Annotated in this window: 59 protein-coding genes, 1 tRNA gene and 1 pseudogene (1 of these 61 cut by a window edge); 4 read left to right on the top strand and 57 right to left on the bottom strand. The window is 64.8% G+C overall.

Features of this window, described 5'->3' with window-relative positions:
- From msrP to C7416_RS24610, 7 genes are all read right to left on the bottom strand, one after another.
- A protein-coding gene (gene msrP, locus C7416_RS24640; protein WP_111521324.1) for a protein-methionine-sulfoxide reductase catalytic subunit MsrP crosses the window boundary here: on the bottom strand, window positions 1–709 show its 5' portion. The gene continues 293 nt to the left of window position 1, outside the view; only the first 709 of its 1,002 coding nucleotides appear in the window; it begins with the start codon at window positions 707–709; its stop codon lies beyond the left edge, outside the window.
- Between the two features lie 166 nt (window positions 710–875).
- Window positions 876–1,739 carry an anti-sigma factor family protein gene (locus C7416_RS24635; protein ID WP_111521323.1) on the bottom strand — a complete coding sequence of 288 codons (864 nt, stop codon included), beginning with the start codon at window positions 1,737–1,739 and terminating at the stop codon, window positions 876–878.
- On the bottom strand, window positions 1,736–2,275 hold the full coding sequence (locus C7416_RS24630) for an RNA polymerase sigma factor (protein ID WP_111521322.1): 540 nt from the start codon (window positions 2,273–2,275) through the stop codon (window positions 1,736–1,738). The genes C7416_RS24635 and C7416_RS24630 overlap by 4 nt, the downstream gene beginning before the upstream one ends.
- 51 nt (window positions 2,276–2,326) lie before the next feature.
- The gene (locus tag C7416_RS24625; protein ID WP_111521368.1) at window positions 2,327–2,764 is read right to left on the bottom strand and encodes a COG4315 family predicted lipoprotein; all 438 of its coding nucleotides are present in this window, start codon (window positions 2,762–2,764) and stop codon (window positions 2,327–2,329) included.
- 158 nt (window positions 2,765–2,922) lie between these two features.
- On the bottom strand, window positions 2,923–4,089 hold the full coding sequence (ccsB, locus tag C7416_RS24620) for a c-type cytochrome biogenesis protein CcsB (protein ID WP_111521367.1): 1,167 nt from the start codon (window positions 4,087–4,089) through the stop codon (window positions 2,923–2,925).
- A gap of 48 nt (window positions 4,090–4,137) precedes the next feature.
- Window positions 4,138–6,357 carry a cytochrome c biogenesis protein ResB gene (locus tag C7416_RS24615; RefSeq protein ID WP_111521321.1) on the bottom strand — a complete coding sequence of 740 codons (2,220 nt, stop codon included), beginning with the start codon at window positions 6,355–6,357 and terminating at the stop codon, window positions 4,138–4,140.
- Window positions 6,358–6,545: 188 nt separating this feature from the next.
- Window positions 6,546–7,205 carry a c-type cytochrome gene (locus C7416_RS24610; protein WP_111521320.1) on the bottom strand — a complete coding sequence of 220 codons (660 nt, stop codon included), beginning with the start codon at window positions 7,203–7,205 and terminating at the stop codon, window positions 6,546–6,548.
- Window positions 7,206–7,704: 499 nt separating this feature from the next.
- On the opposite strand from C7416_RS24610, the gene yihA reads away from it, so the two are divergent.
- The 3 genes from yihA (at window position 7,705) to C7416_RS24595 (ending at window position 10,878) form a co-directional block, all read left to right on the top strand.
- On the top strand, window positions 7,705–8,397 hold the full coding sequence (yihA, locus tag C7416_RS24605) for a ribosome biogenesis GTP-binding protein YihA/YsxC (RefSeq protein ID WP_111521319.1): 693 nt from the start codon (window positions 7,705–7,707) through the stop codon (window positions 8,395–8,397).
- A 250-nt stretch (window positions 8,398–8,647) separates the two neighbouring features.
- Window positions 8,648–9,640: a porphobilinogen synthase gene (hemB, locus tag C7416_RS24600; protein WP_181461311.1), complete on the top strand. Its 993-nt coding sequence runs from the start codon at window positions 8,648–8,650 to the stop codon at window positions 9,638–9,640.
- 17 nt (window positions 9,641–9,657) lie between these two features.
- Entirely contained in the window at window positions 9,658–10,878 is a 1,221-nt protein-coding gene (locus C7416_RS24595) for a magnesium transporter CorA family protein (RefSeq protein ID WP_111521317.1), read from the top strand.
- A gap of 31 nt (window positions 10,879–10,909) precedes the next feature.
- On the opposite strand, the gene dsbD is transcribed toward C7416_RS24595, so the two are convergent.
- From dsbD to C7416_RS24425, 34 genes and pseudogenes are all read right to left on the bottom strand, one after another.
- The gene (dsbD, locus tag C7416_RS24590; protein ID WP_111521316.1) at window positions 10,910–12,835 is read right to left on the bottom strand and encodes a protein-disulfide reductase DsbD; all 1,926 of its coding nucleotides are present in this window, start codon (window positions 12,833–12,835) and stop codon (window positions 10,910–10,912) included.
- Window positions 12,832–13,241: pseudogene (gene cutA / locus C7416_RS24585) on the bottom strand (divalent-cation tolerance protein CutA). Before cutA ends, dsbD begins: the two are co-directional and overlap by 4 nt.
- 125 nt (window positions 13,242–13,366) lie before the next feature.
- On the bottom strand, window positions 13,367–13,762 hold the full coding sequence (gene rplQ / locus C7416_RS24580; protein ID WP_010812373.1) for a 50S ribosomal protein L17: 396 nt from the start codon (window positions 13,760–13,762) through the stop codon (window positions 13,367–13,369).
- A 135-nt stretch (window positions 13,763–13,897) separates the two neighbouring features.
- Window positions 13,898–14,878, bottom strand: coding sequence for a DNA-directed RNA polymerase subunit alpha (locus tag C7416_RS24575; protein WP_010812374.1), 981 nt, complete (start codon window positions 14,876–14,878; stop codon window positions 13,898–13,900).
- Between the two features lie 165 nt (window positions 14,879–15,043).
- Complete coding sequence (gene rpsD, locus C7416_RS24570; RefSeq protein WP_012354133.1) at window positions 15,044–15,667, bottom strand: 30S ribosomal protein S4; 624 nt, start codon at window positions 15,665–15,667, stop codon at window positions 15,044–15,046.
- A gap of 304 nt (window positions 15,668–15,971) precedes the next feature.
- The gene (gene rpsK, locus C7416_RS24565) at window positions 15,972–16,370 is read right to left on the bottom strand and encodes a 30S ribosomal protein S11 (RefSeq protein ID WP_010812376.1); all 399 of its coding nucleotides are present in this window, start codon (window positions 16,368–16,370) and stop codon (window positions 15,972–15,974) included.
- A gap of 24 nt (window positions 16,371–16,394) precedes the next feature.
- Window positions 16,395–16,760: a 30S ribosomal protein S13 gene (gene rpsM, locus C7416_RS24560; RefSeq protein ID WP_008642961.1), complete on the bottom strand. Its 366-nt coding sequence runs from the start codon at window positions 16,758–16,760 to the stop codon at window positions 16,395–16,397.
- Window positions 16,761–16,779: 19 nt separating this feature from the next.
- Window positions 16,780–16,896 (bottom strand): 50S ribosomal protein L36, encoded by a 117-nt coding sequence (rpmJ, locus tag C7416_RS24555; protein WP_008642959.1) that lies wholly within the window; start codon window positions 16,894–16,896, stop codon window positions 16,780–16,782.
- A 30-nt stretch (window positions 16,897–16,926) separates the two neighbouring features.
- Window positions 16,927–17,145, bottom strand: a complete 219-nt coding sequence (gene infA, locus C7416_RS24550) for a translation initiation factor IF-1 (RefSeq protein WP_010812378.1) — start codon at window positions 17,143–17,145, stop codon at window positions 16,927–16,929.
- Between the two features lie 23 nt (window positions 17,146–17,168).
- Entirely contained in the window at window positions 17,169–18,512 is a 1,344-nt protein-coding gene (secY, locus tag C7416_RS24545; protein ID WP_012354134.1) for a preprotein translocase subunit SecY, read from the bottom strand.
- A gap of 47 nt (window positions 18,513–18,559) precedes the next feature.
- Window positions 18,560–18,994 carry a 50S ribosomal protein L15 gene (gene rplO, locus C7416_RS24540; RefSeq protein ID WP_012354135.1) on the bottom strand — a complete coding sequence of 145 codons (435 nt, stop codon included), beginning with the start codon at window positions 18,992–18,994 and terminating at the stop codon, window positions 18,560–18,562.
- Between the two features lie 19 nt (window positions 18,995–19,013).
- Window positions 19,014–19,196, bottom strand: coding sequence for a 50S ribosomal protein L30 (rpmD, locus tag C7416_RS24535; RefSeq protein ID WP_010812381.1), 183 nt, complete (start codon window positions 19,194–19,196; stop codon window positions 19,014–19,016).
- 10 nt (window positions 19,197–19,206) lie between these two features.
- A complete protein-coding gene (gene rpsE, locus C7416_RS24530; RefSeq protein WP_006160449.1) occupies window positions 19,207–19,725 on the bottom strand; it encodes a 30S ribosomal protein S5 in 519 nt (172 codons plus the stop codon).
- A 21-nt stretch (window positions 19,726–19,746) separates the two neighbouring features.
- Window positions 19,747–20,103: a 50S ribosomal protein L18 gene (rplR, locus tag C7416_RS24525; protein WP_026164029.1), complete on the bottom strand. Its 357-nt coding sequence runs from the start codon at window positions 20,101–20,103 to the stop codon at window positions 19,747–19,749.
- Between the two features lie 11 nt (window positions 20,104–20,114).
- On the bottom strand, window positions 20,115–20,648 hold the full coding sequence (gene rplF, locus C7416_RS24520) for a 50S ribosomal protein L6 (protein ID WP_062801964.1): 534 nt from the start codon (window positions 20,646–20,648) through the stop codon (window positions 20,115–20,117).
- Window positions 20,649–20,658: 10 nt separating this feature from the next.
- A complete protein-coding gene (gene rpsH / locus C7416_RS24515) occupies window positions 20,659–21,054 on the bottom strand; it encodes a 30S ribosomal protein S8 (RefSeq protein WP_010812384.1) in 396 nt (131 codons plus the stop codon).
- 27 nt (window positions 21,055–21,081) lie between these two features.
- Entirely contained in the window at window positions 21,082–21,387 is a 306-nt protein-coding gene (gene rpsN / locus C7416_RS24510) for a 30S ribosomal protein S14 (protein ID WP_010812385.1), read from the bottom strand.
- Between the two features lie 9 nt (window positions 21,388–21,396).
- Window positions 21,397–21,939, bottom strand: coding sequence for a 50S ribosomal protein L5 (gene rplE / locus C7416_RS24505; RefSeq protein ID WP_010812386.1), 543 nt, complete (start codon window positions 21,937–21,939; stop codon window positions 21,397–21,399).
- 25 nt (window positions 21,940–21,964) lie between these two features.
- Complete coding sequence (gene rplX / locus C7416_RS24500) at window positions 21,965–22,273, bottom strand: 50S ribosomal protein L24 (RefSeq protein ID WP_010812387.1); 309 nt, start codon at window positions 22,271–22,273, stop codon at window positions 21,965–21,967.
- Between the two features lie 9 nt (window positions 22,274–22,282).
- Window positions 22,283–22,651 carry a 50S ribosomal protein L14 gene (rplN, locus tag C7416_RS24495; RefSeq protein WP_010812388.1) on the bottom strand — a complete coding sequence of 123 codons (369 nt, stop codon included), beginning with the start codon at window positions 22,649–22,651 and terminating at the stop codon, window positions 22,283–22,285.
- Between the two features lie 281 nt (window positions 22,652–22,932).
- Window positions 22,933–23,211, bottom strand: a complete 279-nt coding sequence (rpsQ, locus tag C7416_RS24490) for a 30S ribosomal protein S17 (RefSeq protein WP_010812389.1) — start codon at window positions 23,209–23,211, stop codon at window positions 22,933–22,935.
- Window positions 23,208–23,402, bottom strand: a complete 195-nt coding sequence (rpmC, locus tag C7416_RS24485) for a 50S ribosomal protein L29 (RefSeq protein WP_008642937.1) — start codon at window positions 23,400–23,402, stop codon at window positions 23,208–23,210. The genes rpsQ and rpmC overlap by 4 nt, the downstream gene beginning before the upstream one ends.
- Before the next feature lie 11 nt (window positions 23,403–23,413).
- Window positions 23,414–23,830: a 50S ribosomal protein L16 gene (gene rplP, locus C7416_RS24480; protein ID WP_010812391.1), complete on the bottom strand. Its 417-nt coding sequence runs from the start codon at window positions 23,828–23,830 to the stop codon at window positions 23,414–23,416.
- Window positions 23,831–23,832: 2 nt separating this feature from the next.
- Window positions 23,833–24,630 (bottom strand): 30S ribosomal protein S3, encoded by a 798-nt coding sequence (rpsC, locus tag C7416_RS24475; RefSeq protein ID WP_010812392.1) that lies wholly within the window; start codon window positions 24,628–24,630, stop codon window positions 23,833–23,835.
- Window positions 24,631–24,639: 9 nt separating this feature from the next.
- A complete protein-coding gene (gene rplV / locus C7416_RS24470; RefSeq protein ID WP_003271370.1) occupies window positions 24,640–24,969 on the bottom strand; it encodes a 50S ribosomal protein L22 in 330 nt (109 codons plus the stop codon).
- Window positions 24,970–24,978: 9 nt separating this feature from the next.
- Window positions 24,979–25,254 (bottom strand): 30S ribosomal protein S19, encoded by a 276-nt coding sequence (rpsS, locus tag C7416_RS24465; RefSeq protein ID WP_012354138.1) that lies wholly within the window; start codon window positions 25,252–25,254, stop codon window positions 24,979–24,981.
- A 22-nt stretch (window positions 25,255–25,276) separates the two neighbouring features.
- Window positions 25,277–26,107, bottom strand: coding sequence for a 50S ribosomal protein L2 (gene rplB / locus C7416_RS24460; protein ID WP_012354139.1), 831 nt, complete (start codon window positions 26,105–26,107; stop codon window positions 25,277–25,279).
- Between the two features lie 2 nt (window positions 26,108–26,109).
- Window positions 26,110–26,424, bottom strand: a complete 315-nt coding sequence (gene rplW, locus C7416_RS24455) for a 50S ribosomal protein L23 (protein ID WP_061956557.1) — start codon at window positions 26,422–26,424, stop codon at window positions 26,110–26,112.
- Window positions 26,421–27,041 (bottom strand): 50S ribosomal protein L4, encoded by a 621-nt coding sequence (gene rplD, locus C7416_RS24450; RefSeq protein ID WP_011299311.1) that lies wholly within the window; start codon window positions 27,039–27,041, stop codon window positions 26,421–26,423. Before rplD ends, rplW begins: the two co-directional genes overlap by 4 nt.
- A 12-nt stretch (window positions 27,042–27,053) precedes the next feature.
- Window positions 27,054–27,704 (bottom strand): 50S ribosomal protein L3, encoded by a 651-nt coding sequence (rplC, locus tag C7416_RS24445; RefSeq protein WP_010812397.1) that lies wholly within the window; start codon window positions 27,702–27,704, stop codon window positions 27,054–27,056.
- A 301-nt stretch (window positions 27,705–28,005) separates the two neighbouring features.
- Window positions 28,006–28,506 (bottom strand): flavin reductase family protein, encoded by a 501-nt coding sequence (locus C7416_RS24440; protein ID WP_111521315.1) that lies wholly within the window; start codon window positions 28,504–28,506, stop codon window positions 28,006–28,008.
- 1 nt (window position 28,507) lies between these two features.
- Window positions 28,508–29,749: a styrene monooxygenase/indole monooxygenase family protein gene (locus C7416_RS24435; RefSeq protein ID WP_111521314.1), complete on the bottom strand. Its 1,242-nt coding sequence runs from the start codon at window positions 29,747–29,749 to the stop codon at window positions 28,508–28,510.
- A 33-nt stretch (window positions 29,750–29,782) separates the two neighbouring features.
- The gene (locus C7416_RS24430) at window positions 29,783–30,571 is read right to left on the bottom strand and encodes an SDR family oxidoreductase (RefSeq protein ID WP_111521366.1); all 789 of its coding nucleotides are present in this window, start codon (window positions 30,569–30,571) and stop codon (window positions 29,783–29,785) included.
- 101 nt (window positions 30,572–30,672) lie between these two features.
- The gene (locus C7416_RS24425; protein ID WP_111521313.1) at window positions 30,673–31,902 is read right to left on the bottom strand and encodes a dienelactone hydrolase family protein; all 1,230 of its coding nucleotides are present in this window, start codon (window positions 31,900–31,902) and stop codon (window positions 30,673–30,675) included.
- 278 nt (window positions 31,903–32,180) lie between these two features.
- On the opposite strand from C7416_RS24425, the gene C7416_RS24420 reads away from it, so the two are divergent.
- Window positions 32,181–33,194: an AraC family transcriptional regulator gene (locus C7416_RS24420; protein WP_111521312.1), complete on the top strand. Its 1,014-nt coding sequence runs from the start codon at window positions 32,181–32,183 to the stop codon at window positions 33,192–33,194.
- A 103-nt stretch (window positions 33,195–33,297) separates the two neighbouring features.
- Here C7416_RS24420 and rpsJ read toward each other — a convergent pair whose 3' ends face one another.
- The 16 genes from rpsJ to tuf (C7416_RS24340) all read right to left on the bottom strand — a co-directional run bounded on the left by rpsJ (window position 33,298) and on the right by tuf (C7416_RS24340) (window position 54,582).
- Window positions 33,298–33,606 carry a 30S ribosomal protein S10 gene (gene rpsJ, locus C7416_RS24415; RefSeq protein WP_006160488.1) on the bottom strand — a complete coding sequence of 103 codons (309 nt, stop codon included), beginning with the start codon at window positions 33,604–33,606 and terminating at the stop codon, window positions 33,298–33,300.
- 77 nt (window positions 33,607–33,683) lie between these two features.
- On the bottom strand, window positions 33,684–34,874 hold the full coding sequence (tuf, locus tag C7416_RS24410; RefSeq protein ID WP_062801974.1) for an elongation factor Tu: 1,191 nt from the start codon (window positions 34,872–34,874) through the stop codon (window positions 33,684–33,686).
- Between the two features lie 82 nt (window positions 34,875–34,956).
- Window positions 34,957–37,065 carry an elongation factor G gene (gene fusA / locus C7416_RS24405; RefSeq protein WP_062801970.1) on the bottom strand — a complete coding sequence of 703 codons (2,109 nt, stop codon included), beginning with the start codon at window positions 37,063–37,065 and terminating at the stop codon, window positions 34,957–34,959.
- A gap of 117 nt (window positions 37,066–37,182) precedes the next feature.
- A complete protein-coding gene (gene rpsG, locus C7416_RS24400; RefSeq protein ID WP_010810459.1) occupies window positions 37,183–37,653 on the bottom strand; it encodes a 30S ribosomal protein S7 in 471 nt (156 codons plus the stop codon).
- A gap of 224 nt (window positions 37,654–37,877) precedes the next feature.
- Window positions 37,878–38,255, bottom strand: a complete 378-nt coding sequence (gene rpsL / locus C7416_RS24395) for a 30S ribosomal protein S12 (RefSeq protein WP_006576501.1) — start codon at window positions 38,253–38,255, stop codon at window positions 37,878–37,880.
- A 334-nt stretch (window positions 38,256–38,589) separates the two neighbouring features.
- Window positions 38,590–40,437, bottom strand: coding sequence for a DNA helicase RecQ (recQ, locus tag C7416_RS24390; protein ID WP_111521311.1), 1,848 nt, complete (start codon window positions 40,435–40,437; stop codon window positions 38,590–38,592).
- A 198-nt stretch (window positions 40,438–40,635) separates the two neighbouring features.
- The gene (gene rpoC, locus C7416_RS24385; RefSeq protein ID WP_111521310.1) at window positions 40,636–44,877 is read right to left on the bottom strand and encodes a DNA-directed RNA polymerase subunit beta'; all 4,242 of its coding nucleotides are present in this window, start codon (window positions 44,875–44,877) and stop codon (window positions 40,636–40,638) included.
- A 114-nt stretch (window positions 44,878–44,991) separates the two neighbouring features.
- Entirely contained in the window at window positions 44,992–49,098 is a 4,107-nt protein-coding gene (gene rpoB, locus C7416_RS24380; protein ID WP_111521309.1) for a DNA-directed RNA polymerase subunit beta, read from the bottom strand.
- Window positions 49,099–49,537: 439 nt separating this feature from the next.
- Complete coding sequence (gene rplL / locus C7416_RS24375) at window positions 49,538–49,912, bottom strand: 50S ribosomal protein L7/L12 (protein ID WP_012354151.1); 375 nt, start codon at window positions 49,910–49,912, stop codon at window positions 49,538–49,540.
- Between the two features lie 69 nt (window positions 49,913–49,981).
- Window positions 49,982–50,503, bottom strand: a complete 522-nt coding sequence (gene rplJ / locus C7416_RS24370; protein ID WP_062801973.1) for a 50S ribosomal protein L10 — start codon at window positions 50,501–50,503, stop codon at window positions 49,982–49,984.
- Window positions 50,504–50,911: 408 nt separating this feature from the next.
- The gene (gene rplA, locus C7416_RS24365; RefSeq protein WP_111521308.1) at window positions 50,912–51,607 is read right to left on the bottom strand and encodes a 50S ribosomal protein L1; all 696 of its coding nucleotides are present in this window, start codon (window positions 51,605–51,607) and stop codon (window positions 50,912–50,914) included.
- Window positions 51,608–52,039, bottom strand: coding sequence for a 50S ribosomal protein L11 (gene rplK / locus C7416_RS24360; RefSeq protein WP_010810467.1), 432 nt, complete (start codon window positions 52,037–52,039; stop codon window positions 51,608–51,610).
- A 161-nt stretch (window positions 52,040–52,200) separates the two neighbouring features.
- A complete protein-coding gene (gene nusG, locus C7416_RS24355) occupies window positions 52,201–52,782 on the bottom strand; it encodes a transcription termination/antitermination protein NusG (RefSeq protein ID WP_012354154.1) in 582 nt (193 codons plus the stop codon).
- Window positions 52,783–52,792: 10 nt separating this feature from the next.
- Window positions 52,793–53,173, bottom strand: a complete 381-nt coding sequence (gene secE, locus C7416_RS24350; protein ID WP_012354155.1) for a preprotein translocase subunit SecE — start codon at window positions 53,171–53,173, stop codon at window positions 52,793–52,795.
- A gap of 59 nt (window positions 53,174–53,232) precedes the next feature.
- Window positions 53,233–53,308, bottom strand: a tRNA-Trp gene (locus tag C7416_RS24345).
- 83 nt (window positions 53,309–53,391) lie between these two features.
- Window positions 53,392–54,582, bottom strand: a complete 1,191-nt coding sequence (gene tuf, locus C7416_RS24340; protein ID WP_062801974.1) for an elongation factor Tu — start codon at window positions 54,580–54,582, stop codon at window positions 53,392–53,394.
- Between the last annotated feature and the right edge of the window lie 3 nt (window positions 54,583–54,585).

Below are 54,585 nucleotides of genomic sequence, written 5' to 3'. Positions count from 1 at the left end.
ACGGCAGCACCATGCGCACCGGCGCGCCGTTCTGGTTGGGCAGCACCTCGCCGTACAGGCCGAAGGTCAGCAACGCCAGCGGATGCATGGCCTCGTCCATGCGCAGGCCCTCGCTGTACGGCCAGTCGAGCACGCCGCTGCTGAGGCCGGGCATCTGCTTCTTGTCGGCCAGCGTGATGAACTGCACGTACTTCGCGCCCGGCTGCGGCTCGACGCGGCGGATCAGCTCGGCCAGCGGATAGCCGATCCACGGGATCACCATCGACCAGCCTTCGACGCAGCGCAGCCGGTAGACGCGCTCCTCCATCGGCGCCAGTTTGGTCAGCTCGTCCAGGTCATAGACCTTCGGCTTCTTCACCAGCCCTTCGACCGCCACCTGCCATGGGCGCGGACGCAGCGTGCCGGCGTGGCGCGCCGGGTCGGACTTGTCGGTGCCGAACTCGTAGAAGTTGTTGTAGGTAGTCACCTCTTCGTACGGCGTGCGCTTCTCGGTGATGACGTAGGCGTTGTTGGGCGTGGCGGGCAGCCGGGTGCCATGCTGCCCTTGCGCGAAGGCCTGGCGCGCGAACCACGGCGCCAGCGTGCCGCCGGCGGCACCAGCGGCAGCGAGCGCCAGCATGCGGCGGCGCGCTTCGAAGACATGGCGCGGCGTGATCTCGCTGGCGGCAATGTCGCCGCCGCGCAGCCATTTGGGGGAAGGAATCAACATGGTTTTCCTCGATTGCCTGGGGCCGGCGCCGGCGGCGCCGCGTGCTTGCAGAATTGGACTCCGGGCTTGGTCGTGGAGTGCGGGCCAGTCCTGACAGTTTTTTGTGAAGGCGTCGAAATGACGCAGGCCTGCGCCTGCCATGTGCCGCAAGCGCGGTGTGGGTGCTTTATCCGCCCTGGTATTGCTGGTACACCACCTGCGCCAGCGTCAGCAGCCGGGCGCGTTCCAGCGGCCCCGCCAGCGCAAAGCCCAGGTCGCGGTCGATCCAGTAGAACGCCATCATCGGGTCGCGGCCCGGCGCTCGCCGCCGCGCGCCCTTGCCCGTCATGCGCTCGACGCGGAAGCCGGTATCGGGCGTGCCCTGTGCCATGCGACGCAACTGCAGCGACAGGCGCGTGCCGTCGTCGGCTTCATACATCAGGATCGCCGACGGGCCGCCCTCGGCCACGCCCAGCCGACCGCCGATCAGGTGGAAGCCCTGCGCGCGCAGGTCGGGCACCTGCAGCGTCGTGCCCAGGCGCCGGGACAGCCAGGCGACCAGATGGGCCTCTTCGGTCGCGGCGACTTCCACCGGGTGGCGCATCTCGGGGGCGTAGACCGCGTGCGTGGCAAGCGCCTCGCGCGCAAAGCGCTCGCCGGGCGCGAGCACCAGCGTGCTGCCGCCAAGGCGGTCGTGCGCCAGCCAGCCCAGCGTACCCCCGACGGCCAGCAGCGCGACCGACGCGCATGTGGCCGCCACGGCCATGGTCCAGCGCGGCCAGGGACGGGCGCCATCGCGCCGGCCGTCGCGGGCGCGGGTGTGCCCCTGGTCGCCGTGCAAACCCGGCGGCAAGGCCGCCAGGGGCACTGGTTCGTTGAGGACCGGGTCGAGCGCGCGGTGCAGCGCCTCGGCCTGCCGGCGCCAGGCGGCAACCTGTGCCGCCGCGTCCGGGTGCTGCGCCAGGTAGGCCTCGACGGCGGCGCGGCGCGCGCCGGCCAGCTGGCCATCGGCATAGGCGTGGAGATCGGCTTCGTGGATGCCCGCCATCATTTCACCCGTTGCAGCGCATTGGCGGCCGTGGGGGTTCGGGTCGGGGCCGCGCCGTCGAGCAGCCGCCGCATCTGTTCGCGTGCTCGCGCCAGCCGCGACATCACCGTGCCTGGCGGGATGTCGAGCACGCGCGCGGCCTCGGCGTAGGTCAGTTGTTCCAGGCTGACCAGCAGCAGCACCGCGCGCTGCGGCTCGGGCAGCTGCGCCAGCGCCTGCGACAGGTCGCGGCGCAGGCCCGGGTCTTCGGCGGGGCCGCTGACCTCGGGCAGGGTGTCGGTGGCCACCACCAGGTCCTTGCGGCGCAACGCGTTCAAGCGCAGGCGGTGCATCAGCGTCAGCAGCCACGGCAGCAGGCCATCGGCGCCGTCGCCCCACCACGCGCCGGGGCGCAGGCGGAAGCGCCAGCGGTAGCGCAGCGCGCGCTCGAGCGTGTCCTGCACCAGGTCGTCGGCCAGCGCCGCGTCGCCGGTGAGGCCGCGCGCATGGCGCCGCAGCCGCGGCGCCAGCGCAACGAGCTGGCCGTCAAACCCTTCCATGCCGGGGTGGCTGTGGTGGTTGTGGTGGCTCTGGAGTTGGCTGCCGCCGCGTCAGGGCTTGACCACGTGCCAGACGTTGTTGACATTGTCGCCGGTGCGGTCGCCCGGCTTGGCGTCCTTGGCGAAGCGGTACAGCGGCTGGCCGCGATAGGCCCACTGCTTGCTGCCGTCATCGCGCGTGATGATGGTGTACTGGCCCGAACCGCTGGTGCCCGGGGCCGCCATCAGCGGCGGCCAGTTAGTCGCGCAGGGACCGTTGCAGGCGCTCTTGCCGCTGCCGGCGGTGTCGCGGTCAAAGGTGTACAGCGTCAGGCCCTGCGGATCGGTCAGCACGCCATTGGTCACCTTCACCGTAGGCGGCAGATTGCCGGCGCTGCCACCGCCCATGCCCATGCCGGCACAACCGGCGAGCAGGACGGCCGCGCAGCCGAGCGCGAGCCCGGCGGGACGAACCAGGGATGCAGCAGCGTTACGACGCAGACTTGCCATGATCTTGTTCTCCATGCAATTCGATGCCGCCAGCCGGCACCGTCCCTCAAGTAAACACTGGATGTGATCTCTTTATTCCCGCAGCGGCCAAAAAAATTGAAAAAAGACGAAAAAAAACCTGCCCGAAGGCAGGTCTTTTGCATCGCAGCATGCGCGCGTCAGAGTTCGCCGTAGCTGTGCAGCCCCGACAGGAACATGTTGACGCCGAGGAAGGCAAAGGTCGTCACCAGCAGGCCGACCAGCGCCCACCAGGCCGCCACCGTGCCGCGCAGCCCCTTCATCAGCCGCATATGCAGCCAGGCCGCGTAGTTCAGCCAGACGATCAGCGCCCAGGTTTCCTTCGGGTCCCAGCTCCAGTAGCCGCCCCAGGCTTCGGCCGCCCACAGCGCGCCCAGGATGGTGGCAATGGTGAAGAAGGCAAAGCCGACCGCGATCGCCTTGTACATCACGTCGTCGAGCAGCTCCAGCGACGGCAGGCGCTCGGCCAGCACGCCGCGCTGCTTGAGCAGGTAGGCCACCGCGACCATCGCCGCCAGCGCAAAGGTGCCGTAGCCGATAAAGTTGGCCGGCACATGGATCTTCATCCACCAGCTTTGCAGCGCCGGCACCAGCGGCTGGATCTCCTGCGCATTGCGGCTGACCGTGTACCACAACAGGAAGCCCACCGCGGCCGACACCACCAGCATCACGAACGGGCCCAGCGCGCGCGTGGCGTAACGGCCTTCGTAGTACAGGTAGAACAGCGACGTGATCAGCGTGAACAGCACGAAGACTTCGTACAGGTTCGAGATCGGGATGTGGCCGATGTCGGCGCCAAGCAGATAGGACTCGTACCAGCGCACCAGCATGCCGGTGAAGCCCAGCACCACCGCGCCCCAGCACAGCTTGCTGCCGAGGCTGTAGCCCGTATCCGAGCGCGTGGCCAGCCCAACCCAGTAGAACAGCGTCGACAGGAACACCAGTGCGCTCATCCACAGGATGGCCGACTGGCTCGACAGGAAGTACTTGAGGAAGAAGGCCTGTTCGGCGCGCGCGAGCTGGCCCTGGTAGAGCTGGATCGCGAACAGCGACAGCACCGCCAGCGCTACCATCAGCGGCCGCACCGGCTTCCAGTGCCAGCCGAGCAGCGCGAAGGTGGGCACGGCGCCGATCAGCACGGCCTTGTCGTAGCCGTCCATCCATTGCCCGTATTGCGCCAGCGCCACGCCGGCGCCGGCGGCCAGCGCCAGCGCGAACAGCCAGTCCAGCCAGCTCAGCCGGCGCAGGAAGGATGGTTCGAGGTAGGCCTCGTCGGCGCCGCTGTCGGCGCGCGGGGTACCGCGCATGGCGCGATCGGCCTGGTTCACATTAGAGGACATAGCGTACCTGCTCATTCAGTGGGGTGTGCCAGCGGGCTCCGCGGTGGCGCTGCGGCCCCCTGCGGCGCGGCCGATGTCGTCGCGCAGTGCGGTGAATTCCTTTTCGAAATCCATGGTGCGGCGCTGGGTCGACATCGCCATCAGCACATGGCTGCTGGCATCGGCGTCGGCGGTGTTGCCCGCGGCGGGCTGGCTGGCAGACTGATCGGCGGACTTGTCCTTCACCCAGACCCAGACCCGGCGCTCGCGGATATAGAACATCGCGAACACGCCCAGCACCAGCAGCAGACAGCCAAGATACACGATGTTCTTGCCCGGCGCACGGGTCAGCTGGAACACGCTGGCCTTGATCTCCTGGAAGTCGTCGAGCTGCAGGAACACCGGTGCGCCGTAGAAGAAACTATCCGACAGCGCATTGATGGCCTGCTGCAGGAAGGCGCCGCTCTGGGCACTGTTGGCCACCACCGGCAGCCGGTCCTGCGCGCGCGCGAGCTGCCACAGCTCCCACATCGAACCGTTCAGGATCTTCAGCAGCACGTCGGCGGCTTTCTGCTGCTCGGCCGGCGGCACCGACTTTTCCAGGAAGGCAGCGATGGCGGTGAAGCCGCCCGGCGGCGAATCGGGCGCCGGGCGGGTCGCGCCCGCGAACAGGTCGAGCGCGCGCAGCGCGCTTTCGGCCAGCTGCCGGCGCAGCTCGGCCTTGTCGTCGCCTGGCATCGATGCCAGCGCAAAGCGGCGTGCGGCCTCGCCGCGCAGCGCGCGGTCCTGCAGCGCGGCACGCAGACGCATCCAGTCGGCCACGCTGCCCTGGTCGTCGGCGGGAATGCGCAGGTAGCGGAACTGCTCGCTGGGCGATTCGCGCATGCCGGCCAGGAACACCGACTGGCCGTCCATCTGCACCGGCACCATGTAGTTGTTGTACTCGCGCGCCTGCCCGGTGCGGTCGCGCAGCTTGTACTGCACCGACGGACCGACATTGCGCAGGGTCTTGGCGCGGTCGGTGCTGGCGGCGGCGCCGAGATGCTTGTCCAGCGTTTCATTGAAGGACTTGCGCGCCACGCCGCGCGCATCGGGCTTGCCCGAGGCATCGGTGACGTTCTCGATATTCATCAGCCGGAAGTCGCTGAACTCCACCGTCAGGCCGTCGCTGTCCGCGCTGGTGCCGGTGCCGGCCAGCGGCTTGTTGCCGCCCACCGCGCCGTCGATGGTGAAGGTGGCATGGCCGCTGCCCTGCATCGGGTAGCCGACGAACTTCAGGCGCGAGCCGCCGTCCTCGAAGCTGGACTGGTAGATGGCGATGCCGTCGACGATCAGCGGCTCGTTCACCTTGATGGTGGCCTCGGTGCGCTTGCCGGTGGCGCGGTCGGTCACGATCACTTCCGAGGCAAACAGCTTGGGCATGCCGGTCTCGTAGAAGTCGACCTTAAACTTCTTGAGCGTGATCGCGAACGGCAGGTCCTGCACCAGCGCTCCGTCGGCAATATTAAGAATCGCCGTGGAGACGGTCGAGCCCTCGGGCACGTAGGCGTTGCCGCGGAAGCCGGGGTTGTTCACCGACAGCCGGTGCTGCGGCGGGATCTCGCTGATCACCGCGTTGCCGCGGATCGGGGTCTTGTCGCCCAGCCACATCTGCGCGCGGATCAGCAGGTCGCCGTCGAGCAGGCCGCCGATGCAGATCACCACGATGGCGGTGTGCGCCAGGATATAGCCGACCTTGTTGGCCGCGCCGGCCTTGGCCGCCAGCAGCGTGGCACCGTCATGCTCGACCGCCTTGACGCGGTAGCCGCGGTTGCGCAGCAACGCCGTCAGCCGGGCGACGGCCTCGGTGCGCGCACGCGCGCCGACGAACTCGCCGCGATGATGGAAGGCGCGCAGGCTGCGCTCGCGCACATGGTCCTTCCACGAACGCATGTCCGCGATCATCTTGGGCGCGTTGCGCACCAGGCACAGGCTGGTGGACACCACCAGGAAGGCGAGGATCAGCAGGAACCACCACGAACCGTAGACCTTCTGCAGCGACAGCGTGTGGAACACATCGGCCCAGAACGGCCCGAACTGGTTGACGTAGTTCGGATACGGCTCGTTCTGCTTGAGCACGGTGCCGATCACGCTGGCGATGGAGATCACCGTCAGCAGCGCGATCGCAAAGCGCATCGAGGACAACAATTCGACCGCGTCGCGCAGCACGCGGTGAGAGGTCTTCAGGTGCAGCCCTGAAGTGGAAGCGGTCGACATGTGCAGTGAAACCTAAAACAGCGTACGGCCTGGAAATGAATAAAGGGTGGACATGCTTTGGCAAGCAGGCCACCCTTTTCGATTGTGACAAGCGCGTTCGGTTGCATGGCTGGCCGCGCCATCCGGCGGCGGCCGCTCAACCGATGCGCCGGCGCGCAAAGGCGCCAGCGTCGCGGAATCCCGGATCGTCAGCGAACCCCGGCGACGTAGTCCGCCACCGCCTTGATCTCGGCATCCGACATCTTGGCGGCGATGGTCGTCATGACCGGGTTGTTCTTGCGGGTGCCCTGGCGGAATGCCACCAGTTGTGCCTCGGTATAGTCGGCCCACTGGCCGCCGATGCGCGGATACTGCGCCGGCATGCCTGCGCCGGCGGGGCCATGGCAGGCGGCGCAGGCCGGCACGCCCTTGGCGGCGATGCCGGCGCGGTAGATCTTCTGGCCGGCTTCGATGCTGTCCTTGTTCTTGGCGGTGGCCGGCTTGAGCGACTGCTTGGCCAGGTAGGCGCCGACGTTGCGCATTTCTTCGTCGGTCAGCACCGACGCCATCGGGACCATGATCGCATTGCTGCGGGTCTTGGCCTTGAAGTCGGCCAGCTGCTTGTGGACGTACTCGGGATGCTGCGCGGCCAGCTTGGGGTTGGCGGCGGCCGCGCTGTTGCCGGCGGCACCGTGGCAGCTCAGGCAGGCGGGCACATTGCGATCGGGGGCGCCTTGCGTGTACAGCGTTTCACCCTTGGCCGGGTCCGCCTTCGGCGCGGCCTGCTCTGCGGCAGATGCCAGACCGGAAAGGGCGGCGGCAGGAACGGCCAGAGCCAGGACACCCAGAATCTTCGCAATGCGGTTCATTCGCACACCTTCTCTGAATTGTTTTGGATACCGTGATGCGTGCCGCTCCGGCGCTTTGCCGGCGGTGAGGACGCGCCGGTGCAAAAGGCTGGGAATCGTGGCGACTTCGCGAGCGGCTGACCGATCCGCGCAACGCTGGCCGTGGCGGCAGACCCCGCCAGCCCGCGCCCGCCGCCGCCGCACCGTCCGGTGCAACGCGCAATGCGGGGCAAGGCCTTGCCCACGATGGAACGACACACTAGGCTTCCCGCCCGGACGACGGCAGCCGAGGCACGCGGCATGGATGCCACGCGTCACCCGCTCAGGAGACCGTAAACCGGCGTATTGTACAATAAGTTATGTGCCGGATTGATGCCTTGCGCCTTGTCGTGCCCGCTTCGGGCTGCGCGAGATCAAGCCCGGCGGGCGGCCCACGCCGCAGCCATCCCACCCTGGCGAGACCCCGGCCCCGGCACGCGCTTGCGCGCGCCCTCCGCGGCCCGCCCCACCGCTCTAGCGCATGTCCCTTCTTCACCAGGCCCGCTTCTTCATCACCGTGAACCACCTGCGCGACCTGCCCGCCACGGCCGTGCCCGAGGTCGCGTTCGCCGGCCGCTCCAACGCCGGCAAGTCCACGGCGATCAACATCCTGTGCAACCAGAAGCGGCTGGCGTTCTCGTCGCGCACGCCCGGGCGCACCCAGCACATCAACTATTTCTCGGTGGCACCGGTCAAGGCGCCCGACCCGCTCGCGTTCCTGGTCGACCTGCCCGGCTACGGCTATGCCGAGGTCTCGGGCTCGGCCAAGTACCACTGGCAGGGCCTGCTGAGCGATTACGTGCAGACCCGCCAGCAGCTCGCCGGCCTGATCCTGATGATGGATGCGCGCCGGCCGTTCACCGAACTCGATTGCCAGATGGTCGAGTGGTTCCTGCCCACCGGACGACCGATCCACGTGCTGCTGACCAAGGCCGACAAGCTCACCAACAGCGAGAACGCCAAGGCCCTGCGCGAGACCCGCAAGATGCTGCAAGGCTATGCCGAGCAGCTGGAAACGCCGGTGCCGATGACGGCGCAGCTGTTCTCCAGCCTGAAGCGCCGCGGCATCGAAGAGGCGCAGGGCGTGATCGCCGCCTGGCTGAACCTGCCGGAAGCGCAGAAGCCGGAACGCGAGGCCGCCGCCGTGCCCCCCGCGTCCGATCCGGCCGCGTGATCCTGGCAGCGAGCGCGCAAAAAAAAGCCCCGTCGCAAGCAACGGGGACAAACTTTCCCGCCGGTGGGGCGGGTACCCGCTCAGGGAGGAGTAGCGGGGAACACCGCGCCACGCAGCGCGCAACGCAAAGTGTCCGCGAGTATGATGGCGGGCACGCACAAAAGTTTAGTTTTTCTTCGGCCAGCGCACGTCGCTGCGCGCGCCGCGCTTGCCGGTCCAGCATTCCGTCCTCTTCCGTCAAGAAGCCGCCATGTCCACCTTCCCCGAATTCCGCCCGCGCCGCATGCGCCGCGATGATTTCTCCCGCCGCATGATGCGCGAGCATCGCCTGTCCCCGGACAACCTGATCTACCCGGTCTTCATCCTCGACGGCCACAACCAGCGCCAGGCCGTGGCGTCGATGCCGGGCGTGGAGCGCGTCTCGGTCGACCTGCTGATGCCGGTGGCCGAAGACTGCGTCAAGCTCGGCATCCCCGTGCTCGCGCTGTTCCCGGTGATCGACCCGTCGCTGAAGACGCCCGACGGCATCGAGGCCACCAACCCCGACGGGCTGGTGCCGCGCGCCGTGCGCGCGCTCAAGGACCGCTTCCCCGAACTGGGCGTGCTGTGCGACGTGGCGCTCGACCCGTACACCAGCCATGGCCAGGACGGCGTGCTCGACGACAACGGCTACGTGATCAACGATGCGACGGTGGAGATCCTGGTGCGCCAGGCGCTGGCGCAGGCCGAGGCCGGGGTCGACATCGTCGCCCCGTCCGACATGATGGACGGCCGCATCGGCGCGGTGCGCACCGCGCTGGAAGACAACGGCCAAATCCATACCCGCATCATGGCGTACTCGGCCAAGTACGCGTCGGCGTTCTACGGCCCGTTCCGCGACGCGGTGGGCTCGGCCGCCAACCTGGGCAAGGGCAACAAGATGACCTACCAGATGGACCCGGCCAACACCGACGAGGCCCTGCGCGAAGTGGCGCAGGACATCCTGGAAGGCGCCGACATGGTGATGGTCAAGCCCGGCATGCCGTATCTGGACATCGTGCGCCGGGTCAAGGACGAGTTCCGCTTCCCCACCTACGTGTACCAGGTCAGCGGCGAGTACGCGATGCTCAAGGCCGCCGCGCAGAACGGCTGGCTGGACCACGACAAGGTCATGATGGAATCGCTGCTGGCGTTCCGCCGCGCCGGCGCCGACGGCATCCTGACCTATTTCGCGCGCGACGCCGCGCGGCTGCTGCAGGCCTGACGGCCGAGCGAGCGCGCATGGAGTTGCTAGGTTTCTCGGCGAGCCAGGTTCACCCGCTCGCCTCGCTCACCGAGGCGGGCAGCTTTCTGTCGGGCAATGCCGCTTCGCTGTTCGTGTGGGCGGATTTTTCCACCGAAGAGGTCACCGCGGCGCCCGACGCCTGGCGCGAGCAGGTGCGCCAGCTGGCCGGCGCGCCCATCCTCGACCTGCACCTGGCCGATGCCACCAACGCCGCGCATCCGTCGTACTTCGATACGACCCATGCGTACGACATGGTGATCTTCCGCAAGCTGACCTTTGAAACCAGCCGCGCCATTGTCGAGGCCGAGCCGCAGGATGCGGCCGGCGGCGCCAGCACCACCAAGCCGTCCGCGGCCGAGGCAGCGGCCCGGCAGAAGCGTTATGCGCCCGGCTTCCTGCCGGCACTGGCCAAGATCGATACCCAGCCGGTCACGTTCTTCATGTTCGACACCGTGCTGGTGACGGTGCGCTCCGGGCCGTCGCGCACCATCGACCAGGTGCGCCAGCGCTTGCTCGAGCTGTGCCAGGCCCCGCGTCCGCAAGCCGCGCCCGCGCGCGGCAACGGCCAGTCGCTGCTGCACGGCATCCGCCCGCCGAGCCGGCCAGAAGACCTGATGCTGCGGCTGCTCAACGCCATGGTCGACCGCTACCTGGAACTGCGCGCGCCGCTGACGCGCCAGCTCGACCGCTGGCAGCGCGCGCTGCTGAACTCGCGCCGCAGCTTCTCCAGCTGGGAAGGGCTGCTCGATGCGCGCATCCAGCTGCGCAAGCTGGAACACCTGAGCGAGGAGCAGCGCGACGCGCTGCAGGAATTCCGCGACAGCCTGCTCGACAACCGCTACAGCAGCGACCAGCCCGGCGGCGCGGCCAATGCGCCAGGGCGCGACGAGGTGCTGCTGGTGCGCATCAACGACGTGATGGAGCATATCCAGCGGGTGCTGGCGCATGCGCGCCGGCTGGAGGATTCGATCGAATCGGCGGTGCAGATCCACTTCTCGGCGGTGGCGCACCGGACCAACCGCACCATGCGCGCGCTGACGCTGATCACGGCGCTGTTCATGCCGCTGACGCTGATCACCGGCGTGTTCGGCATGAACTTCGAGCGCATGCCCTGGCTGCAGGAGCCGCAGGGCTTCTGGTGGTCGATCGGCCTGATGGGTGCCGTGGCGGTGGTGCTGGCGGCGCTGTGGGCGCTGGCGCGGCAGCTGGAGCGCTAACCGCAGGCTTGGGTACGCGCCGGGGTACGCTTCAGGTACGCGTGCGCGTACCGAACGCGCGCTCCAGGCTTTCCAGGAAGCGGTTGGCCGACTGGTAGCCGATCACGCGCACCGGACGCTCGCGCCCGTCCGGGCCGAACAGGATGATGCCGGGGGGGCCGAACAACCCGAAGCGCTTGAGCAGGGCCTTGTCGTCGGCATTGTTGGCGGTCACGTCCGCCTGCAGCAGCACGATCTCCGACAGCCGCGCGCGCACGCGCGTATCGACGAAGGTCATGCGCTCCATTTCCTTGCAGCTGACGCACCAGTCGGCATAGAAATCCAGCAGCACCGGCTTGCCCGCGGCGGCGGCCTGCGCCACGCGGGCGTCGAGTTCGGCCACGCTGCGCACGCGCTCGAAACGCACCGCCGCCGCAGCGCCGGCGCCTTCGCCGCCAGTGCCCGCCACGCTCAAATGCGACAGCGGCTGCAGCGGGTCGCGTCCGCCCGACGCCACGCCGATCAGCACGATCGCGGCGGCGATGGCAAACAGCACGCCCACGCCCTTGCCCACCCGCACCAGATTGCGCGGATCCGGCCCCAGCCCGTCGAAGGCACCGAGAAACACCGCCGCCACCAGCAGCAGCGCCGCCAGCAGCAGCATCGTGGCCCACGCCGGCAGCACCGGCCCCAGCATCCACAGCGCCACGCCCAGCAGCAGGAAGCCGAAGAAGCGCTTGGTCACCTCCATCCAGCGGCCGGCGCGCGGCAGCAGGTTGCCCGCGCCCACGCCGACCAGCACCAGCGGCACGCCCATGCCCAGCGCCATCGCGAACAGCGCGGCGCCGCCGATCACGGCATCGCGGCTCTGCGCGATATAGGCCAGCGCACCCGCCAGCGGTGCCGTCACGCACGGCCCGACGATCAGCGCGGAGATCGCCCCCATCGCCGCGGCCCCGGCCACCTGCCCGCCCTGGCGGCGGTTGGACGATTCCGTCAGCCGGGTCTGCCAGCGCTGCGGCAGTTGCAGTTCGTAGAGGCCGAACATCGACAGCGCCAGCGCCACCATCAGCGCCGCGAAGGCGCCCAGCACCCAGGGCGTCTGCAGCGCGGCCGACAGCCCCTCGCCGAGCAGGCCTGCGGCCACGCCGACCGCGGTGTACACCACCGCCATGCCCAGCACATAGGCCAGCGACACCAGCAGCGCGCGGCCGCGCGTGACGTGCTCGCCGACCACGATCGACGACAGGATCGGCACCATCGGCAGCACGCATGGGGTAAAGGTCAGCAGCAGGCCCAGGCCGAAGAACAGCGCCCCGATCAGGCCGAGGTTGCGGCTGGCCAGTGCGCCGGCGATGCGGTCGCTGTCGTCGGCGCGCAGGGTCGCGGCCGAACCTGGTACTGCGGGAACCGCTGGCACCGCGGGCGCCGGAACCGGCTCGGCCGCCGGGGCGTCGCTGCGGCCGCGCTTGCCGAACAGGTCGGCCAGCGCGCTGCCGCCCACCTTGTAGACGCTTTCCATCGGCGGATAGCACAGGCCCTTGTCGGCGCAGCCCTGCGAGGTCACCGTCAGCGTCCATTTGCCATCGGCTGGCGCGGCCTCGACCGGCACGCGGATGACCACGCTGTCGCGGTAGGTCTCCATCTCCTTGCCGAAGGTCTCGTCGAACTTGACCTTGCCCTGGGGGTAGGCCGGCGCGCCCAGCTTCACCCCGGCCGGCTGCGCGGCGAAGGCGAAGCGCTCGCGGTACATGTAATAGCCCGGCGCGACGTCAAAGCGAACTTCGATGGTCTTGTCGTCAGCCTGGCTGGCGGCGAAGCGAAAGGCTTGCTCGGGCGGCAGGAAGTCGTCCTCGGTGGCGGCGTGGAGGCTGCCCGCCAGGCACAGCCAGGCCAGTGCTGCCAGCAGCGCTGCGGCAATATGCCGCGCCCACATCTGCCCGGGCGTGCCCGCCCGCCGTGCCAAACCGATGTTCATGAAGCCGATTCCTGTTTGTCATTATCCTCGGGTGCTGCCGTGGCAGCCTGCGCCGGCACGCCGGCGGCCTCGCTGCGGACCCATTCCAGGTATGGACCGTAGCCGCTGACACAGGCCACGCTAGCAGCTCCGGCACGTCATAGGGGTGATGTTGCCGGATCACGGCCTCGAGCGCAGCGTAGCCCGCGCGCGTGGTCTTGATCAGCAGCGGCCATTCCTGCGCCTGCTCGAGCTTGCCCTGCCACCAGTACTCGGATTCGACCGGGGCCAGACGGTTCACGCAGGCAGCGGCGCGCGCCTGCAGCACGGCCCGCGACAAGCGCGCCGCGGTATCCGCATCGGGCGTATTGGTGAGGACGACGAGCACTTCGTCCGGACCGGCCCCCTGCTCAGTATGGCTTTGCATCGACACTCTCCCCGCGGCCGGCCACCGCCGACCCGCACAAAACAAAAGAGCCAGGCGGATGCCTGGCTCGATTGTAAGCGGTGTGCCCGCAACCGTCGCGCGACGGCAGCGTGCAGGAAACGCACTTATTCCGCGGCTTCTTCGGCCGGGGCTTCGGTGATTTCCGGACGATCCACCAGCTCGACCAGCGCCATCGGCGCGTTGTCGCCCTGACGGAAGCCGAACTTCAGGATGCGGGTGTAGCCGCCCGGACGGGTGGCGTAGCGCGGGCCCAGTTCGGTGAACAGCTTGGTGACCATATCGCGGTCGCGCAGGCGGGCGAAAGCCAGGCGGCGGTTGGCAACGGTGTCCTTCTTGGCCAGCGTGATCAGCGGCTCGACGACCTTGCGCAGTTCCTTGGCCTTGGGCACGGTGGTCTTGATCAGCTCGTGCTGGAACAGCGAGTTGGACATGTTGCGCAGCATCGCGAGACGGTGCGACGAGGTGCGGTTCAGTTTCCGCAGACCATGACGGTGACGCATGATGATTCCTTTCAGTTAAGTGTTTGACCAGCTCTTCTATCGTCCGATGCGGCTGGACGCGGGCCGGTAGTCATACATGCCCCGGCCGAAGCCGGGGCGGTTGCTGCGGTGCGGGAACGATGCCCCGCGCCACGATTACTTCTCCAGACCTGCGGGCGGCCAGTTCTCGAGCTTCATGCCGAGGGTCAGGCCGCGCGAGGCGAGGACTTCCTTGATCTCGTTGAGCGACTTGCGACCCAGGTTCGGGGTCTTGAGCAGTTCGTTCTCGGTACGCTGGATCAGGTCGCCGATGTAGTAGATGTTTTCGGCCTTCAGGCAGTTGGCCGAACGCACCGTCAGCTCCAGGTCGTCGACCGGGCGCAGCAGGATCGGGTCGATCTGCGGCGTGCGGCTCGAAGCGGCCTCGGCGGCCGACTCGGTGCCTTCCAGCGCGGCGAACACGGACAGCTGGTCGACCAGGATGCGGGCCGACTGGCGGATCGCTTCCTCGGGCGAGATCACGCCGTCGGTTTCGATGTTCATCACCAGCTTGTCGAGGTCGGTACGCTGCTCGACACGGGCGGATTCAACCGCGTACGACACGCGGCGCACCGGCGAGAACGAGGCGTCCAGCACGATACGGCCGATGACCTTGCCGGATTCGTCGCCGAACTTGCGCACGTTGCCCGGCACATAGCCGCGGCCCTGCTCGACCTTGATCTGCATGTCCAGCTTGCCGCCGGCCGACAGATGGGCGATCACGTGGTTCGGGTTGATGATCTCGACGTCGTGCGGCAGCTCGATATCGGCGGCCGTGACCACGCCTTCGCCATCCTTGCGCAGCGACACCGTGACTTCGTCGCGGTTGTGCAGCTTGAACACCACGCCCTTCAGGTTGAGCAGCAGGTTGACGACGTCTTCCTGCACGCCGTCGATGGTGGAATACTCGTGGACCACCCCAGCGATCGTGACTTCGGTCGGGGCATAACCGACCATCGACGACAGCAGCACGCGACGCAGGGCGTTACCGAGCGTATGGCCGTAGCCGCGCTCGAACGGCTCCATCACGACTTTGGCGTGATGGTCGCCCAGAGGCTCGACGGCGATGATTTTTGGCTTGAGGAGTGCTGTTTGCATTAGGTTGTCCTTTTCAATACCCTCGGCTCGTTACACCGATAAGGCTGACGTTTGGAACCTGGAAATCCCATCGTAACGATGGGCGAAGCCCGACGCGCGCGAAGCGCGTCGGGCTGAAGGAGAAGCTTTGCGACGAACGCAAGCTCTGGGCCGGATGCTCGCGGATTAACGCGAGTACAGTTCGACGATCAGGCTTTCGTTGATGTCGCCCGAGATATCGGCGCGATCCGGGACTTGCTTGAAGGTGCCTTCGAACTTCTTGGCATCCACGGCGACCCAGGTCGGGAAGCCCGACTGCTCGGCCAGCGACAGCGCTTCGGCGATACGGACCTGCTTCTTCGACTGCTCGCGGATGGTGATGACGTCGCCCGACTTGATCTGGGCCGACGGCACGTTCAGGGTCTGGCCATTCACCAGGATCGCCTTGTGCGACACCAGCTGGCGCGCTTCAGCGCGGGTCGAGCCGAAGCCCATGCGGTACACCACGTTGTCCAGGCGCGATTCCAGCAGTTGCAGCAGGTTTTCGCCGGTGTTGCCCTTGCGGCGGTCGGCTTCGGCGAAGTAGCGGCGGAACTGGCGCTCGAGCACGCCATAGATGCGCTTGACCTTCTGCTTTTCGCGCAGCTGGTTGCCGTAGTCCGAGGTGCGGGCACCCGAGGTGCGGCCATGCTGGCCCGGCTTGCTGTCCAGCTTGCACTTGTCGGCCAGCGAGCGGCGCGAGCTCTTCAGGAACAGGTCGGTGCCTTCACGGCGGGAAAGTTTGGCCTTCGGGCCGGTATAACGTGCCACGTTGTCTTCCTTTGATCGATCACGGCGCCTTCAGGACGCGCCGTGAGTCCGCCAACGCAGTGCTGCCGCGGTGCCTTGGGGCACGCGCCAGACCGTGACGGACGGTGGGCTTATTAAGCGCGCTCCGTTGCGGGAGGCGTCGCTGCAAGCATTTACCAATACGCCGATGCTGGAATGTGCCTTGAAAGACACTGCTCCGGCGCAAAACGAAAACCTGCCGCATTAAAATGCAGCAGGTCAACGCGCGATACTACCATATCCGAAACCGGCAGGTAAACCCACCGGCTCCGGACACGCCAACGCATCAGATGCGGCGGCGCTTCGGCGGACGGCAGCCGTTGTGCGGAATCGGCGTGACGTCTTCGATGATCGCGATCTTGATGCCCAGCGCGTTCAGCGCGCGGACAGCCGATTCACGGCCCGGGCCGGGGCCCTTGATGCGCACTTCCAGGTTCTTGATGCCCTGGTCTTGCGCCACGCGGCCGGCGTTCTCGGCAGCAACCTGGGCAGCGAACGGGGTCGACTTGCGCGAACCCTTGAAGCCCTGGCCACCGGCGGTCGCCCACGACAGGGCGTTGCCCTGGCGATCGGTGATCGTGATGATGGTGTTGTTGAACGAAGCGTGGACGTGCGCAATGCCGTCGGCAACGTTCTTCTTGACCTTTTTACGCGCGCGAGCGGCGTTATTCGGACCTTTTGCCATTAGTTTCTTCCTCTGCCTTCGGCTTTACTTCTTCAGAGCCACGCCGGCCTTGCGCGGACCCTTGCGGGTACGGGCGTTGGTGCGCGTACGCTGGCCGCGCATCGGCAGGCCCTTGCGGTGACGCATGCCACGATAGCAACCAAGGTCCATCAGACGCTTGATGTTCATCGTGGTTTCACGACGCAGGTCACCCTCGACCGTGACCTTGCCCACTTCGTCACGAAGCTTTTCCAGGTCGGCGTCGGTCAGATCCTTGACCTTCTTGTCAAACGGTACACCGGTGGCCTCGCAAATCTTGCGGGCGCGCGAGCGGCCGATACCGTAAATAGCCGTCAGGCCGATTTCGGTATGCTTGTGGTTCGGGATGTTAACCCCTGCGATACGTGCCATTCGTCAATCCTCTTTCCGATTAGCCTTGGCGTTGCTTGTGGCGGGGATCCGACGAGCAGATCACGCGCACGACACCGTTGCGCTTGATGATTTTGCAGTTGCGGCAAATGCGCTTAACAGAAGCCAGCACTTTCATAATTTTCCTCTTCCTTCAATTCCTGTTCGCTCACTTCGTCCGGAAGACGATTCGTGCGCGCGACAGATCATATGGGGTCAGCTCGACCGTCACCTTGTCACCCGGAAGAATCCGGATGTAGTTCATTCTCATCTTGCCGGAGATATGGCCCAGCACTACGTGGCCATTCTCCAGCTTGACTCGGAACGTCGCATTGGGCAGGTTTTCCAGGACCTCGCCCTGCATCTGGATGACGTCGTCTTTAGCCATACCTAGCCTGTACCGATCCGAAGTCAGCGCAAGGTCAGATTGCCCTTGAAATTCGCCTTCTTCAGCAGCGACTCATACTGCTGCGACATGACATAGGACTGAACCTGGGCCATGAAGTCCATCGTGACGACCACGATGATCAGCAGGGAAGTTCCGCCGAAATAGAACGGAACGTTCCAGCGCAGCACCAGGAATTCCGGCAACAGGCAGACCAGTGTGATGTAGATCGCACCAGCCAGCGTCAGACGCACCAGGATCTTGTCGATATAGCGCGTCGTCTGCTCGCCCGGACGAATGCCCGGAATGAAGGCACCGCTTTTCTTCAGGTTGTCTGCCACTTCACGGCTGTTGTACACCAGGGCCGTGTAGAAGAAGCAGAAAAATACAATCGCAGCAGCGTACAGCAGGATGTAGACCGGCTGCCCCGGCGACAGCGTGGCAGCCAGGTCCTTGATGAACCGGCCGACCGCACCCGTCGAGTCAGACGTAAACCAGCCCGCGATCGTCGCCGGGAACAGGATGATCGACGATGCGAAGATCGGCGGAATCACCCCTGCCATGTTCAGCTTCAGCGGCAGGTGCGACGACTGGCCGCCGTACACCTTGTTGCCGACCTGACGCTTGGCATAGTTCACCAGGATCTTGCGCTGGCCACGCTCGACGAACACCACGGCGAAGGTCACACCGATCACGATCGCCACGATGAAGATCGCCGCGATGATGCTCATGGAACCCGTGCGGACCAGTTCGAACAGTCCGCCGATCGCGTTGGGCAGGCCCGCCGCGATACCGCCGAAGATGATGATCGAGATGCCGTTGCCCAGACCGCGCTCGGTGATCTGCTCACCCAGCCACATCAGGAACATCGTGCCGGTCACCAGCGTGATCACCGCCGTGGCCCGGAACATCAGGCCCGGATCCAGCACCAGCCCCGGCTGCGACTCCAGCGCGACCGCGATCGACAGCGCCTGGAACGTGGCCAGAACCACGGTGCCGTAGCGCGTGTACTGCGTGATCTTGCGCTGCCCTGCCTGCCCTTCCTTCTTCAGCGACTCCAGCTGCGGCAGCACGATCGTCAGCAACTGCATGATGATCGACGCCGAGATGTACGGCATGATGCCGAGCGCGAAGACGGTAAAGCGCGACAGCGCCCCGCCCGAGAACAGGTTGAACATCCCGAGGATGCCACCCGACTGACTCTGGAAAAGCTTCGCAAGCTGCTCCGGATCGATACCGGGCACCGGAATATGAGCGCCGATGCGGTACACGATCAGGGCCAGCACCAGGAACATCAGCCGGCGCTTGAGGTCGCCGTACTTCGCCGTGTTCCTGGCTTGCGCGCTTGCATTGGGTTTCGCCGTGGCCAAACGATGCTCCGACTATGACTGCCTATGCTGCGATGAATGCTGCCGTATCAGGCTGCGATCTGACCGCCGGCGGCTTCGATCGCGGCCTTGGCGCCAGCGGTGGCGCCCAGACCCTTGATCGTCACCTTGCGGGTCAGCTCGCCGGCCTTGATGACCTTGGCGCTCTTGACCAGGTCGCCGACCAGGCCAGCCTGCTTCAGGACCAGCAGGTCGACTTCGGCCGCTTCCAGGCGCTCGATGTCACGCAGCGTGACTTCGGCGGTGAACGCCTTGGTCAGCGAGGTGAAGCCGCGCTTCGGCAGGCGACGATACAGCGGCATCTGGCCGCCTTCGAAGCCCACCTTGTGGAAGCCGCCCGAACGCGACTTCTGACCCTTGTGACCGCGACCGGCGGTCTTGCCCAGGCCGGAGCCGATACCGCGGCCGACGCGACGCTTGGCGTGCTTCGAACCGGCAGCCGGTTTCAGGTTGTTCAGTTGCATCTTGCTCTCCAAGTCCCGATCAGGCCAGAACCTTGACCAGGTACGAGACCTTGTTGATCATGCCGCGCACGGCGGGCGTGTCCTGCAGCTCCGACACCGAGTTGATGCGGCGCAGGCCCAGGCCACGAACGGTGGCGCGATGATCCTCGCGCGTGCCGATCAGGCTGCGCACGAGTTGCACTTTTACGGTTTTCTGCGACATTGCGTTCACCTTAACCCAGGATGTCTTCGACCGACTTGCCACGCTTGGCGGCGATTTCGCCCGGCGTGCTCATCTTCTGAAGGCCGTCCAGCGTGGCGCGAACCATGTTGTACGGGTTGGTGGAGCCGTGCGACTTGGTCACCACGTTGGTGACACCCATCACTTCGAAGATCGCGCGCATCGGGCCGCCGGCGATCACGCCGGTACCTTCCTTGGCGGGCATCATCAGCACCTTGGCGGCGCCGTGCTTGCCAACGACTTCGTGTTGCAGCGTGCCGTTCTTCAGCGAGACCTTGACCATCTTGCGACGGGCTTCGTCCATTGCCTTCTGAACGGCGACCGGCACTTCCTTGGCCTTGCCCTTGCCCATGCCGATGCGGCCATCGCCGTCACCGACCACGGTCAGCGCAGCGAAACCGAGAATCCGGCCACCCTTCACCACCTTGGTGACACGGTTGACCGAGATCATCTTCTCGCGGAGGCCGTCGTCGCGTTCGTCCTGTTGGACTTTTGCTTGCATCTTTGCCATGACGTATCTCTCTCTATGCGCTTAGAACTTCAGGCCGGCTTCGCGGGCGGCGTCTGCCAGGGCCTTGACGCGGCCATGGAAACGGAAGCCGGCGCGATCGAAGGCGACGGTTTCCACGCCGGCAGCCTTCGCCTTCTCGGCGATGCGCTTGCCCACGATGGTAGCGGCAGCGGCGGTAGCGCCCTTGCCTTCCAGTTCCTTGCGCACTTCTGCCTCGACGGTCGAAGCCGAAGCCAGCACCTTGGTGCCGCACTCGGAGAAGACCTGGGCGTAAATGTTCGAATTCGTACGGAACACGGTCAGACGATTGACTTTCATCTCCGCGATCTTGGCGCGGGTCTGACGTGCACGGCGCAAACGAGCGTCTTTCTTGTTCATCATTGCACCCCTTACTTCTTCTTGGTTTCCTTCAGGATGACGCGCTCGTCGCTGTAACGCACACCCTTGCCCTTGTAGGGCTCGGGCGGACGGTACGCGCGCACTTCCGCGGCAACCTGACCGACTTTCTGCTTGTCCGCACCCTTGATCAGGATTTCGGTCTGCGTCGGCGTTTCGGCCTTCACGCCTTCCGGCATCTCATGGATCACGTCGTGCGAGAAACCAAGCTGGAGCTTCAGCGCAGTGCCTTGCAGCTGGGCACGATAGCCCACGCCAACGAGGTTCAGCTTGCGCTCGAAACCGGTGGTCACGCCCTTGACCATGTTCGCCGCCAGGGCGCGCATGGTGCCTTGCAGGGCGTTTGCTTCACGCGACTCGTCAGCCGGCGAGAAGGTCAGCGTGTCGTTCTCGACATTGACCTTGACCAGGCTGTGAATCGGCTGGGACAGCGTACCCAGCGGGCCCTTCACGGAGAGCACGCCAGCTGCCACGTTCACTTCCGCGCCCTTGGGGAGCGCGATGGGAGCCTTACCTACACGGGACATGGTTCTCTCCTTAAGCGACGTAGCAGAGAACTTCGCCGCCCACGCCGGTGGCGCGAGCCTTGCGGTCGGTCATCAGACCCTGCGGGGTCGAGATGATCGCCACACCGAGGCCGTTCATCACTTGCGGAATGTCGCTGCGGCCCTTGTACACGCGCAGGCCGGGCTTCGAGACGCGCTCGATGCGCTCGATCACCGGACGGCCGGCGTAGTACTTGAGACCGATGCTCAGTTGTGCCTTGCCGCCATCTTCCTGGACGGCGTAGTCGTCGATATAGCCTTCGTCCTTCAGGACCTTGGCGATTGCCACTTTCAGCTTCGACGACGGCATGACAACCGACGCTTTCTGCACGCCCTGGGCGTTGCGGATGCGCGTCAGCATATCGGCGATAGGATCGCTCATGCTCATACTGTTTCTCCTGTAGCCTGTGCGTAATTACCAGCTGGCTTTCGTCAGACCCGGGATTTCGCCCTTGAAGGCGATTTCGCGGATCTTGTTACGCGCCAGGCCAAACTTGCGGAAGGTACCGCGGGGACGACCGGTGATCGCGCAGCGGTTGCGCTGGCGGGTCGGGTTCGCGTTGCGCGGGAGCTGTTGCAGCTCGAGACGCGCGCTGTAACGCTCTTCTTCCGACTTTTCTTGGTCGTCGATAATGGCCTTGAGGTTGGCGCGCTTGGCGGCATACTTCGCCACCAGCTTGGCGCGCTTCTTCTCACGTTCAATCAGAGCCAGTTTAGCCACGGTTACCCCTTAATTGCGGAACGGGAACTTGAACGCACCGAGGAGGGCCTTGGCTTCCTCGTCGTTCTTTGCCGTCGTCGTGATGCTGATGTTCAGACCACGCAGTGCGTCGATCTTGTCGTACTCGATTTCGGGGAAAATGATCTGCTCTTTCACACCGATGTTGTAGTTGCCACGACCGTCGAACGAACGGCCCGACACACCACGGAAGTCACGCACGCGCGGCAGCGCCACGGTGACGAAACGATCGAGGAATTCGAACATGCGCTCGCCGCGCAGGGTCACCATCGCACCGATGGGGTAGCCCTGGCGGATCTTGAAGCCGGCGATGGCCTTCTTGGCCTTCGTCACGACCGGCTTCTGACCGGCGATCTTGGTCAGGTCGCCCACGGCGTTTTCAATGATCTTCTTGTCATTGATGGCTTCGCCAAGGCCCATGTTCAGGGTGATCTTGGTGATGCGCGGCACTTCCATGACCGACTTGTAGCCGAACTGCTCGATCAGCTTCGGCACAACCTGTTCTTTGTAAAACTCTTGCAGACGTGCTGCCATGCTCAACTCCTATACGTGCCCAGAATCAAGCTGCCACGACGGCGCCGGTGGTCTTCAGCACGCGCACGCGCTTGCCGTCTTCCACCTTGATGCCGACGCGCGACGGCTTGCCATTGGCATCCACGAGCGCAACGTTGGAAATATGCAGCGGCATGACCTTGTCGACCACACCACCGGTAGTGCCCAGCATCGGGTTCGGGCGGGCATGCTTCTTGGCGATGTTCACGCCTTGCACCGCAACCTTGTCGCCGAGGACGGCCTGCACGGTACCGCGCTTGCCCTTGTCCTTGCCGGTCAGCACGATGACTTCGTCGCCTTTGCGAATCTTGTTCATGGCGGCTCCTTACAGCACTTCCGGAGCGAGCGACACGATCTTCATGAAGCGCTCGGTACGGAGTTCACGAGTCACCGGCCCGAAGATACGGGTGCCGATCGGCTCGAGCTTGTTGTTCAGCAGGACGGCGGCGTTGCCGTCGAACTTGATCAGCGAACCGTCAGCGCGGCGCACGCCCTTGGCGGTACGCACGACGACGGCGTTGTAGATGTCGCCCTTCTTGACGCGACCGCGCGGCGCTGCGTCCTTGACGGTCACCTTGATGATGTCGCCAACGCTTGCGTAGCGGCGCTTGGAGCCACCCAGCACCTTGATGCACAGCACTTCGCGCGCACCAGTGTTATCGGCCACTTCGAGCCGGCTTTCTGTCTGAATCATGGTGTTTGTCTTCCCAACTTAATCCGCCAGGTGCGATAGCGCCCGTCGGTCAGTCTTGGTCCCGTCGGTTCCGGCCTTGCGCCAGCACCGTATGGGTTGATCAACTTTGAAGTCGGTAGGAGCCCGGCAAATCCGACTGAAAAACATCGGAGCCGCCTGGCCCTGGCTCGCTCAACAGGCCCGCCCGGGTGGTACAGCTAAGGCGAACGCAATAAAGCGGAAGTCCAGGATTATAGCTACATAATCCTGGACTTGCAAGTCAAGCTAAGAACGTGTTGTTCTTAGATGACGCGTGCAGCCTCTACCAGCCGGGAAACCACCCAGGACTTGGTCCGCGACAGCGGACGGCCTTCCTGGATTTCGACCTTGTCGCCTTCCTTGTACTGGTTGGCTTCGTCGTGTGCGTGGTACTTCTTGGAACGCAGCACGTACTTGCCGTACAGGGGATGCTTGACGCGGTTTTCCACCAAGACCGTAACGGTCTTGTCCATCTTGTCGCTCACGACACGGCCGACCAGGGTGCGGCGAAGCGACTTTTCCGTTTGTGCAGCTTCAGTCATTTCGCGTTCGCCTTTTCAGTCAGCACGGTTTGCACGCGCGCGATGTCCTTGCGAACCTTCTTCAGCTGGCTGGTGTTCTGCAGCTGTTGGGTTGCCTTTTGCATGCGCAGGCTAAATTGGGCCTTCAGCAGCTCGGAGAGCTCCTGGTTCAGGCCTGCGGCGTCCTTGCCGCGAAGTTCGGATGCTTTCATCCCTGCTCTCCTTACGTCCCGACCTGGCGCACCACGAAATTGGTGGCGATCGGCAGCTTGGCAGCCGCGAGGCGGAACGCCTCACGTGCCAGGTCTTCGCTCACACCATCCATTTCGTACAGCATCTTGCCCGGCTGGATTTCAGCCACGTAGTACTCCGGATTGCCCTTGCCGTTACCCATACGGACTTCGGCAGGCTTCTTCGAGATCGGCTTGTCCGGGAAAATCCGGATCCAGATGCGGCCGCCACGCTTGATGTGGCGGGTCATCGCACGACGTGCCGACTCGATCTGACGAGCCGTCAGGCGGCCACGGCCCATGGCCTTCAGGCCGAATTCGCCGAAAGACACGGCGTTACCACGGGTAGCCTTACCCGTGTTGCGGCCTTTCTGCTCCTTGCGGTATTTTCTGCGCTTAGGTTGCAGCATCGTTATTCTCCACTCTTCGCATCTGCGCCAGGCGCAGCGCGGCGACCGGCACCGGCACCGCCGCGGCGGTTGCCACCCGGACGGCCTTCGCCTTCACGGCGGCGGCCTTCCGGACGACCCGGGCGACGACGACGGTCGTCCTGCGGCTCTTCCACCACCGGCGCGTCATTGCGGCCGAGGTGATCCCCCTTGTAGACCCACACCTTGACACCGATGATGCCGTAGGTGGTTTCTGCTTCGGAGAAGCCGTAGTCGATGTCGGCGCGCAGTGTGTGCAGGGGCACACGGCCTTCGCGGTACCACTCGGTACGGGCGATTTCGATACCGTTCAGACGGCCGGCGCTCATGATCTTGATACCCTGGGCGCCCAGGCGCATCGCGTTCTGCATGGCGCGCTTCATGGCGCGGCGGAACATGATGCGGCGCTCGAGCTGCTGGGTGATCGAATCGGCGATCAGCTGAGCATCGGTTTCCGGCTTGCGGATTTCCTCGATGTTCACGTGCACGGGCACGCCCATGCGACGCTGCAGTTCGGCCTTCAGCAGTTCGATGTCCTCACCCTTCTTGCCGATCACCACGCCCGGACGCGAGCTGTAAATGGTGATGCGTGCATTGCGGGCGGGGCGCTCGATCACGACGCGGCCAACCGATGCGTTCTTGAGCTTCTTCTTCAGGAAGTCGCGAACTTCGATGTCTTCCTTCAGCATGCCGGCGAACTTCGTGTTGCTGGCGTACCAGCGCGAAGCCCAGTTACGGCTGACAGCCAGACGGAAGCCAGTCGGATGAATCTTCTGTCCCATCGTGACTCCTTAGTTGCCGAGCGTCACAGTGATGTGACAGGTTTGTTTCTCGATGCGGTTGCCGCGGCCCTTTGCCCGTGCCGTGAAGCGCTTGAGCGAGGTTGCCTTGTCGACGTAGATCGATTTGACCTTGAGTTCGTCGATGTCGGCGCCTTCGTTGTGCTCGGCGTTGGCGATGGCCGATTCGACCACCTTCTTCACGATCCCGGCAGCCTTTTTCGGGCTGAACGTCAGGACGTTGAGCGCGCGCTCGATCGGCAGACCACGGATCTGGTCAGCGACCAGGCGCGTCTTCTGGGCGGAGATGCGGGCACCGCGATGAATCGCTTTCACTTCCATGATGGCACCTTACCTCTTCGCTTTCTTGTCAGCCGCGTGGCCCTTGAACGTGCGGGTAATCGCAAATTCGCCGAGCTTGTGGCCAACCATGTTTTCCGTAACGTACACCGGCACGTGTTGACGGCCGTTGTGGACGGCGATCGTCAGGCCGATGAACTCCGGCAGAATGGTCGAGCGGCGCGACCACGTCTTGATGGGCTTCTTGTCCTTGCCGCTCGTTGCAACTTCCACCTTCTTCAGCAGGTGGGCGTCGCAGAACGGACCCTTTTTAGCGGAACGAGTCATATCTTTAGCTCCTACCTACCGATTAACGCTTGTGGCGCTTCTGGACGATCATGCTGTCCGTGCGCTTGTTGCTGCGGGTACGGTAACCCTTGGTCGGGGTACCCCACGGCGACACCGGATCGCGACCAGCAGCGGTCTTGCCCTCACCACCACCGTGCGGGTGGTCGACCGGGTTCATCACGACACCGCGGACCGTCGGGCGGATACCGCGCCAGCGGGTCGCACCGGCCTTGCCGATGACGCGCAGGCTGTGCTCTTCGTTGCCCACTTCACCGACGGTGGCGCGGCACTCGATGTGCACGCGGCGCACTTCGCCGGAGCGCAGGCGAACCTGGGCGTACAGGCCTTCGCGGGCCAGCAGCACGGCGGAGCCGCCTGCGGCGCGAGCGATCTGGGCACCCTTGCCCGGCAGCATTTCCACGTTGTTGATCGTGGTACCGACCGGAATGTTGCGGATCGGCAGGTTGTTACCGGCCTTGATCGGCGCTTCCGAGCCGTTCAGCAGCTGCTGGCCGGCGACCATGCCCTTGGTGGCGATGATGTAGCGGCGCTCGCCGTCGGCGAACACGACCAGCGCGATGTTGGCGCTGCGGTTCGGATCGTATTCCAGGCGTTCGACCTTGGCGGGGATGCCGTCCTTGTCGTTGCGCTTGAAATCGACCACGCGGTAGTGGTGCTTATGACCACCGCCCTTGTGGCGGGTGGTGATATGACCATTGTTGTTACGGCCCGACTTCTGGAATTGCTTTTCCAGCAGCGGCGCGTACGGGGTGCCCTTGTGAAGGTCCTTGTTGACCACCTTCACCATCGAGCGACGACCCGGGGAAGTCGGCTTGGTCTTGACGAGTGCCATGATTACTTGGCCTCCGCTTCAAAATTGATTTCCTGACCCGGCTTCAGTGCCACGTATGCCTTCTTCACGTGGTTGCGACGGCCCATGAAACGGCCGAAGCGCTTCTGCTTGCCCTTCTGGTTCAGGATCTGAACGGACTGCACCTCGACCTTGAACAGCAGTTCGACGGCGGCCTTCACTTCTGCCTTGTTGGCATCGCGGGCCACTTCGAACACGACCTGTTCATTCTTGTCGGCGACCAGGGTTGCCTTTTCGGAAACCACCGGCGCGAGCAGCACCTGCATCAAACGATGATCGTTCTTGGCTACTTGCGTCATTTCAGCAACTCCTCGATCTGCGCGACGGCAGCCTTGGTCACCAGCACCTTCTTGTAGTGCACGAGCGACAGCGGGTCAGCCTGGCGCGGCTCCACGACTGCCACGTGCGGCAGGTTGCGCGAAGCCAGGTAGAGGTTTTCGTCGAGGCTGTCGGTGATGATCAGCACCGAGTCCAGGCCCATGGCCTTGAACTTGTCGGCCAAGAGCTTGGTCTTGGGCGCGTCGACAGTGAAACCGTCCACCACGTTGATACGACCTTCACGTGCGAGCTGCGAGTAGATCGAGCGCATGCCGGCACGGAACATCTTCTTGTTGACCTTCTGGCTGAAGTTCTCTTCCGGCGAATTCGGGAAGATGCGGCCGCCCCCGCGCCACAGCGGCGAGGAAGACATACCGGCACGAGCACGGCCCGTACCCTTCTGGCGCCACGGCTTCTTGGTCGTGTGCTTGACCTCTTCACGATCCTTCTGCTTGCGGTTACCGCTGCGCGCGTTGGCCTGGTAAGCGACGACGATCTGGTGAACGAGGGCTTCGTTGTAGTCACGGCCGAACACTTCGGGCGAGGCAGCAACGCCTGCACCGACTTGGCCATTGTCCTGGAGGAGCTTGAGTTCCATTACATGCGCTCCTTAAGCTTTGGCTTTGGCCTTGACGGCCGGGGTAACGATGACCTTGCCGTTCTTGGAGCCGGGAATGGCGCCCTTGACCAGCAGCAGCTTGCGCTCTGCGTCGATCTTGGCGATCTCCAGGTTCTGCACGGTGCGGGTGACATCGCCCAGGTGACCGGTCATGCGCTTGCCCGGGAACACGCGGCCCGGATCCTGCGCCATACCGATCGAGCCCGGCACGTTGTGCGAGCGCGAGTTACCGTGGGTGGCACGGCCGGAGGCGAAGTGGTAGCGCTTGATGGTACCGGCGTAGCCCTTACCGATGGTCACGCCCTGCACGTCGATCTTCTGACCGACTTCGAACAGGTCGACCGACAGCGAACCGCCAGCTTGCAGTTCGGCAGCCTTGGCTGCGTCGATACGGAATTCGCGGATGATTTCGCCGGCTTCCACGCCGGCTTTGGCGAGGTGACCCGCCAGCGGCTTGGTGACGCGGCTTGCGCGTCGTGCGCCGAAGGTGACTTGAACCGCGGTGTAACCGTCGGTCTCGTCCGTCTTGATTTGCGTCACGCGGTTGTCGCCGACCTCGACCACGGTCACGGGAATCGCTTCACCGTCGTCCGTGAAAATACGGGTCATGCCAACCTTGCGACCTACAAGGCCAAGGCTCATGGTTTGCTCCATTCCCAGCTGCGATTGGCCGGGGCTGATTGATACACGAAAACTGTGCTTGCGCTTGTGCGCGGATGGACTTGCGCTAAACAAGACTGCGCGCGGCCAAATGGCCAGCCCACTACCCGATGGGTAGCCTTACACTATATCGCAGCAGTTTGGAAAGGGCAATATGAATTGCGGATTTCCCTGCAATGTTGTAGGCGGGGACGGCGCAGCAGTGACGCTTGCGCTGCCTGGTTGTGGCGTCGGGACGACGGGCCGCAATCGGAGCGGCCCCTCAGGCACAGCAAAAGGCAGGTCAGGCCGCGATGCGGACGAAGTCGCCGCCATAGAAAACCAGCGGCTCGCCCTCCCCTGCCGTGAACGCTTCGACGGCGCCGACGATCAGCAGGTGGTCGCCCACCGGATCGGCGCGCTCGACCCGGCATGATAGCGTGGCCAGCGCCTCGTCCAGGTAAGGCACGCCGTGCGGGCAACGGCGATGGCCGACACCGGCGAACTTGTCCGGCGACGGCGTGGCAAAGCGGCGCGCCAGTTCGCCGTGGCCGGCGCGCAGGATGCTGACGCCGAACGGCGCGCCCGGGGCGAACAGGCCCGCATTGGGCGAATGCCTGGCCAGGCTCCACAGGATCAATGGGGGCGCCAGCGACAGCGACGCGAACGAGTTGACGGTGATGCCGACCGGCCGCTGCTGCGGCGTGCAGGCACCGATGACCGCCACGCCGGTCGCGTAGCGGCCGCAAACCCGGCGCAGTTCGCGCGGATCGAGCGAGGGGGCGGCATGGCTGGAGGTGTCCATCTCAGGCGGCCCGCGGCAGGTGGTGGTCGATCAGCTGGTGGCAGGCCTGCGGATCCATCCACCAGGGGAAGTAGTCCGGCGGATTGTCGAAGCCGTTGGCGATGCGGGCCGCCAGCGCCGGCGCCTGCCCCGCCGCGCCCAGCAGCGCCAGGATGTGCGGCGGCGGCGAGGTCAACAGCGAGTTGGTCCACGCCACCACATCGCCGGCGTATTGCCAGTAGCGGGCGAAGGTCTGTTCCATCCAGTCGCGGTCGTACGCCCGCTCGCCGTGCCCGACGATGGCATCGAGATAGACCTTGCAGCACTTGGCGGCATTGTTGGAGCCCTGGCCGGTGATCGGGTCATTGACCACCACGGCATCGGCCATGCCGAATACCAGCCGCCCCGACGGCAGCGTCAGCACCGGCTTGCGTACCGTCGGCGCGAAGCGGCCCGACAGGATGCCGTTGTCGTCGGTCAGCGCCACCTGCGCGCAGCGCTCGGCTTCCCACGGCGCATAGGTGCGCAGGATGCGCAGGCTTTCGGCGAGGTGCTGTTCGGGCGTGCTGGCCTCGGCCCAGCGGTCCATCGGGCCGCCCGGGATGCCCTCGAACACCATGATTTCGCACGGCCCCGACAGCGTCAGTGCGGGAAAGACGAAGTACTCGCCGACGCCAGGAATCAAGTTGAAGCAAACCCGCGAGAACGGCTCGCGTGGCAGCATGCCGGTCACATAGGTCAGCGCCAGCGCGCGCTGGGGCCGGTCGAACGGGCTGCGCGACGCATCGCGCTCGAAACGGCTGACAATCTCGCCTTTGCCCGCGGCCAGCAGCACCAGGTCATGCTCACGGGTCAGGTCCTCAAGCTCGTCGACACCGACATCGAGGATGCGCAGGTCGCCGCCGCGCGCCACAAAGGCCTCCATCCACGCCGGCATCTTCAGGCGCTGATCGACCGCCTGCGCCGGACGATCCAGCGGCGCGGCCCAGTCGATGACCTTGGCACCGGGCAGCTCGGGATGGGGCACGGCCAGGCCGATGCCCTGCACCGGCGGGCAGGCATCGTCCCACCAGTTCAGGCCGAGCTCGCGCTCGGTCTGCAGCGCGCGGTCGAACATGCACTGGCTGGACATGACCTTGCCGGCGCGGATCTGTGCCGGCGTGCGGTTGGACAGCAGCGTGACGCGGTAGCCGTGGGCCTGCAGCCCGAGGGCCATTTGCAGGCCCGACTGGCCCGCTCCGACGATGGCGATGCGTTGGTGCATGAGGTGGTCTCCTGAGGGATCGCGGTAGGGCGTTCAGCCGGCCAGCTTGCCGATGGCAGGCACGTTCTGCTCCGGACCCATGGCGGAGTAGCCGCCGTCAACGGCATAGTCGGCGCCGGTGACGAAGCTGGCGTGGTCGGAGCAGAGGAACAGCACCACCTGCGCCACTTCGTCGGGCTCGCCGACGCGGCCGAGCAGGTGGAACGGCGCGGCCACCGCATCGGTGCGGGCGCGGTTGCCGCCGCTGACCTCGTCCATCAGCCGGCACCAGGTCCAGCCCGGCGACACCGCGTTGACGCGAATGCGGTCGGGCGCCAGGTCCATCGCCATGCTGCGCGTCAGCTGCGCGATCGCGGCTTTCGACACGGGATAGAGCCAGCGACCGGTCTGCGCCACGTTGGCGGAGATGCTGGTGAGGTTGACGATCGCGCCGCCGCCGCGCGCGCGCATATGCCCATGCACCGCCTGCGCCAGCATCACCCCGGAAACCACATTGACATCGAGCGCCGCCAGCCAGTCGGCTCGGTTCGAGCGGAAGCCGTCGTCGAGATAGGTGCAGGCCAGGTTGACCAGGAAGTCGACGCCGCCGAAGTGCTGCGCGACCTGGCCGACCGCATCGCGGAGCTGCTCGTCCTGCGTGATGTCGGCCGCGATGAAGAGCGCGTCCTTGCCCAGCCCGGCGGCGACGCGCTCGCCATTGGCGGCGTCGATATCGAAGATCGCCACGCGCGCGCCGGCCTTGATGAAGGCCCGTGCCACGCCCGCGCCGATCAGCGTGGCCCCGCCGGTGACGATGGCCACCTTGTCTTGCAGTCCTTTCATGGTTGTCTCCTTGTTGGTCACCGGTTCGGTCGCCGGTTCGGTCACCGCTGTCCGGTGCGGGGCAGGCCTCTGCGGGCCTGCTCCCGTTCATTGCCGCCGGCTTACCTGCCCTCGCTCTGCTGCCAGCGCGCCATCAGCGTGTTCGACGGCAGGGTTTCGTCCAGCAGCTTGCGTGCGGTCTCCACGCCCGCCACCGGCAAACCGGTGGGATCCAGCTTGCCGATCTGCACCAGCACGCTGGCCTGGTCCCAATAGATATGCTCGTGGTACAGCTTGTCGCCGCGGAACTTGACGATGGCGATCAGCGGGATCTCCACGCGCTTGCCGGTCGGCGGCACGCCCGGCAGCATCCAGTCGATCTCGCTGGTGTGGGTGAAGCAGAACAGCAGCTCGTCGACGATCTGGGTGGCGCCGACCGTGCGCGACAGCGGGATCAGCGTCGTGTCCGGCGGATTGCTGTGGACGAAGTGGTGCTGGTAGAAGCGGCGCAGCTGCGCGTGGCCGACGCCGCCGGTCATGGTCGGGATATGGTTCACATAGGGCTGCGCCACCATCGTCGCCATGGTCGCATCGACATCGCGGGTGGCGAATTCATGCTCGCAATGCTTGTCCCACAGCGCCGAGAAGTCATAGTGCGGGCCCATCTCGCGGCGCAGCGCGGCGATCGAGCGCTGGTGCGCCATCAACGCCGAGGGCTTGTCGAAATGCTCGCCACCGGCGCGCGCAAAGGCATGGTCGACGCCGGCATAGACGTACACCTCGATGTGGTCCCGGCCGGCAAGGGCCTCGCGGATCGCCGCCTGCGCCTGCGGCGGGCAGAAGCCGTCCTTCTCCGCGATATGCAGCACCAGGCGGCCCCGCACGTTGGCGGCCTCGCCCAGCGCATGCTCGATGCCGACGCCGTAGTACGCCACCGCGCAGGCCACATCGGGCAGCCGGCAGGCCGCCAGGTAGGCCAGCTTGCCGCCCAGGCAGAAGCCCAGCACGCCGGTCTGGCCGACGCATTCGGGGCGCGCGCGCAACGTTTCCAGCGCCGCGCCCACATCCTGCACGCCCTTCGCTTCGTCGAACTGCTGATAGAGGCCGAGCGCGCGCTGGAAGTCCTCGCCGCGGTCAGTCAGTTCGATGCCCGGTGCGATGCGCCAGAACAAGTCCGGCACCAGCACCGTATAGCCCTCTTCGGCATAGTAATCGGCCACCTGGCGCATGGTGGCATTGACGCCGAAGATCTCCTGGCACAGCACGATGCCGGGGCCCTTGCCTGCCGCCGGGGTGGCGAGATAGCCGCTGAAACTGCCTTCGGGGGTCTGGATCTGGATGGTCTGGCCCATGGCCTGCGCTCCTTGTCGTTCTCTGTTGGCTGACAGCTGGTGGAGGGTGCGCTGCCGTGCTGGATCCCATGATGGTGGCTCCGCACCGCAGCAAACTAGCCGCTGGCTGCAGCGGCTATCCGATTAGTGCAGGAAAGTCAGGCTTCGGTCAACGCAAGGCCCGGGTCGCGCGGGTCGATCCGCTATAGTGGTTGCGTGGACCATGCTGCGCGCATGGCGTCCCGGCCCGGCGCCGTGGACGCCAGCCAGCGCCGCGGCCACGCCAGAGGAGCGAGACCATGATGCAGCTGCCCCCGACTGCCCGCGCGCCGGCGACGCTGGCGCATGCCCTGCTACACGATGCCGGGCGGCAGGTGTTCGCCTCGACCGACCTCGGGCAGACGCGCGCGGCGGTGGGCAAGGTCTTCAAGCCGCACCGGCTCGATATCCGCGGGACCAGCCTGTCGGCCCGCATGCACCATGCCCCGCTGGGCGCGGTGTCGCTAAACCGGCTCGCCTACGGCGCCGATGTCACCATCGACCCCGGCCCGCTCGGAGACTTTCTGCTGGTGCAGATGCCGCTCAGCGGCCACGCCGAGATCCATTGCGGCGTGCAGCAGATCGTGTCGACGCCGGACTGCGCTTCGGTGCTGACGCCCTGCGATCCGCTGCTGATGCGCTGGAGCGCGGACAACGACCAGCTGATCGTGCGCGTCGAGCGCAGCGCGCTGGAGCGCGTCTGCGCCGCCTATCTCGGGCATCGCCCGGACCCGCCGCTGCGCTTCCAGCTCGGCATGGCCTGGCGCAGCGGCGGCTGGTATGCATTGATGGAGTATCTGGCGCAGATGCTGGCGGCGGCGCCGGAAGCGGCGCGCCATCCGCTCACGGCATGCCAGCTCGAGCAGCTGGTGATCGGCGCCCTGCTGACGCTGCAGCCGCACAGCCTTTCGGAGGCGCTGCAGCGGCACGGCAAGCCGCTGGCGCCGCGCCATGTGAAAGTGGTCGAGGAGTATATCCACGCCCATGCCGCCGCCGCGCTGACGCCGGCGCTGCTGGCGGAGATCGCAGGCGTCAGCCTGCGCAGCCTGTATGCGGGGTTCCGCGAGCATCGCGGGCTGAGCCCGATGGCCTACCTGCGCACGGTCCGGCTTGACCGGGTACGGCACGACCTGCTCAACGATGCGGCGCTGTCGTCGGTGACCGGCGCCGCGCTGCGCTGGGGCTTTACCCACCTGGGGCGCTTCAGCGCCGAGTACCGGCGCGCGTTCGGCGAGTGCCCGGCCGAGACGTTGCGGAGACGTGGCAGCGTATAAGGGACCTGGCCGGCGCCGCCGTGCGACGCGCCACCAAACAAAAACGGCGAACCGAGGTTCGCCGTTTTGCTGCATCAAGCCGCGTGGGCGGCCCGAAACATCGTTACACCTTGATCTCGACGTCCACGCCTGCCGGCAGGTCGAGCTTCATCAGCGCGTCAACGGTCTTGTCGGTCGGGTCGACGATGTCCATCAGGCGCTGGTGGGTGCGGATCTCGAACTGATCGCGGCTGGTCTTGTTGACGTGCGGCGAACGCAGGATGTCGAAGCGCTGGATGCGGGTCGGCAGGGGCACCGGGCCCTTGACGATCGCGCCGGTACGCTTGGCGGTATCCACGATTTCGGCGGCCGACTGGTCGATCAGGCGATAGTCGAAAGCCTTCAGGCGGATACGGATCTTCTGGTTCTGCATGATATTTCCTTAAAAGAGCGATTGGGCAAGCTGCCCGTTGAATGGGGACATGCCCGCAGGCATGTCCCAGGAAGTGCTTAGTCGAGGATCTTTGCCACGACGCCGGCGCCGACGGTACGGCCACCTTCGCGGATAGCGAAGCGCAGGCCTTCTTCCATGGCGATCGGGGCGATCAGCTTGACGGTGATCGACACGTTGTCACCCGGCATGACCATTTCCTTGTCCTTCGGCAGCTCGATCGAGCCGGTCACGTCGGTGGTACGGAAGTAGAACTGCGGGCGGTAGTTGTTGAAGAACGGGGTGTGACGGCCGCCTTCGTCCTTCGACAGGATGTACACCTCGCCGGTGAAGTGGGTGTGCGGCTTGATCGAACCCGGCTTGCACAGCACCTGGCCGCGCTCGACGTCTTCACGCTTGGTGCCGCGCAGCAGCAGACCGACGTTGTCGCCAGCCTGGCCCTGGTCCAGCAGCTTGCGGAACATTTCCACGCCGGTGCAGGTGGTCTTCACGGTCGGCTTGATACCGACGATTTCGATTTCCTCGCCGACCTTGATGATGCCGCGCTCGATACGGCCGGTCACCACGGTGCCGCGACCCGAGATCGAGAACACGTCTTCCACCGGCATCAGGAAGGTACCGTCAACGGCACGCTCCGGCGTCGGGATGTAGGTGTCCAGCGCGTCGGCCAGGCGCATGATGGCTTCTTCGCCCAGGTCGCCCTTGTCGCCTTCCAGCGCCAGCTTGGCCGAACCCTTGATGATCGGGGTGTCGTCGCCGGGGAACTCGTACTTGCTCAGCAGCTCGCGCACTTCCATCTCGACCAGCTCGAGCAGTTCGGCGTCGTCCACCATGTCGCACTTGTTCAGGAACACGATGATGTACGGCACGCCGACCTGGCGGGCCAGCAGGATGTGCTCGCGGGTCTGCGGCATCGGGCCGTCAGCGGCCGAGCACACCAGGATCGCGCCGTCCATCTGGGCGGCACCGGTAATCATGTTCTTGACGTAGTCGGCGTGGCCCGGGCAGTCAACGTGCGCGTAGTGGCGGTTGGCCGTCTCGTATTCGACGTGGGCGGTATTGATGGTAATACCGCGGGCCTTCTCTTCCGGCGCTGCGTCGATTTCGTCGTACTTCTTGGCCGCACCACCGAACTTCGCTGCCAGCACCGTGGCGATCGCTGCGGTCAGCGTGGTCTTGCCATGGTCAACGTGACCAATCGTACCAACGTTCACGTGCGGCTTGGTCCGCTCGAACTTTTCCTTTGCCATTTTTTTCAGCTCCTAATGGAATGCAGTCTTGTCGATTCATCACGCCGCCGCGTCCTGGCGGACGCGGCGGCATACAGCTTATTTACTTGCCCTTGGCCGCCATCACTGCTTCGGCGATGTTCTTCGGTGCCTCGGCGTAGTGCTTGAATTCCATGGTGTAGGTGGCGCGGCCTTGCGTGGCCGAGCGCAGCGCGGTCGAATAACCGAACATTTCCGACAGCGGGACTTCGGCCTTGATGATCTTGCCGCCGCCCACCATGTCGTCCATCCCCTGCACGATGCCGCGGCGGGACGACAGGTCGCCCATCACGGTACCGGTGTAGTCTTCCGGCGTTTCCACTTCCACGGCCATCATCGGCTCGAGCAGAACCGGGCTGGCCTTGCGCATGGCTTCCTTGAAAGCCATCGAGCCGGCCATGCGGAACGCGTTTTCGTTCGAGTCCACGTCGTGGTACGAACCGAACGTCAGCGTGACCTTCACGTCCACCACCGGGAAGCCAGCCAGGATACCGGCCGTCAGCGTGTCGACGATACCCTTTTCGACCGCCGGGATGTATTCGCGAGGAATCACACCGCCCTTGATGGCGTCGATGAACTCGAAGCCCTTGCCCGGCTCTTGCGGTTCCAGCGTGATCACGGCGTGACCGTACTGGCCGCGGCCGCCCGACTGCTTGACGAACTTGCCTTCGACGTCCTCGGCCTTCTTGCGGATGGTTTCGCGGTAGGCCACCTGCGGCGCGCCGATGTTGGCTTCCACGCCGAACTCGCGCTTCATGCGGTCGACCAGAATTTCGAGGTGGAGCTCGCCCATGCCCGAAATGATGGTCTGGCCCGATTCTTCATCGGTACGCACGCGGAACGACGGATCCTCGGCGGCCAGGCGGTTCAGGGCGATGCCCATCTTTTCCTGGTCGGCCTTGGTCTTCGGCTCGACCGCCTGCGAGATCACCGGCTCCGGGAACACCATGCGCTCGAGCACGATCGGGGCAGCCGGATCGCACAGCGTATCGCCCGTGGTGGCGTCCTTCAGGCCCACCGCGGCGGCGATGTCGCCGGCCAGCACTTCCTTGATTTCTTCGCGCTGGTTGGCGTGCATCTGCAGAATACGGCCCAGGCGTTCCTTCTTGCCCTTGACCGGGTTGTAGACGGTGTCGCCCGAGTTGATCTTGCCCGAGTAGACGCGGAAGAAGATCAGCTGGCCGACGAACGGGTCGGTCATGATCTTGAACGCCAGCGCCGAGAACTTCTCGTTGTCGTCGGCCTTGCGCTCGAGCTTCTTCTCGTCGTCGCTTTCGTCCACGCCCTTGACCGGCGGAATATCGACCGGCGACGGCAGGAAGTCGATCACGGCGTCGAGCATACGCTGCACGCCCTTGTTCTTGAACGCGGTGCCGCACAGCATCGGCTGGATTTCGCAGGCGATGGTACGGTCACGCAGCGCCTTGACGATCTCGGCGCGGGTCAGCTCTTCGCCGCCCAGGTACTTTTCCATCAGCTCTTCGCTGGCTTCGGCGGCGGACTCGACCATCTTCTCGCGCCATTCTTCAGCGGTCGCCTGCAGCTCGGCCGGGATGTCCTGGTATTCGAACTTCACGCCCTGGCTGGCTTCGTCCCAGATGATCGCCTTCATTTCCAGCAGGTCGATCACGCCCTGGAAGCCGTCTTCAGCGCCGATCGGCACCACCACGGGCACCGGGTTGGCCTTCAGGCGGGTCTTCAGCTGGTCGTAGACCTTGAAGAAGTTGGCGCCGGTACGGTCCATCTTGTTGACGAACGCCAGACGCGGCACGCCGTACTTGTTGGCCTGACGCCACACGGTTTCGGACTGCGGCTGCACGCCGCCCACGGCGCAGTACACCATGCAGGCGCCATCCAGCACGCGCATGGAACGCTCCACCTCGATGGTGAAGTCCACGTGGCCCGGGGTGTCGATGATGTTGAAGCGGTGCTCGGGGTAGTTGCCGGCCATGCCCTTCCAGAAGGCGGTGGTGGCAGCGGAGGTGATGGTAATACCACGCTCCTGTTCCTGCTCCATCCAGTCCATGGTGGCGGCGCCGTCGTGCACTTCACCGATCTTGTGGTTCACACCGGTGTAGAACAGGATGCGCTCGGTCGTGGTGGTTTTACCCGCGTCAATGTGAGCCGAGATACCGATGTTGCGGTAACGCTCGATGGGAGTCTTACGAGCCACTTTAATCCTCTATTCGTCCGTGAGGCGCCGGCATCTCATGGCCCGCGCCCCTAACACAAACGGGCGAGATGTGTAAAAACACAGCCCGCCCGGCAACCAACAATGTTTTCGCTCGCTTTAGAAGCGGAAGTGCGAGAACGCCTTGTTGGCTTCGGCCATGCGGTGCACTTCGTCGCGCTTCTTCATCGCGCCGCCACGGCCTTCCGATGCTTCCAGCAGCTCACCTGCCAGGCGCAGCGCCATCGACTTCTCGCTGCGTTTTTTCGCGGCCTCACGCAGCCAGCGCATCGCCAATGCCAAACGACGCGACGGACGGACTTCGACCGGAACCTGATAGTTGGCGCCGCCCACGCGACGGCTCTTCACTTCCACCACCGGCTTCACGTTGTTGATGGCAACGGAGAACACTTCGATGGGGGCCTTGCCTGCCTTCTTTTCGATCTGGTCGAACGCGCCGTACACGATGCGTTCGGCAACCGACTTCTTGCCATCCAGCATCAGCACGTTCATGAACTTGGCAACTTCAACGTTGCCGAACTTCGGATCAGGCAGAACGTCCCGCTTGGGGACTTCACGACGACGTGGCATCTTCTTTCCTTTAGATTCAGTTGAGAGCGCGGTCAGAGTTTCCCGCTCTCCGGCCACCAACTAGCTTGCATGCAAAGACAGCAAATTCGCCGGGTGACCACTTACTCGACGGCACGGTTGCCAAAAAGGCGCTCCGTTGTACCGCCGCCTGGTGACAGCACCATGACTTGCGCCACAGGCTATCGTCTGTTGCTTCGGGCCTTGCGGGCCCAGGCTGCCAAAACTTAGGCTGCCTTCGGACGCTTCGCGCCGTACTTCGAACGGGCCTGCTTGCGGTCCTTCACGCCTTGCAGGTCCAGCGAGCCACGGACGATGTGGTAACGCACACCCGGCAGATCCTTCACACGGCCGCCGCGGATCAGCACGACCGAGTGTTCCTGCAGGTTGTGGCCTTCACCGCCGATGTACGAAATGACTTCGAAACCGTTGGTCAGGCGCACCTTGGCGACCTTACGCAGTGCCGAGTTCGGCTTCTTCGGCGTCGTGGTGTACACGCGGGTGCACACGCCACGGCGCTGGGGGCAGTTCTCAAGCGCCGGGCTCTTGCTCTTGATGACTTCCGAGACGCGCGGCTTGCGAACCAGTTGGTTGATAGTTGGCATTGTTCAATCCAGCTTGGTTTTACGAAAAACGCCCCTCGTGCCGGCATGCGCCAGGCTGGAGAGGCAACTACGGGTTTTGGACGGGAGAGGTGAGCGGGCGCTCTGGAGACGGGACTGTGCGGTAACAGCATGCCAAAGAGCGCGAGCCGGCACCCGGATCCCGCGTCTGCCGCCACCCGTCCATGGAAACCCAGTCCGGTAGGCTTGCCGGCAGCGACCTGAAGGCCACTTATCCGACGGGCGAGCGAAATCCAAAGCCAAAAACTCGAATCTGGCATCCTAGCAGCGGAATCGTATACCGTCAAGCCGTATACCCGACTGGCGGAACTGGCGGCTAGGCCCCGCGCAGCGTGTCGAGGATGCCCTGCCCGTAGCGCTCCAGCTTGGAGGCGCCAATCCCGGGAATGCCTTGCATCGCCGACAGCGAATCCGGCGCGGTGCGCGCCAGTTCGGCCAGCGTGGCGTCATGGAAGATCACGTAGGCCGGTACGCCATGCTCGCGCGCGGCCTCGGTGCGCCAGCGGCGCAGCGCCTCCCAGTTGGCCAGCGTATCGGCGTCCATGTCGGCGGTATGGTCGATGCGCGTGCCGCGCGCCGCGCGCTCGCCGGACTTGCCCGGCCTGGCAGCCTGGCGTCGCAGGATGATCTGGCGCTCGCCCTTGAGCACCTCACGCGCGCGTTCACCCAGCAGCAGCGCGCCGTGGCCGCCGTGGTCGATGGTCAGCAGGCCCTGCGCGATCAGCTGGCGGAACACCGTGTGCCACTCGTGCACCGAGCGGTCCTTGCCGATGCCGAAGGTCGAGACCTTGTCATGGCCCCATTGCTTGATCTTTTCCGAGGCATTGCCGCGCAGCACGTCGATCAGGTGGGTGGCGCCAAAGTGCACGCGGCTGGCCTGCGCGGTGCGGTACACGCACGACAGCGCCATCTGCGCCTCGCGCGTGCCGTCCCACGTGGCCGGCGGCTCCAGGCAGGTATCGCAGTTGCCGCAGGGTTCGCTGGCTTCGTTGAAGTACGCGAGGATGCGCTGGCGCCGGCAGCCGGCGGTTTCGCACAAACCCAGCAGCGCATCGAGCTTGGACGACGACACGCGCTTGAAGGCCTCGTCGGCCTCGGATTCGTCGATCATGCGCTTCTGCTGCACCACATCGCCCAGGCCGTAGGCCATCCAGGCATTGGCGGGCAGTCCGTCACGGCCGGCGCGGCCGGTTTCCTGGTAATAGCCCTCCATGCTCTTGGGCAGGTCCAGGTGGGCGACAAAACGTACGTCGGGCTTGTCGATGCCCATGCCGAAGGCGATCGTCGCCACCATCACCAGCCCTTCCTCCACGCGGAAGCGCGCCTGGTGGTGCTGCCGCACCTGGGCGTCCATGCCGGCATGGTAGGCGAGCGCGTTGATGCCGTGGCCGCTCAGCCATTGCGCGGTGTCCTCGACCTTCTTGCGCGACAAGCAATAGACGATGCCGCTGTCGTGGCTGCCGTCGGCCGCGGTATGTTCGGCCTTGATGAAGGCCAGCAGCTGCTGGCGCGCATTGTCCTTCTCGACGATGCGGTAGCGGATGTTGGGCCGGTCGAAGCTGGAGATGAAGATGCGCGCGTCGTGCAGCGCCAGCCGCTCGACGATCTCGTCGCGCGTCAGCGCGTCGGCGGTCGCGGTCAGCGCGATGCGCGGCACGTACGGGAAGCGCTCGTGCAGCACCGACAGCTGGATGTATTCGGGGCGGAAATCGTGGCCCCATTGCGACACGCAGTGGGCTTCGTCGATCGCGAACAGGCCGACGCGGGTGCGCTCCAGCAGGTCAAGGAAGCGCGGCGTCATCAGCCGTTCCGGCGCCACGTAGAGGATCTCGATGCGCCCGGCCAGCAGGTCGCGCTCGACCGCGGAGGCCTCGGCGCCGGTCAGCGTCGAATTGAGCACCGCGGCGCGCACGCCGGCCTCGGTCAGCGCCGCGACCTGGTCCTGCATCAGCGCGATCAGCGGCGACACCACGATGCCGACGCCATCGCCGGTACGCTGGCGCAGCAGCGCCGGGATCTGGTAGCACAGCGACTTGCCCCCGCCGGTCGGCATCAGCACCAGGCAGTCGCCGCCGGTGGCGACGTGGTCGATGATCTCGGCCTGGCGCCCGCGGAAGGCGTGGTAGCCGAAGACATCCTTGAGGATCGCCAGTGCTTGCGACATGGACAACGGAAATGCTGGAGCCGGAAAAGCCGTAACCTTACCACTAAGGGGGCGTGCCGCCGCGCCTGCGCGGCAAACTCTCCGATGTTTCTCACCGGTGTTTGTCACAAAAGGCCGAACCGCGCGCGGACGAAAAAAAAGCCCGGCTGGATCAGCCGGGCTTTGGTCCGCCTTGCGGCGGTCGTCACTGCATCGAGATCAGGCGTTGTCGCCTTCGCCCTCGGTCGCCTGCACCACCGGCGGCTCGATGAAGAGCGACTGCTCTTCTTCGGCGATCGCCTGGGCGCGTTCGCGCTCGGAGGCCTCGCGCGCCTTGCGGGCACGGTGGTAGGCCAGGCCGGTACCGGCCGGGATCAGGCGGCCGACGATCACGTTTTCCTTCAGGCCACGCAGGTCGTCGGTCTTGCCCATGATCGCGGCTTCGGTCAGCACGCGCGTGGTTTCCTGGAACGATGCCGCCGAGATGAAGCTGTCGGTCGACAGCGACGCCTTGGTAATACCCAGCAGCAGGTTCTCGTAGGTCGCCGGACGCTTGCCCTCGGCGATCACGCGGTCGTTCTCGTCGAGCAGTTCCGAACGCTCCACCTGTTCACCCGGGATGAACTTGGTGTCGCCCACATCGACGATCTGGACCCGACGCAGCATCTGGCGAACGATCACCTCGATGTGCTTGTCGTTGATCTTCACGCCCTGCAGACGGTACACGTCCTGCACTTCGTCGACGATGTAGTGCGCCAGCTCTTCGATGCCCTTCAGGCGCAGGATGTCGTGCGGGTCCGCCGGACCTTCCACGATCATTTCGCCCTTGTTCACCACCTGGCCGTCGTGCACCAGCACCTGCTTTTCCTTCGCGATCAGGAACTCGTGGGCATTGCCGTCCAGGTCGGTGATGACCAGGCGCTGCTTGCCCTTGGTGTCCTTGCCGAACGAGGTCGTGCCGGTGACTTCCGCCAGCACGGCGGCGTCCTTCGGCGAACGCGCTTCGAACAGCTCGGCCACGCGCGGCAGACCACCGGTAATGTCACGGGTCTTCTGCGATTCGGTCGGGATACGCGCGAGCACTTCACCCACGTGCACCTGCTGGCCGTCCTTCACGGTAATCAGCGCGCCGACCTGGAAGCCGATGGTCACGGAGTGGTCCGTGCCGGGGATCTTCACTTCCTGGCCGTTGGCGTCGAGCAGCTTCACCTGCGGGCGGATGCCCTTGGTTGCAGCCGTGCGGCGCTTGGCGTCGATCACCACCAGGGTCGACAGGCCCGTCACTTCGTCCATCTGCTTGGCGACGGTCACGCCCTCTTCGACGTTCTCGAACTTGATCGTGCCCGAGTACTCCGAAACGATCGGGCGCGTCAGCGCGTCCCAGGTCGCCAGTTGCGTGCCGGCCTTGATCGACTGGCCGTCCTGCACCAGCAGCGTGGCACCGTACGGGATCTTGTGGCGCTCACGCTCGCGGCCGTGGTCGTCAGTGATCAGCGCCTCGCCCGAACGCGAGATCACGATCAGTTCGCCCTTGGCGTTGGTCACGTAGCGCATGGTCGCGGTGAAGCGCACCGTACCGGTCGCCTTCGCTTCCACGCTCGAGGCCACTGCCGCACGCGATGCCGCACCACCGATGTGGAAGGTACGCATGGTCAGCTGCGTGCCCGGCTCGCCGATCGACTGCGCGGCGATCACGCCCACCGCTTCGCCCGAGTTCACCAGCACGCCGCGGCCCAGGTCGCGGCCATAGCACTTGGCGCACAGGCCGTAGCGCGTGTCGCACGACAGCGGGGTGCGGACCTTGACTTCGTCGACGCCGATGTTGTCGATCAGCTCGACCAGGTCTTCGTCCAGCAGCGTGCCGGACTCGATCGCGGTTTCCTGGGTTTCCGGGTTGACCACGTCGGCCACGGTCACGCGGCCGAGGATACGGTCGCGCAGGGCTTCGATCACTTCACCGCCTTCGACCAGGGCCTTCATGGCCACGCCGTTGGAGGTGCCGCAATCGTCTTCCACCACGACCAGATCCTGCGTCACGTCGACCAGACGACGGGTCAGGTAACCCGAGTTCGCGGTCTTCAGTGCCGTATCGGCCAGGCCCTTACGGGCGCCGTGGGTCGAGATGAAGTACTGCAGAACGTTCAGGCCTTCACGGAAGTTCGCCGTAATCGGCGTTTCAATGATAGAGCCATCCGGCTTGGCCATCAGGCCACGCATGCCGGCCAGCTGGCGGATCTGCGCGGCGGAACCCCGTGCGCCCGAGTCGGCCATCATGTAGATGGAGTTGAACGACTCTTGCTTCACGGTCTTGCCTTCGCGGTCGACCACGTCTTCGTGCTGCAGCTGCTCCATCATCGCCTTGCCCACCTGGTCGCCGGCGGCGCCCCAGATGTCCACGACGTTGTTGTAGCGCTCCTGGTCGGTCACCAGGCCCGACATGTACTGCTTGTCGTATTCCTTCACCTTGGCCGAGGCCTCGGCGATGATCTTTTCCTTGGCCGGCGGCACCAGCATGTCGTCGATCGCGATCGAGATACCGGCGCGGGTCGCCAGGCGGAAGCCCGACTGCAGCAGCTTGTCGGCGAAGATCACGGTCTCGCGCAGGCCGCAGCGGCGGAACGCCGTGTTGATCAGGCGCGAGATTTCCTTCTTCTTCAGCGGCTTGTTCAGCACCGAGAACGGCAGGCCCTTCGGCAGGATCTCGGACAGGATCGCGCGGCCGACCGTGGTGGCCTGCAGCGTGATCTTGGGCGCGAAACGCGCGTCGCCCTCGGCGTCCTTGTCGACCAGCTCATACTCGGTGATACGCACGTTCACGCGCGAAGCCAGTTCGACTTCCTTGTTCTCGTACGCGCGGATCACTTCGCTGATGTCGGCGAAGGTCATGCCCTCGCCCTTGCCGTTGATCTTGTCGCGGGTGGTGTAGTACAGGCCCAGCACCACGTCCTGCGACGGCACGATCGACGGGTCGCCGTTGGCCGGGAACAGCACGTTGTTGGAGGCCAGCATCAGGGTGCGGGCTTCCATCTGCGCTTCCAGCGACAGCGGCACGTGGACGGCCATCTGGTCACCGTCGAAGTCGGCGTTGAACGCCGCGCAGACCAGCGGGTGCAGCTGGATTGCCTTGCCTTCGATCAGCACCGGCTCGAACGCCTGGATGCCCAGGCGGTGCAGCGTCGGCGCGCGGTTCAGCATCACCGGATGCTCGCGGATCACCTCTTCGAGGATGTCCCACACCACCGGGGTCTGGCTTTCGACTTCCTTCTTCGCCGCCTTGATGGTGGTGGCGATGCCCATCGTTTCCAGCTTGTGGAAGATGAACGGCTTGAACAGCTCGAGCGCCATCAGCTTGGGCAGGCCGCACTGGTGCAGCTTGAGCGTCGGGCCCACCACGATGACCGAACGGCCCGAGTAGTCGACGCGCTTGCCCAGCAGGTTCTGACGGAAACGACCGCCCTTGCCCTTGATCATTTCGGCCAGGGACTTCAGCGGACGCTTGTTGGCGCCGGTCATCGCCTTGCCGCGACGGCCGTTGTCCAGCAGCGAGTCAACCGCTTCCTGCAGCATGCGCTTTTCGTTGCGCACGATGATCTCGGGGGCCTTCAGCTCCAGCAGGCGCTTCAGGCGGTTGTTACGGTTGATGACGCGGCGGTACAGGTCGTTCAGGTCCGAGGTCGCGAAGCGGCCGCCGTCCAGCGGCACCAGCGGGCGCAGCTCGGGCGGCAGCACCGGCAGCACCTCGAGGATCATCCACTCGGGCTTGATGCCCGAACGCTGGAAGGCCTCGAGCACCTTCAGGCGCTTGGCGAACTTCTTGATCTTGGCTTCGGAACCGGTGGCCTGCAGCTCGGCGCGGATCTGTTCGATCTGCTTCTCGATGTCGATGCCGCGCAGCAGTTCACGGATGCCCTCGGCACCCATCATGGCGACGAACTCGCCCTCGCCGTACTCGTCGCACTTCGCCAGGTAGTCGTCTTCCGACATGATCTGGCTCTTCTTGAGCGGGGTCATGCCGGGTTCGATCACCACGAATGCTTCGAAGTACAGCACGCGCTCGATGTCGCGCAGCGTCATGTCCAGGACCATGCCCAGGCGCGACGGCAGCGACTTCAGGAACCAGATGTGCGCGGTCGGCGCGGCCAGTTCGATGTGGCCCATGCGCTCGCGGCGCACCTTGGCCAGCGTCACTTCAACGCCGCACTTCTCGCAGATCACGCCACGGTGCTTCAGGCGCTTGTACTTGCCGCACAGGCACTCGTAGTCCTTGATCGGGCCAAAGATCTTGGCGCAGAACAGGCCGTCGCGTTCCGGCTTGAACGTACGGTAGTTGATCGTTTCCGGCTTCTTCACTTCGCCGTACGACCACGAACGGATCTTCTCGGGCGAGGCCAGGCCGATCTTGATCGCGTCGAACTGCTCTTCCTGCTGTACCTGCTTAAAGAGATCGAGCAATGCTTTCATTGCAACTCCTTGTTTCGCCACCGTCCCGGAGTCTGTCCGGGTCGATGGCATTCATCCTGTGGGAAATCCTTCGCTGGTGGGTGCCCGCCGTGGCCGGCACCCGCATCGTCTCGATCAGTAGCGATCGAGATCGATGTCGATACCCAGCGAGCGGATTTCCTTCACCAGCACGTTGAACGATTCCGGCATGCCGGCATCGATCGAGTGCTCGCCCTTGACGATGTTCTCGTACACCTTGGTACGGCCGTTCACGTCATCGGACTTGACCGTCAGCATTTCCTGCAGCACGTATGACGCGCCGTAGGCTTCCAGTGCCCACACTTCCATCTCACCGAAACGCTGGCCACCGAACTGGGCCTTGCCGCCCAGCGGCTGCTGCGTCACCAGCGAGTACGGGCCGGTGGAACGCGCGTGCATCTTGTCGTCGACCAGGTGGTGCAGCTTCAGCATATGCATCACACCCAGCGTGACCGGACGCTCGAACGCTTCGCCGGTGCGGCCGTCGAACAGCGTGACCTGCTGCTTGGAAGCCGTCAGGCCCTTTTCGCGGGCGACGTCGTCCGGGTAGGCCAGGTCCAGCATGCGGCGGATTTCGTCCTCGTGGGCACCGTCGAACACCGGGGTCGCAAACGGCACGCCCTTCTTCAGGTTGTTGGCCAGTTCCAGCACTTCGGCATCGGACAGGCTGTCGAGGTCTTCCGGCTTGCCGCTCTCGTTGTAGATCTGGGAGAGCAGCGTGCGCAGTTCCTGCGCCTTGGCCGAGGCCTTGAGCATGTCGCCGATGCGCTGGCCCAGGCCGCGCGCGGCCCAGCCCAGGTGGGTTTCCAGGATCTGGCCCACGTTCATCCGCGACGGCACGCCCAGCGGGTTCAGCACGATGTCGGCCGGAGTACCGTCCGCCATGTACGGCATGTCTTCGATCGGCACGATCTTCGACACCACACCCTTGTTACCGTGACGGCCGGCCATCTTGTCGCCAGGCTGCAGGCGGCGCTTGACGGCCAGGTAGACCTTGACCATCTTGATCACGCCCGGCGGCAGTTCGTCGCCCTGCGTCAGCTTCTTGCGCTTCTCTTCGAAGGCCAGGTCGAACTCGTGGCGCTTCTGCTCGATGGCTTCCTTGACGGCTTCCAGCTGGGCAGCCAGTTCCTCGTCGGCCGGACGGATGTCGAACCAGTGGTACTTGTCGATGTCCGCCAGGTACTCCTTGGTGATCTTGGCACCCTTGGCCAGCTTCTTCGGACCGCCGTTGACGGTCTTGTCGACCAGCAGACGCTCCAGACGCTGGAACGCGTCGCCCTCCACGATACGCAGCTGGTCGTTCAGGTCCAGGCGGTAGCGCTTCAGTTCGTCGTCGATGATCGACTGGGCACGCTTGTCGCGGGTCACGCCTTCGCGGGTGAAGACCTGGACGTCGATCACGATGCCGCTCATGCCCGACGGCACGCGCAGCGAGGTGTCCTTCACGTCCGACGCCTTCTCGCCGAAGATCGCGCGCAGCAGCTTTTCTTCCGGCGTCAGCTGGGTCTCGCCCTTCGGCGTGACCTTGCCCACCAGCACGTCGCCGGCTTCGACTTCCGCACCGATGTAGGTGATGCCCGACTCGTCCAGGCGCGCCAGCTGGGCCTCGGCCAGGTTCGAGATATCGCGCGTGATTTCTTCCGGTCCCAGCTTGGTGTCGCGGGCGACGACCGACAGTTCCTCGATGTGGATCGAGGTATAGCGGTCTTCGGCCACCACACGCTCCGAGATCAGGATCGAATCCTCGAAGTTGTAACCGTTCCACGGCATGAACGCCACCAGCATGTTCTGGCCCAGCGCCAGTTCGCCCAGGTCGGTCGAGGCGCCGTCGGCGATGACGTCGCCGCGGGCCACGTGGTCGCCCACCTTGACCATCGGACGCTGGTTGATGTTGGTGTTCTGGTTCGAGCGCGTGTACTTGATCAGGTTGTAGATGTCCACGCCGACTTCACCGGCCACGGCTTCGTCGTCGTTCACACGGATCACGATACGCATCGCGTCGACGTAATCGACCACACCGCCACGCATCGCCTGCACGGCGGTGCCCGAGTCCACCGCGACGGTGCGCTCGATGCCGGTGCCGACCAGCGGCTTGTCCGGACGCAGGCAAGGCACGGCCTGGCGCTGCATGTTCGCGCCCATCAGTGCACGGTTCGCGTCATCGTGTTCCAGGAACGGCACCAGCGAGGCAGCGGCCGACACGATCTGCGACGGCGCCACGTCGATGTACTGCACGCGGTCCGGCGTCACCATACGGGTTTCACGCTCGGAGCCTTCACGCGCCGACACCAGTTCGTCGGTCAGGTTGCCGTCGGCATCGACGGTCGCGTTGGCCTGCGCCACCACGTACTTGCCTTCCTCGATCGCCGACAGGTAGTCGACCTCGTCGGTCAGCTTGCTGTCGACCACCTTGCGGTACGGCGTTTCCAGGAAGCCGTACTCGTTCAGGCGCGCATACAGTGCCAGCGAGTTGATCAGACCAATGTTCGGACCTTCCGGCGTTTCGATCGGGCACACGCGGCCATAGTGGGTCGGGTGCACGTCGCGGACTTCAAAGCCGGCGCGCTCGCGCGTCAGACCGCCCGGGCCCAGTGCGGAGACACGGCGCTTGTGCGTGATCTCCGACAGCGGGTTGGTCTGGTCCATGAACTGCGACAGCTGCGACGAACCGAAGAACTCGCGGATCGCCGACGAGATCGGCTTCGAGTTGATCAGGTCGTGCGGCATCAGGTTCTCGGTCTCGGCCTGGCCCAGACGTTCCTTGACGGCACGCTCCACGCGCGAAAGACCGGCGCGGAACTGGTTCTCGGCCAGCTCGCCGACGCAACGCACGCGACGGTTGCCCAGGTGGTCGATATCATCGACCTCGCCCTTGCCGTTGCGCAGGTTGACCAGGATCTTGATGGTCTCGAGGATGTCCTCGTCCTGCAGCACCATGGCGCCTTCGCCGCTGGGGCGGCCCAGGCGGCTGTTGACCTTCATGCGGCCCACGCGCGACAGGTCGTACGACTCTTCGCTGTAGAACAGGCGCTGGAACAGCGCTTCCACGGCTTCTTCGGTCGGCGGCTCGCCCGGACGCATCATGCGGTAGATCGCGATACGCGCAGCGGTCTGGTCGGCGGTCTCGTCCACGCGCAGGGTCTGCGACATGTACGGGCCCTGGTCCAGGTCGTTGGTGTACAGGGTCTGGATCTGCTTGACGCCGGCTTCGCGCAGGTTTTCCAGCAGCGCTTCGGTCAGCTCGTCGTTGGCGTTGGCAATCACCTCGCCGGTATCCGGATCGATGATGTTCTTGGCCAGCACGCGGCCCAGCAGGTAGTCTTCCGGCACGCTGATCAGCTTGGTGCCGGCCGAGTCCAGGTCGCGGATGTGCTTGGCGTTGATCCGCTTGTCCTTCTCGACCACCACGCGGCCGTTCTTGTCGGCGATATCGAAGCGCGCGACTTCACCGCGCAGGCGCTCGGGCACGAACTCCAGCTGCGCGCCTTCCGACTGCAGCGTGAAGTTGTCGAACACGAAGAAGTGCGCCAGGATCTGTTCCGGGGTCAGGCCGATCGACTTCAGCAGGATCGTCACCGGCATCTTGCGGCGGCGGTCGACGCGGAAGTACAGGATGTCCTTCGGGTCGAACTCGAAGTCGAGCCACGAACCGCGGTAAGGGATGATGCGTGCCGAGAACAGCAGCTTGCCCGAGCTGTGGGTCTTGCCTTTGTCGTGCTCGAAGAACACGCCCGGCGAGCGGTGCAGCTGCGAGACGATGACACGCTCGGTGCCGTTGATGACGAACGAACCCGTGGAAGTCATGAGCGGAATCTCGCCCATGTAGACTTCCTGCTCCTTCACTTCCTTGACCTTGCCCGGGTTCTCGCGATCGTTGATGATCAGGCGAACCTTGGCGCGCAGCGCCGAATGGAACGTCAGGCCACGCTGCTGGCATTCCTTGACGTCGAACGGCGGGTTGGACAGGTGATACGAGACGAACTCCATACGGGCAAGCCCGTTATGCGAGGAGATCGGGAAAATTGCGTTGAAAGCGGCCTGGAGGCCTTCGGTCTTGCGACGTGCGGGTGGCGTATCCGCTTGCAAGAACTGGGTGTAGGATTCAATCTGGGTGGCAAGCAGGAATGGAACCTGATGTACCGTCGCGCGCTTCGCAAAGCTTTTGCGAATGCGCTTCTTTTCGGTGAAGCTGTACGCCATGGGATCTCCGAATCATCGCAGGGCTGGCTGGACCTGGCCGGACCTGAGGTGTTCAGCGACTGGGAGGGGATTTGGCGGTTGGCCGCTACCAACCTCTGGCTGACGGTGTCCGCACGCTGCGGGCGGTGTGGTCGTCGCTTCAGCGCAACGCCTGTACTCGCCCGGGGGACACCCGACCAAACTTGTCTTCTGCAGTCGGTTCAGAAGACAAACATCAGCAGCAACCACTTAGTGTGCCACTGATGTTTGGCCTCTGCTGAATCGCCGGCAAATCGACCCTCGCCGCGAATCGCAAACATCACTTTTACTGCGCTAGCTACGCGTCAGCGCTGTGTCGAGTGGTGACTAAAACACAATCGCACAAGCGCAAAAAGGCTGGCGCCGGGAATTTCCCTTTGCCAGCCCCATTCGCGTGCCGCGAGGGCACGCGAGTACAGCATTACTTGACGTCGACCTTGGCGCCGGCGTCTTCCAGCTTCTTCTTGGCTTCGGCAGCAGCAGCCTTGTCCACGCCTTCCTTGACGGGCTTCGGTGCGCCATCGACCAGGTCTTTGGCTTCCTTCAGGCCCAGGCCGGTGATTTCGCGAACAGCCTTAATCACGCCAACCTTGTTGGCGCCGACTTCGGCCAGGATCACGTTGAATTCGGTCTGCTCTTCGGCAGCAGCAGCACCGGCAGCGCCCGGAGCAGCAGCCACGGCCATGGCAGCGGCCGACACGCCAAACTTCTCTTCGAACGCCTTGACCAGGTCGTTCAGTTCCATCACGGACATCGCGCCAACGGCTTCCAGGATGTCGTCTTTGGTGATTGCCATTTGAAATACTCCTACTAGATTTGATTCGGTATCGGTAATGCGATCTTGCGATGCGCGGCCTGGATTGCCTTAGGCGCCGGCAGCTTCCGCTTCCGCGGGAGCACCTTCTGCCTTCTTGGCGGCCAGAGCAGCCAGCAGACGGGCGAAGCCCGACACCGGTGCCTGCATCACGCCCAGCAGCTGAGCAATCAGTTCGTCGCGGCTCGGGATCGAAGCCAGCGCCTTCACGGCAGCAGCGTCGAGAACCTTACCGTCATACGACCCGGCGCGCAGGACCAGCTTGTCGTTGGTCTTGGCGAAGTCGTTCAGAACCTTGGCCGAGGCCACTGCATCTTCGGAAATACCGTAGATCAGCGGACCGGTCATCTGCTCTGCGAGGCCTGCAAACGGCGTACCTTCGACGGCACGGCGAGCCAGCGTGTTCTTCAGAACGCGCAGGTACACGCCTTGCTGGCGAGCGGTAGCACGCAGCTTGGTCAGATCGCCAACCGCAATGCCGCGATATTCGGCGACGACGATGGTCTGGGCCTTGGCGACTTGCGCCGAGACCTCAGCAACGACGGCCTTCTTATCTTCAATATTGAGTGGCACGGTTAAGCTCCAAAATGACGCTGGGTCTCCGGCAATACCGGAGCCTTCACGTCAGCACAAACGAACGGCGTCCGATTGGCCCGAATCGTCCGGGTCGAGGCCCGGCTTCATCAATCCCTTCGGGTGCGCCATCTGCGCTGGCTGGCCGGAAAGCGGGGTTCAGGCGTAGCGCCTGCGCTCCTGCTCCGACCGATTAAGCCCTTTCCGCATTGCTGCCGCGGACAAGAACACCAGCGGTCTTTGATAACCAGCGATGCCGGCGATGCTTGCGCATCGGACACGGCACCACTGCCCAAAGCCTTGCTCCTTCCCTTGCGGTCCGGAGACGACCCTCGCCACTGGCCAGGGTCTTCAATTCTTGCTTGCCGACCGGTGTTATCGGGTTCCGGTCAGCAATATGCCGTCAGCTCAGGCTGCCAGCGTAGCCTGGTCGACACGCACGCCAACGCCCATGGTCGACGAGACCGCGACCTTGCGCAGGTACACGCCCTTGCTGGTGGCCGGCTTGGCCTTGACCAGCGCGTCCAGCAGCGCGGCCAGGTTGCTCTTCAGCGCAGCGTCTTCGAACGAACGGCGGCCGATGGTGGCGTGGATGATACCGGCCTTGTCGACTCGGAACTGGACCTGACCGGCCTTTGCGTTCTTCACGGCCTGGGCCACGTCGGGGGTCACGGTACCGACCTTCGGGTTCGGCATCAGGCCGCGCGGGCCCAGGATCTGGCCCAGCGTACCGACGATACGCATCGTGTCCGGCGAGGCGATCACGACGTCGAAGTTCAGGTTGCCGGCCTTGACTTGCTCAGCCAGGTCTTCCATGCCGACGATGTCGGCACCGGCGGCCCTGGCGGCCTCGGCCTTGTCGCCCTGGGCGAACACGGCCACGCGCACCGACTTGCCGGTACCGGCAGGCAGCACCACGGAACCACGCACGACCTGGTCCGACTTCTTGGCGTCGATGCCCAGTTGCACGGCCACGTCGATCGACTCGTCGAACTTCGCCGAGGCGCAGCCCTTCACCAGGCCCAGGGCCTCGTCGATCGGGTAGAACTTGGTACGCTCGATCTTCGCCTTGTTGGCGGCGACGCGCTTGGAAACCTTAGCCATTTACAGACCCTCCACGGTGATGCCCATCGAACGAGCCGAACCGGCGATGGTACGCACGGCGGCGTCCAGGTCGGCGGCGGTCAGGTCAGCGTTCTTGGCCTTGGCGATTTCTTCAGCCTGGGCGCGGGTGATCTTGCCAACCTTGTCGGTGTGGGGCTTCGGCGAACCCTTGGTGATGCCGGCTGCCTTCTTGATCAGCACGGTCGCCGGCGGCGACTTCATCACGAAGGTGAAGCTCTTGTCGGCGAAGGCGGTAATCACCACCGGCACCGGCAGACCGGGTTCCATACCCTGGGTCTGGGCGTTGAACGCCTTGCAGAACTCCATGATGTTCAGACCACGCTGACCCAGTGCGGGACCAACGGGCGGGGAGGGATTTGCCTTACCAGCCGGAATCTGCAGCTTGATAAAGCCAATGATCTTCTTGGCCATCTCTACTCCAATCCGGACCGCTCCACTCGGGGAAGACGATCCTGTTGAGTCGTAACGCGCTGTCGCCGCACCGGTGGCACGGCCTCACGCTCCTCTTTGGCAACGCCCTGGGGCACTGCCGATGCCAGTTGTCGCCCTCTCGGCCGACAACCGGCAAATTCTTAAACCTTCTCGACCTGGCCGAACTCGAGTTCGACCGGCGTGGCGCGCCCGAAGATGGTGACCGAGACGCGCAGGCGCGATTTCTCGTAGTTCACTTCTTCGACGTTGCCGTTGAAGTCGGTGAACGGGCCGTCCTTGACGCGCACCATTTCGCCCACTTCGAACAGCGTCTTGGGACGCGGCTTCTCGACCCCTTCCTGCATCTGGGTCATGATCTTGTCGACTTCGCGCTGCGAAATCGGGCTCGGGCGATTGCGGGCGCCGCCCACGAAACCGGTAACCTTGCTGGTGTTCTTCACCAGGTGCCAGGTCTCGTCGGTCATTTCCATTTCCACCAGCACGTAGCCGGGGAAGAAACGACGCTCGGTGACCGACTTGTGGCCACCCTTGATTTCCACCACTTCTTCGGACGGCACCAGGATGCGGCCAAACTTGTCCTGCATCTCGGCGCGCTCGATGCGCTCCTGCAGCGCGCGTTGTACGCTCTTCTCCATGCCGGAGTAGGCATGCACCACATACCAGCGCTTCTTCGACGAAGGCGATTCCGGTGCGGCGGTTTCCTGCTGGGCGTTATCCGTCATGTGCTACCTCTTATTTCCAGCCCAGCACGAGCGAGAACACCACCCACTCGATGAGCTTGTCCGCCGACCACAGGAACAGGGCCATGACGACGACAAAGACAAAGACCAGTCCCGTCATCTGCCCGGCTTCCTTGCGCGTCGGCCAGACGACCTTGCGAACTTCCCGATACGATTCCTTGGCGAACCCGATAAAGTCCTTGCCCGGTGCCGACACCAGCGCAACCACGATACCCAGTGCAATACCACCGAACAGTGCGGCGCCACGTACATAAGACGGTTGCTGTGCCAGTGCATAGAAACCGATGACGCCCGCCACCACCAGCAGCACCGCGACGCCAAGCATCCACTTGCCGCTGCTGGCATTCACGGTTTCAACATTGGGATTGGCCATGTTTCGCAAACGAGACTAAGCCGCGTCACGATTGTTCCTCGCGACGCGGCTGATTGATTTGGCAGGGGCAGAGGGAATCGAACCCCCAACCTTCGGTTTTGGAGACCGACGCTCTGCCAGTTGAGCTATACCCCTAAAACAACTTCGGGGTCGACGCTTGCGCCAACCCCTCTGGCAACGAATGCGGCCGGTTGGTGCCGCATTCGCTATCGAACAGCTTAGTCGAGGATCTTTGCCACGACGCCGGCGCCGACGGTACGGCCACCTTCGCGGATAGCGAAGCGCAGGCCTTCTTCCATGGCGATCGGGGCGATCAGCTTGACGGTGATCGACACGTTGTCACCCGGCATGACCATTTCCTTGTCCTTCGGCAGCTCGATCGAGCCGGTCACGTCGGTGGTACGGAAGTAGAACTGCGGGCGGTAGTTGTTGAAGAACGGGGTGTGACGGCCGCCTTCGTCCTTCGACAGGATGTACACCTCGCCGGTGAAGTGGGTGTGCGGCTTGATCGAACCCGGCTTGCACAGCACCTGGCCGCGCTCGACGTCTTCACGCTTGGTGCCGCGCAGCAGCAGACCGACGTTGTCGCCAGCCTGGCCCTGGTCCAGCAGCTTGCGGAACATTTCCACGCCGGTGCAGGTGGTCTTCACGGTCGGCTTGATACCGACGATTTCGATTTCCTCGCCGACCTTGATGATGCCGCGCTCGATACGGCCGGTCACCACGGTGCCGCGACCCGAGATCGAGAACACGTCTTCCACCGGCATCAGGAAGGTACCGTCAACGGCACGCTCCGGCGTCGGGATGTAGGTGTCCAGCGCGTCGGCCAGGCGCATGATGGCTTCTTCGCCCAGGTCGCCCTTGTCGCCTTCCAGCGCCAGCTTGGCCGAACCCTTGATGATCGGGGTGTCGTCGCCGGGGAACTCGTACTTGCTCAGCAGCTCGCGCACTTCCATCTCGACCAGCTCGAGCAGTTCGGCGTCGTCCACCATGTCGCACTTGTTCAGGAACACGATGATGTACGGCACGCCGACCTGGCGGGCCAGCAGGATGTGCTCGCGGGTCTGCGGCATCGGGCCGTCAGCGGCCGAGCACACCAGGATCGCGCCGTCCATCTGGGCGGCACCGGTAATCATGTTCTTGACGTAGTCGGCGTGGCCCGGGCAGTCAACGTGCGCGTAGTGGCGGTTGGCCGTCTCGTATTCGACGTGGGCGGTATTGATGGTAATACCGCGGGCCTTCTCTTCCGGCGCTGCGTCGATTTCGTCGTACTTCTTGGCCGCACCACCGAACTTCGCTGCCAGCACCGTGGCGATCGCTGCGGTCAGCGTGGTCTTGCCATGGTCAACGTGACCAATCGTACCAACGTTCACGTGCGGCTTGGTCCGCTCGAACTTTTCCTTTGCCATTTC

Origin of the sequence: Cupriavidus phytorum, from assembly GCF_003254285.1 — a bacterium.
In the GTDB taxonomy this organism is placed as follows: Bacteria; Pseudomonadota; Gammaproteobacteria; order Burkholderiales; family Burkholderiaceae; genus Cupriavidus; species Cupriavidus phytorum.
The sequence above is the reverse complement of the archived record's forward strand: the minus strand, read 5'-3'. Positions and strand labels throughout refer to the sequence as shown.

Excerpts from the sequence above, each read along its gene's own strand:
- rpmC (WP_008642937.1), bottom strand. The coding sequence starts at position 23,402 with ATGAAAGCATCCGAACTTCGCGGCAAGGACGCCGCAGGCCTGAACCAG.
- rpsL (WP_006576501.1), bottom strand. The coding sequence starts at position 38,255 with ATGCCAACTATCAACCAACTGGTTCGCAAGCCGCGCGTCTCGGAAGTC.
- C7416_RS24595 (WP_111521317.1), top strand. The coding sequence starts at position 9,658 with ATGGAGTTGCTAGGTTTCTCGGCGAGCCAGGTTCACCCGCTCGCCTCG.
- rpsK (WP_010812376.1), bottom strand. The coding sequence starts at position 16,370 with ATGGCAAAAGGTCCGAATAACGCCGCTCGCGCGCGTAAAAAGGTCAAG.
- nusG (WP_012354154.1), bottom strand. The coding sequence starts at position 52,782 with ATGACGGATAACGCCCAGCAGGAAACCGCCGCACCGGAATCGCCTTCG.
- rpsH (WP_010812384.1), bottom strand. The coding sequence starts at position 21,054 with ATGAGCATGAGCGATCCTATCGCCGATATGCTGACGCGCATCCGCAAC.
- rplW (WP_061956557.1), bottom strand. The coding sequence starts at position 26,424 with ATGACGCAAGTAGCCAAGAACGATCATCGTTTGATGCAGGTGCTGCTC.
- rpsQ (WP_010812389.1), bottom strand. The coding sequence starts at position 23,211 with ATGACTGAAGCTGCACAAACGGAAAAGTCGCTTCGCCGCACCCTGGTC.
- tuf (WP_062801974.1), bottom strand. The coding sequence starts at position 54,582 with ATGGCAAAGGAAAAGTTCGAGCGGACCAAGCCGCACGTGAACGTTGGT.
- C7416_RS24425 (WP_111521313.1), bottom strand. The coding sequence starts at position 31,902 with ATGGGCCAGACCATCCAGATCCAGACCCCCGAAGGCAGTTTCAGCGGC.
- rpmD (WP_010812381.1), bottom strand. The coding sequence starts at position 19,196 with ATGTCGCAGAAAACCGTAAAAGTGCAACTCGTGCGCAGCCTGATCGGC.
- rplX (WP_010812387.1), bottom strand. The coding sequence starts at position 22,273 with ATGAACAAGATTCGCAAAGGCGACGAAGTCATCGTGCTGACCGGCAAG.
- recQ (WP_111521311.1), bottom strand. The coding sequence starts at position 40,437 with ATGTCGCAAGCACTGGCGATCCTCAAGGATGTCTTCGGCTACCACGCC.
- C7416_RS24610 (WP_111521320.1), bottom strand. The coding sequence starts at position 7,205 with ATGAACCGCATTGCGAAGATTCTGGGTGTCCTGGCTCTGGCCGTTCCT.
- rplQ (WP_010812373.1), bottom strand. The coding sequence starts at position 13,762 with ATGCGTCACCGTCATGGTCTGCGGAAACTGAACCGCACCTCGTCGCAC.
- C7416_RS24625 (WP_111521368.1), bottom strand. The coding sequence starts at position 2,764 with ATGGCAAGTCTGCGTCGTAACGCTGCTGCATCCCTGGTTCGTCCCGCC.
- dsbD (WP_111521316.1), bottom strand. The coding sequence starts at position 12,835 with ATGAACATCGGTTTGGCACGGCGGGCGGGCACGCCCGGGCAGATGTGG.
- rplP (WP_010812391.1), bottom strand. The coding sequence starts at position 23,830 with ATGCTGCAACCTAAGCGCAGAAAATACCGCAAGGAGCAGAAAGGCCGC.
- C7416_RS24615 (WP_111521321.1), bottom strand. The coding sequence starts at position 6,357 with ATGTCGACCGCTTCCACTTCAGGGCTGCACCTGAAGACCTCTCACCGC.
- rplD (WP_011299311.1), bottom strand. The coding sequence starts at position 27,041 with ATGGAACTCAAGCTCCTCCAGGACAATGGCCAAGTCGGTGCAGGCGTT.
- rpmJ (WP_008642959.1), bottom strand. The coding sequence starts at position 16,896 with ATGAAAGTGCTGGCTTCTGTTAAGCGCATTTGCCGCAACTGCAAAATC.
- rplV (WP_003271370.1), bottom strand. The coding sequence starts at position 24,969 with ATGGAAGTGAAAGCGATTCATCGCGGTGCCCGCATCTCCGCCCAGAAG.
- rplF (WP_062801964.1), bottom strand. The coding sequence starts at position 20,648 with ATGTCCCGTGTAGGTAAGGCTCCCATCGCGCTCCCCAAGGGCGCGGAA.
- rpsS (WP_012354138.1), bottom strand. The coding sequence starts at position 25,254 with ATGACTCGTTCCGCTAAAAAGGGTCCGTTCTGCGACGCCCACCTGCTG.
- secE (WP_012354155.1), bottom strand. The coding sequence starts at position 53,173 with ATGGCCAATCCCAATGTTGAAACCGTGAATGCCAGCAGCGGCAAGTGG.
- rplC (WP_010812397.1), bottom strand. The coding sequence starts at position 27,704 with ATGAGCCTTGGCCTTGTAGGTCGCAAGGTTGGCATGACCCGTATTTTC.
- rpsE (WP_006160449.1), bottom strand. The coding sequence starts at position 19,725 with ATGGCAAAGATGCAAGCAAAAGTCCAACAGGACGAACGCGACGACGGC.
- rpsG (WP_010810459.1), bottom strand. The coding sequence starts at position 37,653 with ATGCCACGTCGTCGTGAAGTCCCCAAGCGGGACGTTCTGCCTGATCCG.
- ccsB (WP_111521367.1), bottom strand. The coding sequence starts at position 4,089 with ATGCGCGGTACCCCGCGCGCCGACAGCGGCGCCGACGAGGCCTACCTC.
- rplR (WP_026164029.1), bottom strand. The coding sequence starts at position 20,103 with ATGAACAAGAAAGACGCTCGTTTGCGCCGTGCACGTCAGACCCGCGCC.
- rplE (WP_010812386.1), bottom strand. The coding sequence starts at position 21,939 with ATGGCAGCACGTCTGCAAGAGTTTTACAAAGAACAGGTTGTGCCGAAG.
- C7416_RS24435 (WP_111521314.1), bottom strand. The coding sequence starts at position 29,749 with ATGCACCAACGCATCGCCATCGTCGGAGCGGGCCAGTCGGGCCTGCAA.
- C7416_RS24430 (WP_111521366.1), bottom strand. The coding sequence starts at position 30,571 with ATGAAAGGACTGCAAGACAAGGTGGCCATCGTCACCGGCGGGGCCACG.
- tuf (WP_062801974.1), bottom strand. The coding sequence starts at position 34,874 with ATGGCAAAGGAAAAGTTCGAGCGGACCAAGCCGCACGTGAACGTTGGT.
- rplL (WP_012354151.1), bottom strand. The coding sequence starts at position 49,912 with ATGGCAATCACCAAAGACGACATCCTGGAAGCCGTTGGCGCGATGTCC.
- rpoB (WP_111521309.1), bottom strand. The coding sequence starts at position 49,098 with ATGGCGTACAGCTTCACCGAAAAGAAGCGCATTCGCAAAAGCTTTGCG.
- rpsC (WP_010812392.1), bottom strand. The coding sequence starts at position 24,630 with ATGGGACAGAAGATTCATCCGACTGGCTTCCGTCTGGCTGTCAGCCGT.
- rplA (WP_111521308.1), bottom strand. The coding sequence starts at position 51,607 with ATGGCTAAGGTTTCCAAGCGCGTCGCCGCCAACAAGGCGAAGATCGAG.
- rplK (WP_010810467.1), bottom strand. The coding sequence starts at position 52,039 with ATGGCCAAGAAGATCATTGGCTTTATCAAGCTGCAGATTCCGGCTGGT.
- rplO (WP_012354135.1), bottom strand. The coding sequence starts at position 18,994 with ATGCAACTGAACAACCTGAAACCGGCTGCCGGTTCGAAGCACGCCAAG.
- C7416_RS24635 (WP_111521323.1), bottom strand. The coding sequence starts at position 1,739 with ATGATGGCGGGCATCCACGAAGCCGATCTCCACGCCTATGCCGATGGC.
- C7416_RS24420 (WP_111521312.1), top strand. The coding sequence starts at position 32,181 with ATGATGCAGCTGCCCCCGACTGCCCGCGCGCCGGCGACGCTGGCGCAT.
- C7416_RS24575 (WP_010812374.1), bottom strand. The coding sequence starts at position 14,878 with ATGCAAACAGCACTCCTCAAGCCAAAAATCATCGCCGTCGAGCCTCTG.
- rpsM (WP_008642961.1), bottom strand. The coding sequence starts at position 16,760 with ATGGCACGTATCGCAGGGGTTAACATCCCGAACCACAAGCATACCGAA.
- yihA (WP_111521319.1), top strand. The coding sequence starts at position 7,705 with ATGTCCCTTCTTCACCAGGCCCGCTTCTTCATCACCGTGAACCACCTG.
- C7416_RS24440 (WP_111521315.1), bottom strand. The coding sequence starts at position 28,506 with ATGGACACCTCCAGCCATGCCGCCCCCTCGCTCGATCCGCGCGAACTG.
- hemB (WP_181461311.1), top strand. The coding sequence starts at position 8,648 with ATGTCCACCTTCCCCGAATTCCGCCCGCGCCGCATGCGCCGCGATGAT.
- rplB (WP_012354139.1), bottom strand. The coding sequence starts at position 26,107 with ATGGCACTCGTCAAGACCAAGCCGACTTCCCCGGGTCGTCGCTCGATG.
- rpoC (WP_111521310.1), bottom strand. The coding sequence starts at position 44,877 with ATGAAAGCATTGCTCGATCTCTTTAAGCAGGTACAGCAGGAAGAGCAG.
- infA (WP_010812378.1), bottom strand. The coding sequence starts at position 17,145 with ATGGCTAAAGACGACGTCATCCAGATGCAGGGCGAGGTCCTGGAAAAC.
- rpsJ (WP_006160488.1), bottom strand. The coding sequence starts at position 33,606 with ATGCAGAACCAGAAGATCCGTATCCGCCTGAAGGCTTTCGACTATCGC.
- rplN (WP_010812388.1), bottom strand. The coding sequence starts at position 22,651 with ATGATTCAGACAGAAAGCCGGCTCGAAGTGGCCGATAACACTGGTGCG.
- C7416_RS24630 (WP_111521322.1), bottom strand. The coding sequence starts at position 2,275 with ATGGAAGGGTTTGACGGCCAGCTCGTTGCGCTGGCGCCGCGGCTGCGG.